The 57671-nt window shown below is 37.8% G+C and carries 66 protein-coding genes and 1 riboswitch (1 of these 67 running past the window's edge); of the genes, 59 read left to right on the top strand and 7 right to left on the bottom strand.

Annotated features, from left to right (window positions below):
- From spoIIAA to lysA, 11 genes are all read left to right on the top strand, one after another.
- On the top strand, positions 1 to 289 hold the 3' portion of the coding sequence (spoIIAA, locus tag AS180_RS01775) for an anti-sigma F factor antagonist (protein WP_025909092.1). It extends 62 nt beyond the left edge of the window; only the last 289 of its 351 coding nucleotides appear in the window; its start codon lies off the left edge, out of view; its stop codon occupies positions 287 to 289.
- Positions 289 to 732 (top strand): anti-sigma F factor, encoded by a 444-nt coding sequence (gene spoIIAB / locus AS180_RS01770; protein ID WP_025909091.1) that lies wholly within the window; start codon positions 289 to 291, stop codon positions 730 to 732. Before spoIIAA ends, spoIIAB begins: the two co-directional genes overlap by 1 nt.
- Positions 733 to 744: 12 nt before the next feature.
- On the top strand, positions 745 to 1503 hold the full coding sequence (gene sigF / locus AS180_RS01765; protein WP_025909090.1) for an RNA polymerase sporulation sigma factor SigF: 759 nt from the start codon (positions 745 to 747) through the stop codon (positions 1501 to 1503).
- Between the two features lie 136 nt (positions 1504 to 1639).
- The gene (locus tag AS180_RS01760) at positions 1640 to 2260 is read left to right on the top strand and encodes a stage V sporulation protein AA (RefSeq protein WP_025909089.1); all 621 of its coding nucleotides are present in this window, start codon (positions 1640 to 1642) and stop codon (positions 2258 to 2260) included.
- Positions 2250 to 2672, top strand: coding sequence for a stage V sporulation protein AB (locus tag AS180_RS01755; RefSeq protein ID WP_025909088.1), 423 nt, complete (start codon positions 2250 to 2252; stop codon positions 2670 to 2672). The genes AS180_RS01760 and AS180_RS01755 overlap by 11 nt, the downstream gene beginning before the upstream one ends.
- 17 nt (positions 2673 to 2689) lie before the next feature.
- Complete coding sequence (spoVAC, locus tag AS180_RS01750; RefSeq protein ID WP_025909087.1) at positions 2690 to 3148, top strand: stage V sporulation protein AC; 459 nt, start codon at positions 2690 to 2692, stop codon at positions 3146 to 3148.
- Positions 3149 to 3166: 18 nt separating this feature from the next.
- Positions 3167 to 4180, top strand: a complete 1014-nt coding sequence (gene spoVAD / locus AS180_RS01745) for a stage V sporulation protein AD (protein ID WP_025909086.1) — start codon at positions 3167 to 3169, stop codon at positions 4178 to 4180.
- A gap of 2 nt (positions 4181 to 4182) precedes the next feature.
- Positions 4183 to 4533: a stage V sporulation protein AE gene (spoVAE, locus tag AS180_RS01740; protein ID WP_025909085.1), complete on the top strand. Its 351-nt coding sequence runs from the start codon at positions 4183 to 4185 to the stop codon at positions 4531 to 4533.
- A 10-nt stretch (positions 4534 to 4543) separates the two neighbouring features.
- On the top strand, positions 4544 to 5125 hold the full coding sequence (locus tag AS180_RS01735) for a stage V sporulation protein SpoVABEA (protein WP_061784729.1): 582 nt from the start codon (positions 4544 to 4546) through the stop codon (positions 5123 to 5125).
- Between the two features lie 7 nt (positions 5126 to 5132).
- Positions 5133 to 6584 carry a spore germination protein gene (locus AS180_RS01730; RefSeq protein ID WP_374699980.1) on the top strand — a complete coding sequence of 484 codons (1452 nt, stop codon included), beginning with the start codon at positions 5133 to 5135 and terminating at the stop codon, positions 6582 to 6584.
- Between the two features lie 165 nt (positions 6585 to 6749).
- On the top strand, positions 6750 to 8069 hold the full coding sequence (lysA, locus tag AS180_RS01725; RefSeq protein ID WP_025909082.1) for a diaminopimelate decarboxylase: 1320 nt from the start codon (positions 6750 to 6752) through the stop codon (positions 8067 to 8069).
- 31 nt (positions 8070 to 8100) lie between these two features.
- On the opposite strand, the gene AS180_RS01720 is transcribed toward lysA, so the two are convergent.
- Positions 8101 to 8964, bottom strand: coding sequence for a DUF1002 domain-containing protein (locus tag AS180_RS01720; protein ID WP_373688723.1), 864 nt, complete (start codon positions 8962 to 8964; stop codon positions 8101 to 8103).
- A gap of 270 nt (positions 8965 to 9234) precedes the next feature.
- Between AS180_RS01720 and AS180_RS01715 the strand changes: the two genes are divergently transcribed.
- Both AS180_RS01715 and AS180_RS01710 read left to right on the top strand, forming a co-directional pair.
- On the top strand, positions 9235 to 9669 hold the full coding sequence (locus AS180_RS01715; protein WP_025908337.1) for a peptidylprolyl isomerase: 435 nt from the start codon (positions 9235 to 9237) through the stop codon (positions 9667 to 9669).
- 201 nt (positions 9670 to 9870) lie between these two features.
- Positions 9871 to 10224, top strand: coding sequence for a GNAT family N-acetyltransferase (locus AS180_RS01710; RefSeq protein ID WP_025908338.1), 354 nt, complete (start codon positions 9871 to 9873; stop codon positions 10222 to 10224).
- Positions 10225 to 10244: 20 nt separating this feature from the next.
- Here AS180_RS01710 and AS180_RS01705 read toward each other — a convergent pair whose 3' ends face one another.
- Positions 10245 to 10769 carry a DUF309 domain-containing protein gene (locus tag AS180_RS01705; RefSeq protein ID WP_025908339.1) on the bottom strand — a complete coding sequence of 175 codons (525 nt, stop codon included), beginning with the start codon at positions 10767 to 10769 and terminating at the stop codon, positions 10245 to 10247.
- A gap of 73 nt (positions 10770 to 10842) precedes the next feature.
- Complete coding sequence (locus AS180_RS21365; protein WP_076512182.1) at positions 10843 to 10938, bottom strand: YjcZ family sporulation protein; 96 nt, start codon at positions 10936 to 10938, stop codon at positions 10843 to 10845.
- A gap of 178 nt (positions 10939 to 11116) precedes the next feature.
- On the opposite strand from AS180_RS21365, the gene AS180_RS01700 reads away from it, so the two are divergent.
- From AS180_RS01700 to AS180_RS01645, 12 genes are all read left to right on the top strand, one after another.
- Positions 11117 to 11878: a segregation/condensation protein A gene (locus AS180_RS01700; protein ID WP_025908340.1), complete on the top strand. Its 762-nt coding sequence runs from the start codon at positions 11117 to 11119 to the stop codon at positions 11876 to 11878.
- Entirely contained in the window at positions 11875 to 12447 is a 573-nt protein-coding gene (gene scpB / locus AS180_RS01695; protein ID WP_025908341.1) for an SMC-Scp complex subunit ScpB, read from the top strand. The genes AS180_RS01700 and scpB overlap by 4 nt, the downstream gene beginning before the upstream one ends.
- Before the next feature lie 167 nt (positions 12448 to 12614).
- Positions 12615 to 13751, top strand: coding sequence for a D-alanyl-D-alanine carboxypeptidase family protein (locus AS180_RS01690; protein WP_025908342.1), 1137 nt, complete (start codon positions 12615 to 12617; stop codon positions 13749 to 13751).
- A 1-nt stretch (position 13752) separates the two neighbouring features.
- On the top strand, positions 13753 to 14352 hold the full coding sequence (locus AS180_RS01685) for a nucleoside recognition domain-containing protein (RefSeq protein ID WP_025908343.1): 600 nt from the start codon (positions 13753 to 13755) through the stop codon (positions 14350 to 14352).
- Positions 14349 to 14882 (top strand): spore maturation protein, encoded by a 534-nt coding sequence (locus AS180_RS01680; RefSeq protein ID WP_025908344.1) that lies wholly within the window; start codon positions 14349 to 14351, stop codon positions 14880 to 14882. Before AS180_RS01685 ends, AS180_RS01680 begins: the two co-directional genes overlap by 4 nt.
- Before the next feature lie 125 nt (positions 14883 to 15007).
- A complete protein-coding gene (locus tag AS180_RS01675; RefSeq protein WP_025908345.1) occupies positions 15008 to 15733 on the top strand; it encodes a pseudouridine synthase in 726 nt (241 codons plus the stop codon).
- Between the two features lie 227 nt (positions 15734 to 15960).
- A complete protein-coding gene (gene resA / locus AS180_RS01670; RefSeq protein ID WP_025908346.1) occupies positions 15961 to 16482 on the top strand; it encodes a thiol-disulfide oxidoreductase ResA in 522 nt (173 codons plus the stop codon).
- A gap of 12 nt (positions 16483 to 16494) precedes the next feature.
- The gene (resB, locus tag AS180_RS01665) at positions 16495 to 18117 is read left to right on the top strand and encodes a cytochrome c biogenesis protein ResB (RefSeq protein WP_062686263.1); all 1623 of its coding nucleotides are present in this window, start codon (positions 16495 to 16497) and stop codon (positions 18115 to 18117) included.
- 11 nt (positions 18118 to 18128) lie between these two features.
- Positions 18129 to 19307, top strand: coding sequence for a c-type cytochrome biogenesis protein CcsB (gene ccsB, locus AS180_RS01660; protein ID WP_025908348.1), 1179 nt, complete (start codon positions 18129 to 18131; stop codon positions 19305 to 19307).
- 221 nt (positions 19308 to 19528) lie between these two features.
- Positions 19529 to 20245, top strand: coding sequence for a response regulator transcription factor (locus AS180_RS01655; protein WP_062686261.1), 717 nt, complete (start codon positions 19529 to 19531; stop codon positions 20243 to 20245).
- On the top strand, positions 20245 to 22023 hold the full coding sequence (locus tag AS180_RS01650) for an ATP-binding protein (RefSeq protein ID WP_062686259.1): 1779 nt from the start codon (positions 20245 to 20247) through the stop codon (positions 22021 to 22023). Before AS180_RS01655 ends, AS180_RS01650 begins: the two co-directional genes overlap by 1 nt.
- A 158-nt stretch (positions 22024 to 22181) precedes the next feature.
- Positions 22182 to 22865 carry a peptidoglycan DD-metalloendopeptidase family protein gene (locus tag AS180_RS01645; protein ID WP_025908351.1) on the top strand — a complete coding sequence of 228 codons (684 nt, stop codon included), beginning with the start codon at positions 22182 to 22184 and terminating at the stop codon, positions 22863 to 22865.
- Between the two features lie 35 nt (positions 22866 to 22900).
- Here the strand turns inward: AS180_RS01645 and serA are convergent, their stop codons facing one another.
- On the bottom strand, positions 22901 to 24475 hold the full coding sequence (serA, locus tag AS180_RS01640; protein WP_062686257.1) for a phosphoglycerate dehydrogenase: 1575 nt from the start codon (positions 24473 to 24475) through the stop codon (positions 22901 to 22903).
- A gap of 376 nt (positions 24476 to 24851) precedes the next feature.
- A riboswitch (FMN riboswitch) is annotated at positions 24852 to 24990 on the top strand.
- A gap of 147 nt (positions 24991 to 25137) precedes the next feature.
- Between serA and AS180_RS01635 the strand changes: the two genes are divergently transcribed.
- Entirely contained in the window at positions 25138 to 25713 is a 576-nt protein-coding gene (locus tag AS180_RS01635; protein WP_025908353.1) for an ECF transporter S component, read from the top strand.
- 46 nt (positions 25714 to 25759) lie between these two features.
- On the opposite strand, the gene AS180_RS01630 is transcribed toward AS180_RS01635, so the two are convergent.
- Positions 25760 to 26008 carry a ferredoxin gene (locus AS180_RS01630; protein ID WP_025908354.1) on the bottom strand — a complete coding sequence of 83 codons (249 nt, stop codon included), beginning with the start codon at positions 26006 to 26008 and terminating at the stop codon, positions 25760 to 25762.
- A gap of 258 nt (positions 26009 to 26266) precedes the next feature.
- On the opposite strand from AS180_RS01630, the gene AS180_RS01625 reads away from it, so the two are divergent.
- The 9 genes from AS180_RS01625 (at position 26267) to AS180_RS01585 (ending at position 35069) form a co-directional block, all read left to right on the top strand.
- Positions 26267 to 27319, top strand: a complete 1053-nt coding sequence (locus tag AS180_RS01625; RefSeq protein ID WP_025908355.1) for a YpbB family protein — start codon at positions 26267 to 26269, stop codon at positions 27317 to 27319.
- 15 nt (positions 27320 to 27334) lie between these two features.
- Positions 27335 to 28852: a RecQ family ATP-dependent DNA helicase gene (locus AS180_RS01620; RefSeq protein WP_025908356.1), complete on the top strand. Its 1518-nt coding sequence runs from the start codon at positions 27335 to 27337 to the stop codon at positions 28850 to 28852.
- Between the two features lie 84 nt (positions 28853 to 28936).
- The gene (locus AS180_RS01615; protein ID WP_025908357.1) at positions 28937 to 29386 is read left to right on the top strand and encodes a DUF2663 family protein; all 450 of its coding nucleotides are present in this window, start codon (positions 28937 to 28939) and stop codon (positions 29384 to 29386) included.
- A gap of 62 nt (positions 29387 to 29448) precedes the next feature.
- On the top strand, positions 29449 to 29817 hold the full coding sequence (locus AS180_RS01610) for a hypothetical protein (RefSeq protein ID WP_025908358.1): 369 nt from the start codon (positions 29449 to 29451) through the stop codon (positions 29815 to 29817).
- 13 nt (positions 29818 to 29830) lie between these two features.
- Positions 29831 to 30604: a metallophosphoesterase gene (locus AS180_RS01605; RefSeq protein WP_226372912.1), complete on the top strand. Its 774-nt coding sequence runs from the start codon at positions 29831 to 29833 to the stop codon at positions 30602 to 30604.
- Positions 30605 to 30712: 108 nt separating this feature from the next.
- A complete protein-coding gene (locus AS180_RS01600) occupies positions 30713 to 31633 on the top strand; it encodes a MerR family transcriptional regulator (protein WP_025908360.1) in 921 nt (306 codons plus the stop codon).
- 122 nt (positions 31634 to 31755) lie between these two features.
- On the top strand, positions 31756 to 32361 hold the full coding sequence (locus AS180_RS01595) for a genetic competence negative regulator (protein WP_061784716.1): 606 nt from the start codon (positions 31756 to 31758) through the stop codon (positions 32359 to 32361).
- 312 nt (positions 32362 to 32673) lie between these two features.
- The gene (locus AS180_RS01590) at positions 32674 to 33942 is read left to right on the top strand and encodes a Glu/Leu/Phe/Val family dehydrogenase (RefSeq protein WP_175384180.1); all 1269 of its coding nucleotides are present in this window, start codon (positions 32674 to 32676) and stop codon (positions 33940 to 33942) included.
- Between the two features lie 158 nt (positions 33943 to 34100).
- Complete coding sequence (locus AS180_RS01585; protein ID WP_025908363.1) at positions 34101 to 35069, top strand: YpdA family putative bacillithiol disulfide reductase; 969 nt, start codon at positions 34101 to 34103, stop codon at positions 35067 to 35069.
- Between the two features lie 30 nt (positions 35070 to 35099).
- Here AS180_RS01585 and AS180_RS01580 read toward each other — a convergent pair whose 3' ends face one another.
- Complete coding sequence (locus tag AS180_RS01580; RefSeq protein WP_025908364.1) at positions 35100 to 36071, bottom strand: asparaginase; 972 nt, start codon at positions 36069 to 36071, stop codon at positions 35100 to 35102.
- Positions 36072 to 36200: 129 nt separating this feature from the next.
- Here AS180_RS01580 and prsW point away from each other — a divergent pair, with 129 nt between their 5' ends.
- From prsW to AS180_RS22070, 11 genes are all read left to right on the top strand, one after another.
- On the top strand, positions 36201 to 36851 hold the full coding sequence (gene prsW / locus AS180_RS01575) for a glutamic-type intramembrane protease PrsW (protein ID WP_025908365.1): 651 nt from the start codon (positions 36201 to 36203) through the stop codon (positions 36849 to 36851).
- 143 nt (positions 36852 to 36994) lie between these two features.
- A complete protein-coding gene (sleB, locus tag AS180_RS01570; protein ID WP_025908366.1) occupies positions 36995 to 38104 on the top strand; it encodes a spore cortex-lytic enzyme in 1110 nt (369 codons plus the stop codon).
- Positions 38105 to 38118: 14 nt separating this feature from the next.
- Positions 38119 to 39468 (top strand): germination protein YpeB, encoded by a 1350-nt coding sequence (ypeB, locus tag AS180_RS01565; RefSeq protein ID WP_025908367.1) that lies wholly within the window; start codon positions 38119 to 38121, stop codon positions 39466 to 39468.
- Between the two features lie 359 nt (positions 39469 to 39827).
- Entirely contained in the window at positions 39828 to 40478 is a 651-nt protein-coding gene (locus AS180_RS01560) for a flagellar brake protein (protein ID WP_025908368.1), read from the top strand.
- 69 nt (positions 40479 to 40547) lie between these two features.
- Positions 40548 to 40724: a YpfB family protein gene (locus AS180_RS23065; protein WP_160169862.1), complete on the top strand. Its 177-nt coding sequence runs from the start codon at positions 40548 to 40550 to the stop codon at positions 40722 to 40724.
- Positions 40725 to 40844: 120 nt separating this feature from the next.
- Entirely contained in the window at positions 40845 to 41525 is a 681-nt protein-coding gene (cmk, locus tag AS180_RS01555) for a (d)CMP kinase (protein ID WP_025908369.1), read from the top strand.
- A complete protein-coding gene (locus tag AS180_RS01550) occupies positions 41522 to 42103 on the top strand; it encodes a lysophospholipid acyltransferase family protein (protein ID WP_062686256.1) in 582 nt (193 codons plus the stop codon). Before cmk ends, AS180_RS01550 begins: the two co-directional genes overlap by 4 nt.
- Positions 42104 to 42265: 162 nt before the next feature.
- Complete coding sequence (rpsA, locus tag AS180_RS01545) at positions 42266 to 43402, top strand: 30S ribosomal protein S1 (RefSeq protein WP_062686254.1); 1137 nt, start codon at positions 42266 to 42268, stop codon at positions 43400 to 43402.
- A 12-nt stretch (positions 43403 to 43414) separates the two neighbouring features.
- A complete protein-coding gene (fni, locus tag AS180_RS01540) occupies positions 43415 to 44464 on the top strand; it encodes a type 2 isopentenyl-diphosphate Delta-isomerase (RefSeq protein WP_025908372.1) in 1050 nt (349 codons plus the stop codon).
- Positions 44465 to 44631: 167 nt separating this feature from the next.
- Entirely contained in the window at positions 44632 to 45840 is a 1209-nt protein-coding gene (locus AS180_RS01535) for an MFS transporter (RefSeq protein WP_062686252.1), read from the top strand.
- Between the two features lie 114 nt (positions 45841 to 45954).
- The gene (locus tag AS180_RS22070) at positions 45955 to 46104 is read left to right on the top strand and encodes a hypothetical protein (RefSeq protein ID WP_156413419.1); all 150 of its coding nucleotides are present in this window, start codon (positions 45955 to 45957) and stop codon (positions 46102 to 46104) included.
- A 49-nt stretch (positions 46105 to 46153) separates the two neighbouring features.
- Here the strand turns inward: AS180_RS22070 and AS180_RS21360 are convergent, their stop codons facing one another.
- The gene (locus AS180_RS21360; protein ID WP_064484030.1) at positions 46154 to 46291 is read right to left on the bottom strand and encodes a YpzI family protein; all 138 of its coding nucleotides are present in this window, start codon (positions 46289 to 46291) and stop codon (positions 46154 to 46156) included.
- A gap of 119 nt (positions 46292 to 46410) precedes the next feature.
- Here AS180_RS21360 and AS180_RS01530 point away from each other — a divergent pair, with 119 nt between their 5' ends.
- From AS180_RS01530 to ndk, 13 genes are all read left to right on the top strand, one after another.
- The gene (locus tag AS180_RS01530; protein ID WP_025908374.1) at positions 46411 to 47028 is read left to right on the top strand and encodes a YphA family membrane protein; all 618 of its coding nucleotides are present in this window, start codon (positions 46411 to 46413) and stop codon (positions 47026 to 47028) included.
- 251 nt (positions 47029 to 47279) lie between these two features.
- Positions 47280 to 48590: a ribosome biogenesis GTPase Der gene (der, locus tag AS180_RS01525; RefSeq protein ID WP_025908375.1), complete on the top strand. Its 1311-nt coding sequence runs from the start codon at positions 47280 to 47282 to the stop codon at positions 48588 to 48590.
- Positions 48591 to 48607: 17 nt separating this feature from the next.
- A complete protein-coding gene (locus AS180_RS01520; protein WP_025908376.1) occupies positions 48608 to 49648 on the top strand; it encodes an NAD(P)H-dependent glycerol-3-phosphate dehydrogenase in 1041 nt (346 codons plus the stop codon).
- A gap of 247 nt (positions 49649 to 49895) precedes the next feature.
- Entirely contained in the window at positions 49896 to 50102 is a 207-nt protein-coding gene (locus AS180_RS01515) for a DUF2768 domain-containing protein (protein ID WP_025908377.1), read from the top strand.
- 24 nt (positions 50103 to 50126) lie between these two features.
- On the top strand, positions 50127 to 50852 hold the full coding sequence (locus AS180_RS01510; RefSeq protein WP_062686250.1) for a hypothetical protein: 726 nt from the start codon (positions 50127 to 50129) through the stop codon (positions 50850 to 50852).
- Between the two features lie 228 nt (positions 50853 to 51080).
- On the top strand, positions 51081 to 52559 hold the full coding sequence (gene spoIVA / locus AS180_RS01505) for a stage IV sporulation protein A (RefSeq protein ID WP_025908379.1): 1479 nt from the start codon (positions 51081 to 51083) through the stop codon (positions 52557 to 52559).
- Between the two features lie 426 nt (positions 52560 to 52985).
- Positions 52986 to 53258 (top strand): non-specific DNA-binding protein Hbs, encoded by a 273-nt coding sequence (gene hbs, locus AS180_RS01500; protein ID WP_025908380.1) that lies wholly within the window; start codon positions 52986 to 52988, stop codon positions 53256 to 53258.
- 148 nt (positions 53259 to 53406) lie between these two features.
- Complete coding sequence (folE, locus tag AS180_RS01495) at positions 53407 to 53973, top strand: GTP cyclohydrolase I FolE (protein WP_025908381.1); 567 nt, start codon at positions 53407 to 53409, stop codon at positions 53971 to 53973.
- A 24-nt stretch (positions 53974 to 53997) separates the two neighbouring features.
- Positions 53998 to 54228, top strand: coding sequence for a trp RNA-binding attenuation protein MtrB (gene mtrB / locus AS180_RS01490; RefSeq protein ID WP_025908382.1), 231 nt, complete (start codon positions 53998 to 54000; stop codon positions 54226 to 54228).
- A 220-nt stretch (positions 54229 to 54448) separates the two neighbouring features.
- Positions 54449 to 55243, top strand: coding sequence for a heptaprenyl diphosphate synthase component 1 (locus AS180_RS01485; RefSeq protein WP_226372911.1), 795 nt, complete (start codon positions 54449 to 54451; stop codon positions 55241 to 55243).
- A 1-nt stretch (position 55244) separates the two neighbouring features.
- Positions 55245 to 55952, top strand: a complete 708-nt coding sequence (locus tag AS180_RS01480) for a demethylmenaquinone methyltransferase (protein WP_025908384.1) — start codon at positions 55245 to 55247, stop codon at positions 55950 to 55952.
- Positions 55953 to 56033: 81 nt separating this feature from the next.
- Positions 56034 to 56999: a heptaprenyl diphosphate synthase component II gene (gene hepT, locus AS180_RS01475; protein ID WP_025908385.1), complete on the top strand. Its 966-nt coding sequence runs from the start codon at positions 56034 to 56036 to the stop codon at positions 56997 to 56999.
- Between the two features lie 110 nt (positions 57000 to 57109).
- Positions 57110 to 57559, top strand: a complete 450-nt coding sequence (gene ndk, locus AS180_RS01470; RefSeq protein WP_025908386.1) for a nucleoside-diphosphate kinase — start codon at positions 57110 to 57112, stop codon at positions 57557 to 57559.
- Positions 57560 to 57671 lie beyond the last annotated feature (112 nt).

Genomic DNA, 57671 nt, shown 5'->3' with positions numbered 1-57671 from the left:
GTTAGATCATCATGCTGCAGAGCATTTAAGAACCCGCATTACACAAGAGTTAGAACAAAATGCGATTCAGCACTTAATTTTAAACCTTGAGAAATTAACGTTTATGGATAGCTCAGGTCTCGGGGTTATTTTAGGAAGGTACAAGCAGGTTCGAAACAACGGAGGAGAAATGGTTGTATGTGCAATCTCTCCACCGGTTGAACGCCTCTTCAATATGTCTGGGTTATTTAAAATTATTCGCTTTGAGCCAAGTGAACAAAACGCGCTGCAGAAGTTGGGGGTGGCATGATGAAAAACGAAATGCACCTTCAATTCTCAGCTCTTAGTCAAAATGAATCATTTGCACGGGTTACGGTGGCTGCTTTTATCACGCAGCTTGACCCTACAATGGATGAGTTAACGGAAATTAAAACAGTTGTGTCAGAAGCCGTAACGAACGCCATTATTCATGGTTATAACAATAACGCAGAAGGTATTGTACACATTGACGTTACGCTTCATGATAATGGAATGGTTGAACTTATTATTAAGGACGACGGTGTGGGAATTGATGATGTTAATGAAGCTACGCAGCCTCTTTACACAACAAAACCTGAACTTGAGCGTTCTGGCATGGGTTTTACAATCATGGAGAACTTCATGGATGAAATTAACGTCGTATCTGCGCCTTTAGCGGGAACAACTGTCTACTTAAAAAAACAATTAACAAATAGTAAAGCGCTATGTAATTAAGGAGACTTGCCGATGGATGTGGAGGTCAAAAAGGAAAAAAATGAGCCGTATTTAAAAGATCATGAAGTGAAAGACCTCATCAAGCGCAGTCAACAAGGTGATCAGAATGCTAGGGATACAATCGTTCAGAAAAATATGAGGTTGGTTTGGTCAGTTGTACAGCGATTTATTAATCGAGGATATGAGCCTGATGATTTGTTTCAGATTGGCTGTATTGGCTTGCTCAAGTCAGTCGACAAGTTCGATTTATCCTATGATGTGAAATTTTCAACCTATGCAGTTCCAATGATTATTGGTGAAATACAACGTTTTATTCGAGACGATGGAACGGTGAAAGTAAGCCGTTCATTAAAAGAAATGAGCAATAAAATCCGAAAAGCCAAAGATGAATTATCAAAAATGCTTGGACGGGTTCCCACTGTGGCAGAGGTTGCTGAACACTTGGATTTTACACCTGAAGAAGTGGTTATGGCGCAAGAAGCAAATCGAGCACCGTCTTCTATACATGAAACCGTTTATGAAAACGATGGTGACCCAATTACGCTTCTTGATCAAATTGCTGACCATAGTGAAGCAAAATGGTTTGATAAAATTGCATTAAAAGAAGCTATTGAAGAGTTAGAGGAACGTGAAAAGCTCATTGTATATTTGCGTTATTACAAAGATCAAACTCAATCAGAGGTTGCGTCTCGATTGGGGATTTCTCAGGTGCAGGTATCAAGGCTTGAAAAGAAAATTTTAAAGCAAATGAAGAGTCAAATGAATGAATAAAGAGCGGCAGGTTATCTATAACCTGCTGCTCTTTTTTTTGGTAATTAATGGTCTGTTGTGAAACTTTGAATTAGAAAATTTAAGTGAATACATACTACACGTACAAGGAGGATAACGAATTGTAGGTGTGATGTAAATGGATAATACTTTATATATCAAAATGAGACATCGTGTGCAGGTCGAACCAAATGCAGTGGTCAACCTTGGACAGCTAGCTCTCTTGATAAGTGAAGAATCAATTGAGAAAGAACTTGCTCAGCTCAGCGTGTATAAGGTGAAAAAGAGTGATCGTAACATTATCATCATTGATTTAATGAAAGTAATTGCATTAATAAAGAAGGCTTGTCCTCACCTTGATGTTCAAACAATTGGTCCTGCTCAAACGATTGTTGAAGTTGTTTATAAAAAAAAACAATCGTCTTTTATCGCATTTATAGCTGTCTGGTTTCTATTGTTTATTGGTGCGGCCATGGCCGTCATGAATTTTCATGAAGATGTTAGCATGCAGCAAGTGCATCAAAAACTGTTTTATATGCTCACAGGAATAAAGGATAAGCAGCCTTTAGTCATTCAAATCCCCTATTCATTTGGCCTTGGTTTAGGCATGATTCTCTTTTTTAACCACGTGTTTCGCAAGCGAATTAATGAAGAACCTAGCCCTTTAGAAGTTGAAATGTTCAATTATCAACAGGATTTAGATCAGTATGTCATTATGCATGAGAACAAAGAAAGTATGAAGAATTTAGATGATCGCTAACATCGTATTTACGATAATTGTAGGGTTTGCTAGTGGGCTAGCTGTAGGTGGAGGATTTGTGGCTTTTTTAACAGTGCTAGGCATTATTCCAAGGTTGATGCAGCTTACGAAAACAATGAAATATATTCAATTTTATGAGTGGGCTGTTGTTGGGGGAGCAGTAGCTGGTGGTTGGTGTAGTTTACATCAGTATACATGGAGCGTTCCTTCACTGTTTATTGGCATTATCGGGTTAGCGAGTGGAATTTTCTTTGGCATGCTAGCAGCTGCTCTAACTGAGATGCTGAATGTATTGCCTATCTTAACAAAAAGAATAGGAATGGATGGAAAGCTTATTCTATTACTAATGGCCATTGTACTGGGGAAGGTTTTTGGATCGCTTTTTCACTGGGTTTATTTTGTTAATCAATAAAAAGGAGTGGATAATAAGTGGCAGGTAATCAAAAGCTAAAAGATAACTATCAAGAGAATATAAAATCATTTCAACCAAATCCTCCTTATGTGTTGAATTGTCTCAAAGCTTTTATCGTTGGAGGGTTGATATGTGGGTTTGGGCAAGCTATACAAAACTTTTATATCACATTTTTTGATTTCACGACAAAAACAGCAGGAAATCCAACAGCCGCAACGCTTGTTTTAATTTCAGCAATCTTAACAGGTATCGGTGTATACGATCGAATCGGTCAATTTGCAGGTGCCGGATCTGCCGTACCGATTACTGGGTTTGCGAATTCAATGACAAGTGCAGCCCTAGAACATAGAAGTGAAGGGCTTGTTTTAGGAGTTGCAACAAATATGTTTAAGCTAGCTGGAAACGTCATCGTTTTTGGTGTTGTGGCTGCTTATATCGTCGGAATGATTCGATATATATTTAAAACATTTTTTTAGATAGAGGAGAGAAAGTAAATGAGAAAGGCTGGAAAACAAACATGGGTATATGAAAATCTTGTTTATATTAACGCAGCTGGTACAGCTGTTGGACCCAAAGAAGCTGACGGTCCATTAGGAAGTACCTTTGATATCACGCATAAAGATCTGCACTGTGAAGAAGCAAATTGGGAGTTAGCTGAGCGTAAGCTTATGCGCGAATCCATCGACTCATGTTTGGGGAAGATGAATTTATCGTATGAAGACGTAGATTTATTTTTAGCTGGTGATCTTTTAAATCAAAACGTAACGGCCAATTTTGTCGCAAGAGATCACCAAATTCCTTTTCTTTGTATGTTTGGAGCTTGCTCTACTTCAATGGAAACGTTAGCAACGGGAGCTGCGCTTGTAGATGCAGGGTTCGCCAACCGTATTATAGCGTCTGCCAGCAGCCATAATGCAACGGCAGAGAGGCAGTTTCGGTACCCGACTGAATACGGAGGGCAAAAACCAGACACTGCAACTGCAACAATTACGGGAGCAGGAAGTGCACTTGTTTCTAGACAAAAGAGCCCTGTTCGCTTGACCTCTGCTACTGTAGGACGAGTAATGGATTATGGAATTAAAAACCCTTTTGATATGGGTTCAGCTATGGCTCCAGCGGCTGCGGATACGATTCAAAAACATTTTGAAGATTTACAGATTTCTCCGGATCACTACGATTTGATCGTTACTGGAGATTTATCAGGCGTCGGTAGCCCAATTTTGAAACAGTTATTAAAAGATGAAGGGTATGACGTTTCAGAGAATCATAATGATTGCGGCTTGATGGTTTATCGGCCGAACCAAAACGTATTTGCTGGTGGAAGTGGATGCGGTTGCTCTGCTGTTGTCACATATGGACATCTGCTTAATGAATTAAAGTCAGGAAACTTAAAACGAATCTTTGTTGTTGCAACGGGAGCACTGCTTAGCCCAACGATGACGCAGCAAAAAGAATCAATACCAACCATTGCACACGGTGTTGTAATGGAACATGTTGAGGAGGGGTAATTGTGGATTATGTTATTGCTTTTGTGGTAGGAGGAGCAATCTGTGTAATCGGTCAGCTGTTGCTTGATTTTGCCAAGCTTACCCCTGCTCACGTTATGAGTTCCTTTGTAGTAATTGGAGCAATCTTAGATGGATTTGGGATTTATGATAAATTTATCGAATTTGCTGGAGCAGGCGCCACAGTTCCAATTACAAGCTTTGGACACTCGCTATTACACGGAGCTATGCATCAAGCAGATGAACATGGGTTTATTGGAATTGGTATCGGTATGTTTGAGCTAACGTCGGCAGGTATTTCAGCAGCTATTTTATTTGCTTTTATCATCGCGCTAATCTTTAAACCAAAAGGATAAGAGGTGTGATATGAAAAAAAGGCAAGTTATTTTAATTACAGATGGAGATGAATACGCACGAAAAAACATTGAGTACATTGCGAAAAAAGTGGGCGGCAGATGTATTTCAAAGTCCTACGGAAATCCAACGACTCTAACGGGTAAAGAAATTGTTGGCATGATTTTAGAAGCACCGTATGATCCTGTATTTGTTATGTTCGATGACAGCGGCTTTGTTGGCGAAGGTGCTGGAGAACAAGCGCTTAAGTATGTAGCGACAAATAAACAAATGGATGTATTAGGTGTTATTGCGGTAGCTTCTAGAACTCATCAAAGTGAATGGTCCAAAGTAGATGTTACAATCGACCGCTTTGGTGAACTAACGCATTATGGTGTGGATAAAAGTGGTATTCAAGAGTTGGAGGTTGGGCGAATAAATGGTGACACGGTGTACTGTTTAGATGAGCTCGATGTTCCGCTGGTTGTCGGAATTGGAGACATTGGTAAAATGGCACGCATGGATGATGTAAAAGCTGGTTGTCCAATTACAGAGCAAGCTGTACAACTGATTTTAGAAAGGAGTGGCTTCCGTGAGCAACAAAGTGGAAAATAAAACAAAGATTTTCCCAAAGATTCAACAAAATGATGAATGGTACAAAGAAAACGCTAGTATGATTACAAGCTTTGATGTAGGTGTTCGTAAACTTCTTATCCTAGGTCGAGAAGTGCATGTATACTACGTAACAGGCCTATGTGATAGTGCATTTATCATTGAAATTACCAAAGTACTTGTTCAAATTAATGATAATGAAGTTGAGCAGGCAAAATTAAAAGATATTATTGAAAACCGTTTAATTCATCAACAGGTTAAGCCTCTAAGAACACTGGATGAAGGAATGGATACCATTTTATCAGGTCTCATTTTTGTACTTATTGATGGAGAAGAAGTAGGCTTTGAAGTTGATGTAAGGATGTATCCAGGGCGTTCGCCAGAAGAACCAGATACAGAAAGAGTTATTCGCGGTGCGCGCGATGGATATACAGAAAATATTATTATCAATACAGCACTAACTCGTCGTCGAATTCGAGATGGAAGACTACGCTTTGAAATCTTTAAAGTAGGTGAACGTTCCAAACTGGACGTAGCAATTGGGTACATAGATGAAATTGCAGATCCTGGACTTGTGGAAATTATAAAAAAAGAGCTTACTTCTATCAAAGTAGACGGTCTACCGATGGCAGATAAATCGCTAGAAGAGTATATGGTCAAACAAGGTTTTAATCCGTTTCCTATGGTTCGCTATACGGAAAGACCAGATACAGCTGCTACGCATTTATTAGAAGGGCACGTTATTTTAATTACAGATACATCACCAAGTGTCATTATTACGCCAACTACGTTTTTTCATCATTTACAACATGCAGAAGAATATAGGCAATCTCCTGCTGTTGGGACGTTTATTAGGTGGGTAAGGTTATTAGGGATTTTAGCATCTGTATTTTTATTACCACTATGGCTATTATTTGTTCTAGAACCACAGCTTTTGCCGCCGGCACTTCAGTTTATAGGACCCAATGAGCAAACGAATATTCCAACTGTTATTCAAATCTTCTTAGCTGACTTAGGCATCGAATTCTTAAGGATGGCCGCCATTCATACACCAACTGCTCTAGCTACCGCCATGGGCTTAATCGCCGCTGTTCTCATTGGGCAGATTGCCATTGATGTAGGACTTTTTGTACCTGAGGTAATCTTATACGTAGCGGTAGCAGCAATTGGTACATTTGCTACTCCAAGTTATGAATTGGCCATTGCGAATAAAATAATTCGTTTAATGCTCTTAATAGGTGTAGCTGCTTTTCACACGCCTGGATTTGTTATTATGTCTACGCTGTATTTAATCTATCTCGTGAGCTTAAAGTCGTTGAACACGCCTTATCTATGGCCGTTTATGCCATTTAATCCTAAAGCGCTGCTTCAGATTATTATTCGCCCAGCGGTACCGTCTGCGAAATCCAGACCTAGCATTGTACACCCACAAGATAAAGATCGTCAGCCAGCAGATTCGTAAATCTGGTAGCCATCTCTTGTTTATTTAGCAATATGTAGTTGAAACCTGTAAAAAAATGTGATAGATTTGTTTTAATTATGTAAAATAATAAATTTTTAGACAGTTAGCAGCTCTTTATGCTGTCAGCTGTCTTTTTTACAATATATAAAGGAACGGGGTAGAAGGATGTTTTTACATGGTACAAGTCGCATTAATGAACAAGGTCATCTTGAAATCGGTGGTGTAGACGCGGTTAAGCTTGGTAAAGAGTTTGGAACGCCTCTTTACGTATATGATGTCGCTTTAATTCGTCAACGTGCTAGAGGGTTTAAAGAAACGTTTGAAAAACACAATATAAAAGCACAGGTAGCATATGCAAGTAAAGCCTTCTCGACCGTTGCGATGGTACAAGTGGTAGACCAAGAAGGCCTGTCCTTAGATGTTGTATCTGGAGGAGAGCTTTATACGGCGCTGGCGGCTAATTTTCCTAAAGAACGGATTCATTTTCATGGAAACAATAAAAGCCGAGCTGAGTTAGAGATGGCTATTAAAGAAGATATTGGGTGCATTGTTGTAGATAACTTTTATGAGATTGCGCTGTTACAAGAACTAACAGAACAGTATCGCAAAACGATGCCTGTATTATTGCGCTTAACACCAGGTATTGAAGCTCATACTCATGACTACATTCTCACAGGACAAGAAGATTCAAAGTTTGGTTTTGATTTGCAAAATGGTCAAGCTGATGAAGCAATTAAAGCTGTGATGGAAACCAGTGGAATTAACCTGTTAGGAATTCACTGCCATATTGGTTCACAAATCTTTGAAACAACAGGATTTGTCATGGCGACTCAGAAGCTTTTTTCAAAAATGAAAGAGTGGAAGGAAACAATTGGCTATGTACCGGAAGTACTTAATCTTGGGGGAGGGTTCGGAATTCGCTACACAGAGGAAGATCAGCCTATTCCTGTTTCCGAATATGTAGAAGTGATTATTGAAGAAGTTAAAAAGCAATCAGCTCAACTAGATGTTCCAATTCCTGAAATTTGGATTGAACCTGGCCGTTCACTCGTAGGAGATGCAGGTACAACACTTTACTCTGTTGGTTCACGCAAACATGTCCCGAATATTCGTGAATATGTTGCAATTGATGGGGGGATGAATGATAATATCCGTCCTGCATTATATCAAGCAAAGTATGAAGCTGCTCTTGCGAATCGAATGAATGATGTGAAAGATGAACTTGTATCGATTGCTGGGAAATGCTGTGAATCTGGAGACATGCTAATGTGGGACTTGTCGTTGCCAACAGCACGTCCAGGTGATATTCTAGCGATGTTCTGTACAGGTGCATATGGTTATTCAATGGCGAGTCAGTATAACCGTTTGCCTAAACCAGCGGTCGTGTTTGTTGAAGATGGAGATGCTCAGTTAGTTGTACAACGTGAAACATATGAAGATATTATTAAAAATGATTTAAAGTATAACGTTGCGTTAAAAAAGTAAAAAAACGGTTGCCTTAGAGGCAACCGTTTTTTTATGAGAATAAAGCTTTAATAGCATCAATGATACTAATAAAGAAGTTTTTTAGTTTATCAAGGAATGACTGTCCTTCTTCAGACTGCAAAAATGTTGTGACTTTCTCTTTAGTAGCTGATAATTGATCTTTAACTTGATTCCAATCAATATCTAAGTCTTTTAAACGATTGAAAAAGTCAACGAGTGTGTTCAGCTCAGAGTCTGTTAGGCTAATGCCTAAATCATTGGCTACACGCTCGATTAAAGCACGCAAATCATCTTTTGTTTGTGGATTTTCTTTGGCAATTTCTTCTTTTATTGTTGCCATAAATTCAGCTGCTTTTTCTTTTCCTACTTTTTCACCAAGTTCAGCTGTTTGAACCATCTCTTCATTGGCCGCTTTTTTAACCTCTTCAGGTATTTTTTTATTTGTTTGTACTTCATAGGCTTTCATAATTCCGGTTAATGCGGCAGTACCTGATACTTCAAAAGGTGCAGTAATTTTAATATCAGCGTCTTTTACACCTGCAGTCATTAACGCGTTTAGGTACATATCATCCGTAATGGATGTAATGTTTTGGGTGGCTACGCTTAAGCCTGAATCTTTTGCAGTAAGCGTAATGCTTGAAGATGAAATCGCTCTAGAGCCGATGGTTGCTTTTGGAATAAAGTCACCTAAATACTCATGTTCTTCTGCGTTAGACACAGTAATGGTTTGCGCATTATCTGGTGCTTCAAGGTCTTTTAATACTTTTTCTTTTTGCGCAATTGTTAAATCTTCTCCTAAAGTAACAATGACGTCACCTACAGCTGCGTCTGCAAGACTTTTTATTGGCGCTGTTAAAAACAAAATCAAGCTCATAGTAAGCAAAGCTATTTTTATATAAGGCTTCATAATTTTTTCCTCCTTTAACCATATCCTATTATAATACGATTTTAGATAATGCGATAGTTTCATCTCGCGCTACTTATTAAACGAAGAGACAACAAGAAAGTTTCAAAAAAAGAAAAATTCACTAATTGATTGAAGAAAAGTGATTCATTGAATTTAGATATTCACTTATAGTACAATAAGATGAAACATTGTTAAAGCGTGCATAGTTACTTATGTACAACCATAAGTGTTGAAATACATAATTTGGAGGTTTTATACATGAAAAAAGCAAGCATTTTAATGGAAAATGGAGAAAAAATTCTAATTGATTTATTTGAAAATGAAGCGCCTGGAACAGTTGAAAACTTTGAAAAATTAGCAGCTGAAGGTTTTTATAACGGCGTAACGTTCCACCGCGTTATCCCTGGATTTGTATCACAAGGTGGAGATCCTACAGGCACAGGAGCTGGCGGTCCTGGGTATACAATTAAGTGTGAAACAGAAGGTAATCCTCATAAGCATGAAGCTGGTTCATTATCAATGGCTCATGCAGGAAAAGATACTGGCGGAAGTCAATTCTTTATCGTACATGAGCCACAGCCACACTTAAATGGTGTTCATACTGTGTTTGGTAAAGTAACAGAAGGGTTAGATACAGTATTGAAGATGCGTAACGGTGATGTGATGAAAGAAGTTAAGGTGTGGGAAGAGTAATATTCTCATGCTGTAACAATTCAACATTAGGTTGAAAAGAGTGATAATAGAGCGCCTTGTAAGTTGTGAAATCAACTTTACATGTCGCTCTTTTTATGTGAATTTACAGCGGTGTTGCTATTATTTCATAAATTTTGTATGATAAAAGCATTAGAATTAACGAACACATCGTAGGAAAGTTTGAGAACGAGGGAGAATTTTATGCTTATTCGCTATAAAAGAAGTCATGAAAAAATTGCTATGGGTCTTCTGTCGTTTGTGCCAACTGAAAAGGATTTAAAAAAACTTCAGCAAACGATGAAAGATTATGAGCAAAACGAAAATCGCCAGCTATATTTATGGAAACAGGGAGAAGACTTTATCGGTATTGTTGGAGTTTCAATTATTGATCAAGATTTAGTTGAGGTTCAACATGTGAGTGTCAATCCATCTCATCGCCAGCAGGGGATCGGAAAAGAAATGATTAAAGCACTTCAGCAGATGTATTCTAATGCTCAAATTAAGCCTAGTGAGTTAATTGCACCGTTTTATGAAAAATGTCAAAGTGAACAATAAAAAGCAGAGCTGCAGTAGTCTTAACTACGAGAAGCTCTGCTTTTTCGTAATTTCTTTGCCCGCTCTGCAATGATAGCTGTTCGATCACGGAGCTTATGACGGTGAATAAGGTGTTCATCCTGCAAATTAGATGGTGTAAGCCATCCGAATGTCTGAGCTAAAGGGTGTGCATGGCATTGCTGAACAAGGTGTTCATCTACAATTGGCATATTTAAGCTTTGATACGGTTTTGAAGCCTGTATTAAGCGCAAATGTTTGTTGAGTATGCTGATTAAATCGATTGGCTGTAAACCAATCTGAAATAGCTCTTGATGGTGCGCATCAAGAATTGAAATTGCTTTTTTCATCGTACGTTCAGCACCTACGTAGTTACTTCGACGATGATGATACAGCGAAACGGCAACTTGAATGAGCCCAACCCATAAAACATTTCGATGCCTAGGATCAGCGACTTTCCAATGTTCTTCTAGTACTTCATGGCATTCGAAATAATCTCTGTTTGTATGAAAATAAACAAGATAATCTATATACGGTTTTGGATACATAACTGGTAACCTCCTAATGCCAGTGTAACATAAAAAAGTGTCCAGCTAAACTGAACACATTTGGGTCATTTTATTAAAAGTGTAAGCAAGCGCATCCGATAATTACTAATAAAATAAACAATACAATAATTAAAGAAAATCCTCCGTTATAATCATGCTTGTGAGTCATGAGAATTCCTCCTTCGAGTTATCAAAATGCTATTACCCTGACATCATATGTTCATTTTTACGTTTGGTATGGGCGAATGATCTATCTTTCCTAGAAATTATATTGGACATGTGTCTAGAATCCTCTATACTAATGATAGTACGACTTATGACTAAATGATAATTTTGGTGGGATAGAATTGGAATATAGTGTGAAGGTAGATGCTTTTGAAGGACCGCTAGACCTTTTATTGCATCTTATTAACCGATTTGAAATTGATATTTATGACATACCAGTAGCAACGATTACCGAACAATACATGATGTATATACATACGATGAACGAGCTTCAGCTAGATGTGGCAAGCGAATATCTAGTAATGGCTGCTACGCTTATTCAAATTAAAAGTAAAATGTTACTGCCAACATATGATGAAGACGATATAGATGACAGTATGGATGATATAGAAGAAGATCCTCGCGAACAGTTAATGCAGCAGTTAATTGAATATCGTAAATTTAAAGAAGCTGCCGTTGAACTTCAAAAGCTTGAAGAAACACAAACCCATATTTACGCAAAGGCCCCTAGTAACTTACAGCAAATAAGTGATGAAAAATCGCCGCAGCAAGATAGCGGAGATTTAGATGTTTCGCTTTATGATATGCTGAGTGCTTTACAGAAGTTGATGAAGCGAAAACAGTTACAGAAGCCAGCGCAAGCAAGAGTAGCCCGTCAAGACGTTCCAATTGAAAAAAGAATGACGGAAATTGTATCGGTACTCCAAAAAACAAAGGGCAAACAAAGTTTTTATAAGCTTTTTCCTTATCCTGAGCGCAATCATATTGTGGTAACGTTCTTAGCCATCTTAGAATTAATGAAAAAGAATAAAGTCATCGTAGAGCAGTCCAATAACTTAGATGAACTATACGTTGCATATCAAGAAAGGAATGATGAAAGATGAGTAAACAACATGTTTCTGCGGCTATCGAGAGTTTACTATTCGTTGTGGGAGATGAGGGGCTATCGATTAAACAGCTGCAAGAACTTCTTGATGTGTCAAAAGACGAAGTGAGCATAGAGTTAAATAAACTGATGAAAGAGTATGAAGACGAGAAGCGTGGTCTTCAGCTAGTAGAGATTGCTGGACAGTTTCAATTCGCAACGAAGCAGGAATATGCTTCGTATGTGGAAAAATTAATTGAAGCACCACCTGCACAATCGCTATCTCAAGCTGCGCTTGAAACGCTAGCAATTGTAGCATATCGTCAACCGATTACGCGAGCTGAAATTGAAGAAATTCGCGGTGTGAAAACTGAAAGGCCGCTTCAAACGCTGATTGGCAAAGCGCTTTTAAAAGAAGCAGGACGCGCAGAAGGAGCAGGCCGAGCGATTCTATATGGAACAACAAAAGAATTCTTAGCTTATTTCGGCTTAAAAGACTTGAGCGAACTGCCACCGCTTCCAGAAGATGAAGCAGGCGCTGAACAGGAAGCAGATTTGTTTTTTCGGACGTTTCAAGAAACAGAATAACTCACTTGGTAAAGAACACGATGAGTATACATCGTGTTCTTTTTATGAATAAAAAAAGAAAAAAATTACAAATAAGATAAAAGTTGAAAGATGCCTTTACGTAAATAATTCATAACATGAAAACAAGTGCATAAACTTGTACAAACAGATAAAGGGACGGGGATGACATGCGGAAAATAAAGCAAAGCATTATATGTTTCATAATTTTATTTTTAGGTCTAAGCAGTTTACCTCCTACTACATATGCAGCAGGTGTAAGCGCCCATAGTGCAATTTTAATTGAACAAAAGTCTGGAAGAGTTTTATATGAGAAAAATGCTGATGAGATTAGCCGCATAGCGAGCATTACGAAAATTATGACCGCTATTTTAGCGATTGAATCTGGCAAAATTGATCAAACAACAACGGTTAGCTCTCGAGCAGTGGGAGTAGAAGGGTCATCCATTTACTTAATTGAGGGTGAAAAAATTAAGCTCAAAGACTTGGTATATGGACTTATGATGAGATCTGGAAACGATGCAGCTGTAGCGATTGCTGAAATGGTAGGGGGCAGCGAAGAGGGATTTGTTTATTTAATGAATCAAAAAGCAAATGAAATTGGAATGACTAATACCACATTTCAAAATCCTCATGGACTAGATAATCATGAAAATCATCGTTCAACAGCCTATGACATGGCGATCTTGATGCGCTACGCAATGAATAATAAAACGTTTCGAGAAATTTCAGGAACAAAAGTTTACAGAACCGCTCATCCAGAAGAAAAGTGGGACCGCGTGTGGAAAAATAAAAATAAATTACTGACAAGCTTATATGCATATTGCACAGGTGGTAAAACGGGATATACAAAGTTAGCAAAGCGAACGCTGGTAACGACGGCCACAAAAAATGGAATGGATTTAATTGCTGTTACAATTAACGCACCTAGTGATTGGAATGATCACATTTCTATGTACGAAGAGGCTTTTGATAATTATAAAATGACAAGCTTGGCTCCAAAAGGAGAGCTGAAAGGCATCGAAGATTCATTTTATAAAAAGAAGCTTGAAATTAAAAGAGATGTTATATATCCATTAACAAAAGATGAGCAAGAAACCATTAAGTTGAAAACGATTTTAATTAAACCCCAAAAAGAGTGGAAAGAAGGAAAGCCTGTTCCAAGCGTTGTAGGAGAGTTACAGGTGACACAAGATGGTGAGTCAATAGGGAATATACCGATTTACTTCCATAATGAGCAAAAGAAAGAAGAGGGATTTTTCACTAAGGTAAAGAACTTATTTTTCGTTTATCCGGGAGCACGATAAGATGGTTAATGTCATTTGGATGTTGCTAACGGTTATTGGAATTGTGTTTGCGATCATTAATGGAAAGATGGATGCGGTTAATAAAGCAATCTTTCAAGGGGCAGGAGAAGCGGTTACCATCAGTATTGGTTTAATAAGTGTATTGGTATTTTGGCTAGGCATTATGAACATTGCGCAACACGCTGGATTATTGGAGAAATTAGCCAAGTTGTTTCGTCCTATTATTGGGAGGTTGTTTCCTGACATTCCAAAAGATCATCCTGCTTTAGGATATATACTATCTAATATGATGGCTAATATGTTTGGGCTTGGTAATGCAGCGACACCGCTTGGGATTAAAGCAATGGAACAGTTAAAACAGCTAAATGGTAATAAGGATGAAGCGAGTAGGTCAATGATTACTTTGCTAGCGCTCAATACAACCAGTCTAACATTAATCCCAACAACTGTTATTGCCATTCGTATCACGTATAATTCCGCCAATCCCACAGAGATTGTAGGAACGACACTTCTTGCAACGGTTGTTGCTACAATGGGAGCCATTATCATTGATCGTTATTTCTACCATCGCCGTATGAGAAAAGGAGGGGAGCGTAGATGACCTTATTGAATCAAATTTCCATTATGTTTATCCCTCTTATTGTAGGTTGTATCCTTTTATATGGAACATATAAAAAAATCCCAACTTATGAACGATTTGTAGAAGGCGGGAAGGATGGACTACAAATTGCGTTTTCTATTATTCCTTATCTCGTTGGGATGCTCGTAAGTATTTCAATCTTTCGAGCATCTGGAGCTTTAGATTTCTTTTTAAACTTTATGAAGCCATTTTTAGATGCAGTTGGCGTGCCAGCTGATATAGTACCACTTGCTTTAATCAAGCCAATTTCAGGAACTGCCGCTTTGGGTATTACAACCGATTTAATTGCAACGTATGGGCCGGATTCCTTTATTGGACGATTAGCTTCTACTATGCAGGGAAGTACTGATACTACATTTTATATTTTAACCGTTTATTTTGGAGCGGTAGGCATAAAAAAAATGGGCGATGCTCTAAAGGTTGGCTTGTTAGCGGATTTAGTAGGCATTGTCGCATCAGTGGTAATTGTTATTCTTGTTTTTGGGTCATAATAAAGGTAAAAGAAAGCAGGCTTGACATGCTTTCTTTTTTGCATGAGAAAATTAATAGCTATTTGCTGTACAGGCTTGTATATTAGAGAGTAAACAAGTAAGATGTTACAAGAGGTGAGATATAAATGGAACGATTACAAAAAGTAATTGCTCATGCGGGTGTTGCTTCAAGGCGTAAAGCTGAAGAGCTTATTACGCAAGGACGAGTAACGGTGAACGGAAAAGCAATAAAAGAGCTAGGAACAAAGGTAGGACCTAACGATAAAATTGAAGTGGACGGTGTACCATTAGAACGCGAAGAACCCGTCTATTTTATGTTATATAAGCCAAGAGGCGTTATTTCAGCAGCGAAGGATGATAAAGATCGAAAAACGGTTGTGGACTTTTTCCCTCACGTTGAAGAACGTATCTATCCAATTGGGCGCTTAGATTATGATACGTCGGGGCTAATTCTTTTAACAAATGATGGTGAATTTGCCAACCTGCTGACGCATCCAAAGTACGAAATTGATAAGGTGTACGTAGCAAAAATTAAAGGTATTCCACCGCGTGAAAAAATCAGACAGCTACAGAGAGGTATTATGCTTGAAGACGGAAAAACATCGCCTGCGCGTGCAAAAGTTCTGTCTATTGATAAAGGAAAGCAAACAGCCATCGTAGAGCTAACGATTCATGAAGGTAAAAACCGCCAAGTGCGTCGCATGTTTGAAGCGATTGGTCATCCTGTCTTAAAATTAAAGCGCGAACGCTATGCAAATTTAGATTTAAGAGGCTTAAACGCAGGAGAAGCAAGAGAATTAACGGCTCATGAAGTAAAGCAGCTGTATACGAAAGCACAAACAGGTAAGTAAGTATAACAAGGCACGTTTAGCTGGTAGATCATTCGATCAGCTAAACGTGCTTTTTTATGAATAAAGATGTAAGCGCATAAATTATAAATAAATGAGTTGTCCATTCTTTGTTGAAAGCGTTGCTGTGTCACATAACCTTCATAATATTTTTACCTTTACTAATGCGAAAAAATGCTATAATTGTAAGAAAACGCATAATGAAAACGATTTAGAGGAGTTCGATTGGGATGAAAAAACGTCGCTTATTTATTCGTACTACGATTCTAACTATTTTATTAGTTGCTGTGGGCTATACTCTATATACGCAGTTTATAGCTGACAAGCAAGCATTTTCAGTAGGTGACCAGGCTCCTAACTTTGTTCTCCAAGATTTAGAGGGGAATGAACATAAGCTGTCGGATTACAAAGGAAAAGGCGTCTTTTTAAACTTTTGGGGCACGTGGTGTAAACCTTGTGAAAAAGAAATGCCTGTAATGGAAGCACAATACGCGAAGTATAAAGACCAAGGTGTTGAAATTTTGGCTGCAAATGTTGATGAAACAGATGTTGCTGTTAAGCAGTTTGCAAACCGCTATGGATTATCCTTTCCGATTTTAATGGACAGGGATTCACAAGTTCTCCATGCATACGGTGTAGACCCGTTACCAACTACGTTTTTAATTGATAAGAATGGAAAGATTGTCGATGTGTTTATTGGAGGGTTAGATGAACAACGAATTCAAGAGTACATGGAATTAATTAAGCCGTAGGGAGTTTTTGCTATGAAACAAATACGATGTGAATGCGGTCATCAAAACAAAGAAGGAACCGTATTATGTGAAGCGTGTGGGAAGCCGCTGAATGAAGAGTCCTCAAAGCAACTGGTTGATATGCGATATGAGGGTAGTGCAAGGCGCTCACAAACATACAATAAAACAATCATTGATAAGATATGGAACTTTTTCTCCTCAGTAAAGGTAGGTGTTTGGATTATTATCCTTACACTTGCAGCATCAGCTCTAGGAACGATTTATCCACAAGAAATGTACATACCACCAGGAACAACAGCAGTTCAATACTATGAACAAGAATACGGATGGACGGGAAAACTCTACTATGAACTAGGATTTCACAATTTATATGGTTCATGGTGGTACATGCTTTTAATTGCATCGCTCGGTATATCATTGGTCATCGCCAGCTTAGACCGAGTTGTTCCACTTTATAAATCACTAAAGTATCAAAGAGTAAAAAAACACGCCAATTTCTTGAAAAAGCAGCGTTTATTTAGCGTCACGAAGTCATGGGCAGATGAAGACTATGAAGCTATGAAAGAGCAGTTGAAAAAGCATCGTTATACAATTCGAGAAGAAAGCGGAAACATATTGGCTGAAAAAGGAAGGTTTTCGAGATGGGGACCTTACGTCAATCACCTTGGTCTTATTATTTTCTTAATCGGTGCTATGCTTCGGTTTGTACCTGGCATGTACGTTGATGAAGTACTGTGGGTACGAGAAGGTGAAACAAAGGTAGTGCCCGGTACTGATGGGGAATACTATTTGAAAAACAATGCGTTTAAAGTCGAAACGTATGATAAAGAGACGGAAAAAGAAGTTTTTCAACAAGCAATTGACCGCGTGGGCAATCAAGCCATTGTAAAGAACTATCAAGCCGATGTGACTCTATACGAGCGTGAAGGGGACAGTATTCCTGGACAAACGCCAGAATTAAAAGAATTAAAGGATAAGAGCATTCGCGTAAATGAACCTTTAAAGCATGAAGGCTATGCCATTTACCAGGTGGATTATAAGCTTAATGAATTCAACGCCATGTCGTTTCATTTAACAAACAAAGAAACGGAAGAAAATATTGGCCAATTAACAGTTGATTTATATAAGCCTGAGGAAACATATACGCTCAAGGATGGCTATAAAGTAGATTTAATTAGCTATTTCCCAGACTTTTATTTGAATGATGATGGAAACCCAGATACCAAAACACGGGTACCGAACAACCCAGCCTTTGTGTTTAAAATGTTTTCACCTGAGCATCCAAAAGGTGAGGTAGCACTTGTCGCTATTCAACAGAACCTAGAGCCACTTGGTGAAAATGATTATAAGATGTCCTTTGCAGGCGTAGATACAAAAAATGTAACAGGGTTAACAGTCAGAAAGGATTATACGCTTTGGATTTTAGGCCTAGGAGGTGCGATCTTTATGATCGGTGTCATTCAAGGAATGTATTGGAATCATCGACGTTTGTGGATTCAAAGGATTGGAGATGAGCTGTGGTTAGCCGCTCACACAAATAAAAACTGGTATGGTTTGAAAAATGAGTTAAATCAAGCAGTTCAACAAACTAAGATTATGCCGTTGCATGATCAAGTAGATAAAGACAAGGGGTAGGAGGAGACAGAATGGATTTTGCTAGCGTTAGTAGTAACTTGCTTTATGTAGCTTTCATTGCTTATTTAGTCGCTACTTTTTTCTTTGGTGGAGCCATTAGAGAAAAGAATTCAAAGCATAAGGCAAACAAGTGGCCGATATTTGGAATTAGCGTAACGATTGTTGGATTCATTGCACAAGTTGGATATTTTATTACGAGATGGATTGCTTCAGGCCATGCGCCGGTTAGTAATCTATTTGAATTTACAACCTTCTTTGGCATGATGATTGTCGGGGCATTTATTATTATTTACTTTATCTATAAATTAAGTATTCTAGGCGTATTTGCTCTTCCTATTGCGCTGTTAATCATTGCGTATGCAAGTATGTTTCCAACGGAAATTTCACCTTTAATACCAGCGCTTCAAACAAACTGGTTACATATTCACGTTACAACGGCTGCTGCCGGCGAAGCAATTTTAGCTATCAGCTTTGTAGCGGGACTGATTTATCTTATTAAATGTATTGATCAAACGAAAGCAACCAAAAAAACATTTTGGCTAGAGTTTATCTTATATTCTTTACTGAGTACGGTTGGATTTATTATCATGACAACAGCTTTTAGTTTATCAAACTATGATGCTACGTTTACATGGGTCGATAAAAATGAAAAGCAGGCTGAAATGGTGTATCATCTCCCGGCTCTAGTTGGTCCACATGACGGAGAGTTAGTAACGACTGATCGTTTAGAGCCAGCGGTTTCAGTACCTGCAATTATTAATGCACAAAAGTTAAATACGGTTTTATGGTCACTCATGAGTGGTTTTGTCCTATATTGGTTACTTCGTCTTGTTCTTCGCAAACGAATCGGCGCTGCTTTAAAGCCGTTAGTCAAGCAAGTAAACAGTGAACTATTAGATGAAGTAGGCTATCGCTCAGTTGCTATTGGGTTTCCTGTTTTTACTTTAGGTGCTTTAATTTTCGCCATGATATGGGCGCAAATTGCGTGGACACGCTTCTGGGGGTGGGACCCAAAAGAAGTGTGGGCTTTAATTACGTGGCTATTTTACGCAGCCTTTTTACATCTGCGCTTAGCCAAAGGCTGGCAAGGTGAACGTTCAGCATGGCTAGCAGTTGGTGGCTTTGCTATTATTATGTTTAATCTCGTTGCGGTTAACTTGGTCATTGCAGGCCTACACTCATATGCGTAAGAAAAAACTCGCTGTCATTGCGACAGCGAGTTTTTTTTGTCATAATGAATCCAATCAGATGTGGAAATTAGGCATAAATGAAAAATGATATAAAAAAGTATAAATAATAGAGACACCTTTTAAGTCCCGTTCATTTGTTACATAGATTGTCACAATGTTGATTAGACATTGGTAGCGGTTCACCCGTTTTTTTTGTAAACTAAACATAGGAGGTTGAGAACATGCAAACTGAACAAAGATTATTACTTGTGGACGATGAAGATCGTATTCGTCGTTTGTTAAAGATGTATTTAGAAAAAGAAGGATATACGATTGAAGAAGCTGCTGATGGCCATGAGGCTATTGAGAAAGCGTTACATATAAATTATGATCTTATTATTTTAGATTTAATGATGCCTGGAATTGATGGAATTGAAGTGTGTAAACAAATTCGTGAGAAAAAAACAACACCGATTATTATGCTAACAGCGAAGGGTGAAGAAGTAAATCGTGTTCAAGGTTTTGAAGTTGGAACGGATGACTATATTGTTAAGCCCTTCAGTCCTAGAGAAGTTGTACTGCGCGTCAAGGCCTTGTTACGACGATCTTCGTCTACACCTGTTATGGAGCCAACATCTTCGGTTAAAAATATGCTTGTGTTTGACCATTTAACAATCGATAATGATGCACATCGTGTGACTGCTGATGATAAAGAAGTCAACCTAACGCCAAAAGAGTACGAATTGCTGTGCTTCTTAGCAAAAACACCGGATAAAGTGTACGACCGTGAGCAGCTTCTGAGAGAAGTTTGGCACTATGATTTCTTTGGAGATTTAAGGACGGTAGATACTCATGTCAAACGTTTGCGAGAAAAATTAAATCGCGTCTCTCCAGACGCTGCTAAAATGATTGTAACCGTTTGGGGTGTAGGGTATAAATTCGAGGTTGGAAACAGCTGATGTTTTGGCGGAGTGTTGTTGGTAAACTCTGGTTCACTATCCTATTACTGGTTACGTTTGTTTTATTTATTTTAACGGTTTTATTGCTGCAGTTCTTTGAAAATTATCATGTAGATGCCGCAGAAAAACGACTAACTAAAACTGCAGCTAAAATTTCTACTATCGTAAAGGAAACCAAAGACCAGGAGCTCGGGCTTTCAATTGCACGCGAATTAGCTGACCAAGCCAGTATCTTAATTGTACAGGGAGATAAGAAGTATTGGAACTCCACCCACCCGGAAGAAGAGAGTCGTGACACTGTCATATCGCTCATTTCTGAAGATGAAAATCTTCAAAGAGTGACCACGCATGGTGAAGTTGTACACGAAGAAATGTACATGACTGAAAATAGAGGTACTTCAGAAAGTCCCCTTATGTTTATTGTAGGCGTTCCGTTATCTGTAGATGGTCAAGGGAATGGCGGGGTTTATTTATACCAATCACTAGCTGAAATTGAAGAGCCTGCACGCTATACAACAAAGTTCATTATCTTAGCTGCGGGTATTGCCATCGTACTAACTACAATTTTTGCTTTTTTCTTATCAACTCGAATTACCGCTCCGCTTCGAAAAATGAAGCAGGCAGCTTTTGAGGTTACAAAAGGAAATTTTGAGACGAAAGTGCCAATTTTAACACACGATGAAATTGGCGAACTAGCAATTGCCTTCAATCAGATGGGAAGGCAGTTGAAATTCAACCTTAATGCTTTAAATCAAGAAAAAGAGCAGCTTTCAAGTATATTAAGTAGTATGGCGGATGGGGTTATTACATTTAGTCAAAATGGTTCGATTTTAATTACCAACCCACCTGCCGATCAGTTTTTACAAGCATGGTACTATGAGCAAAATATGAATAACCAGTCCATTCCAGAGATTCCTTTAAAAGTGGTTCGTTTGTTCGAGAGCGTTGTTAAAAGTGAAAAAGAACAGAGCGCAGAGCTAACGATACAAGGACAGACGTGGGTTATCCTTATGTCACCACTCTATAACCAAACGAAGATTCGCGGAGCCGTTGCGGTTTTACGTGATATGTCAGAAGAGCGTAAATTAGATAAGCTCCGAAAAGATTTTATCGCCAATGTTTCACATGAGTTACGCACACCTATTTCGATGCTGCAAGGTTATAGTGAAGCGATTATTGATGACATTGCTAGCACGGAAGAAGAGAAAAAAGAAATTACCCAAGTTATTTACGATGAATCCTTAAGGATGGGGCGGCTTGTTAACGAACTATTAGATTTAGCTCGAATGGAAGCAGGACATGTTCAGCTTCACGTAGCTGAAATTGAGATGGTTGAACTTGCTGAGCGAGTAGTTCGTAAATTCCAAGGAATTGCCAAAGAGCAGGATGTTATGCTGGAACTCCAAACCAATTCACAAACACAGCTCCCGGCAACCATCGATGCAGATCGGATAGAACAGGTATTGACCAATTTGGTTGACAATGCGATTCGTCATACCCCTAAAGGTGGAAAAGTGACCCTTGGTATTAACAGTAACCAAACGGAAGTTCATCTTTCAGTTGAAGATACAGGTGTAGGAATACCAGAAGAAGATTTACCATTTGTTTTTGAGCGATTTTATAAAGCAGATAAGGCAAGAACAAGAGGGAAATCAGGTACGGGACTCGGGCTTGCGATTGCAAAAAATATCGTAGAAGCACATCGTGGAGTCATTGTGGTAAACAGCATTTTAAATCAGGGAACAACATTTTTTATTAAGCTACCTAAACACTACTAATAAGATAAATGCTACTTGTGTTTTAAAGACCAAAGAGTAAAAGGTTAGAAAATAGTAAAATATTTTCTAACCTTTTTTACTGGAAATGTCTAGAATTTTCGAAACTGCATATAGTATATTTATGTGTCAAGAAACGCTTAGTACATAGGAGGACATGTATGCTTGATATTGTAAGGCGAATATTAGTAGTAGTCATTATGGGGATGTGTATAGGGCTATTGTTTGTTGGAGGAACAATGGCTAAAGCAGAAGCTTCTACACAGTGGAACTGGCCGACTGAAGAAGGAACGCTTACAGATGTGTTTGGCTCTCGTAACGCAAAGCATTTTGGTATTGATATTGCAGCGCCTGTGGGGACACAGGTGTATGCAGTATATAGTGGAAGAGTTACAAAGTCTTATTACTCTGATACATATGGACAAGTTGTGTTTATTAAGCAAGATAACGGATATGAAACGGTGTATGCACACTTGAATAGTCGAGATGTTACAGAAGGTGAAAGAGTTTCTATTCGTCAGGCAATTGGACAAGTAGGTAACACAGGGCGATCATCGGGTGCTCATTTGCATTTTGAGGTTCATAAGGGAACATGGAATATTAATAAAACGAATGCTATTAACCCGATTGCAAAGCTTGATCAAGGGAAATTATCAGCCTACGTAAGGGAAGATTTAGAGACTGCTGTATTTAGACAGTTGAATGAAGGGTACGTTGTAAAAAGAGGAGACACGTTATCTAAAATCGCACAAAAATATGAAATGAATGTAGACGATTTAAAAGGAAGGAATCATATGACGACCAGCGATATTTATCCAGGTCAACATCTAAAGATAACAAAATAAAAACAAGAAAGGCCTAGACCTTTCTTGTTTTTATTTTATAGTTCAATACGTTGAATTGTAACAATTTCACTTGCTTGCTTTAATGATTCAATCGTTGCGTCTTCAATAAGACGGTCGAACGTAAGCATCATAATGGCTTCTCCGCCTTTTTGTTTACGTCCTACCTGCATTGTTGCAATGTTGATATCTAAGTCACCAAGCGCTTTACCAACATTTCCAATAACACCTGGTTGGTCTGTGTGTCGGATATATAATAAATGTCCTTCTGGATAAAAATCAATGTCGAATGAATCAATGTTAATAACGCGAGGACCATAATCTTTAATATACGTACCAGTAATAGAGAATGTGCGAGACTCTCCTTTTACAACAACTTCAATAATGTTAGCATAGCCTTGAGTGTTATCAGAAATCTTCTCACCAAACGTAATGCCTCTTTCTTTGGCAATCATTGACGCGTTTACTTCGTTGACTGAACGGTCAATACGATGAGTTAAAAATCCAGATAACAAGCTTCGTGTAATATAGGTTGTTTCTAAGTCTGCTACTGTTCCTGCGTACGTAACAGAAATATCTTGAACAGGTTCTTTCATGCATTGTGATAGAACGGCACCAAGCTGTTTCGTTAAGCTAGTAAACGGCTGGATTTTTTCAAATACGTCTTTTGAAAGCGTCGGTAAGTTAATTGACGAACTTACTGGGTTGCCTTCTAAGAAGCGTAGCACGTCATAGGCAACATCTTCTGCTACATTTAACTGCGCTTCTTTTGTTGAAGCACCTAAATGTGGTGTTGTAATAACTTGGTCAAAGTTTAAAAGTGGATTATCAGTAGGTGGTTCTACTTCAAATACGTCAATTGCAGCGCCTTGAACGTGACCAATCTCTAAATAGTATGCAAGTGCTTCTTCATCAATAATACCGCCTCGTGCACAATTTAGTAAGTAAACGCCTTTCTTTGTTTTGGCTAACGTCTCGCGATTCAATAAACCTTTTGTATCTTTCGTTAATGGCGTATGAACAGTAATAATATCAGCTACTGCTAATAAATCATCTAACGATAAGAGGTCAACTCCTAGTTTTTCTGCACGAGATGTTGTTAAAAATGGATCATATACATGTACCGTCATGTTAAAGGCTTTCGCACGTTTTGCAAGTTCAGAGCCGATACGACCAAAACCAACAATTCCCAAATGCTTGCGATTGAGTTCCGTACCAACAAAAGCTGATCGGTTCCATTCGCGAGACTTAACGGAAATGTTCCCTTGAGGGATATGGCGAACTAAGCTAGCCATCATGGCAAAAGTATGCTCAGCTGTAGAAATAGTGTTTCCATTTGGGGCATTAATGACAACAACGCCTCGTTTAGTTGATGCTTCAATATCAATGTTATCGACACCTACACCTGCACGAGCAACAATCTTTAAATTCTTCATTTTGTCTAACAAGTCTTCTGTCACAGTCGTTGCGCTTCGAACAAGCAGTGCATCGTATGTATGCAATAAATCTTCAACTTCCGTTACTTTTTTTCTTGTTAAATTAACATTTGATGCTTCTAATAATGGAGCAAGACCTTCATTGCTAATTGAATCAGCTACTAACACTTCATACATGTATTAACATCTCCCTTTCACAACTCAAATATCTGATAATTTATCACGTTAAAAAAATTCTGTCAATTGGATTGTAGAAAAGTTCACAATTGGTAACGTTTTCATTTTTAATTTGTTACTTAATATTCGGATTTTTAGTGAAAAACTTGGTATTTTAGCGGGTTTATTTTTGTGAAAATATTTTTAATACGTACTTTTTGGAGTTTTATATGTAAGAAAGTACGGTGAAAGAATACCTGACAATCTTTCGTTATTGCGCTGTTTTTTCATCATGAAAAAATAATGACTAAAAGAAATCGGAATTGCAGTATTTTTTGTATCAAATGATTTACTTTTAATTCAAGGTATCATATAATGTGAACATCATTAAATATTGATCTATCTTCGGGGCAGGGTGTAATTCCCGACCGGCGGTGATAAACAAATTGTTTTAAGCCCGCGAGCTCTTTAAATGTGGAGCAGGATTTGGTGTGATTCCAAAGCCGACAGTAAAGTCTGGATGGGAGAAGGTGGAGGTTCAAACGTTCAAAAACAAATGTGTTGAACGTTTATTGAATGTGCCTGCATTTTCCCTCAACAAATTTGTTGAGGTTTTTTTATGGAGTGCATGTGCAATGAACCTTTCTTCTTGGAAGAATGGATCGCAAGAAGGAGAGAGGAAAATGGAACATAGCAAGAAAACACAAAAGCTTGTTATTCTAGGGATGCTAAGCGGTTTGTCTTATGTATTAATGATGCTTAACTTCCCAATACCAGGTATACCACCGTTTTTAAAAATTGATTTTAGTGAGGTACCGGCGCTGCTTGCTGCATTAATCTTTGGTCCTGTAGCAGGTCTTATTGTCGAAGGAATTAAAAATTTGCTGCATTATCTCATTCAAGGAAGTGCAACAGGCGTCCCTGTAGGCCAATTAGCAAATTTTGTAGCAGGGCTATTGTTTATCTTACCGGTTTCTCTTATGTTTCATAAATTTAAAAATACAAAAGGTATTACAACAGGTTTAGTAGTTGGAACAGTAGTGATGTCAGTTGGAATGGCGTTTTTAAATTACTATGTGTTCTTACCTGCATATACGCTTTTCTTACAGTCACCGGCGCTGTCAAGTGAGGAAACACGTCAGCTAGTCGTAACGGGCATTCTGCCATTTAACATGATTAAAGGAATTATTACTGGCTTAATTTTCGTTGTTTTATTTAATAAAATGAAATATTGGATTACAAAGCGAGTCGCTGTTTAAATAGAAAAAAGACCTGTACGTGGATGTACAGGTCTTTTATTGTTTTTTATTCAAATTTGTTAGAGTCGCCGTCAAACTTCTCATCTGCTACGCGGATTGAATCTGTTGGGCAACCTTCAAATGCATCCATCATATCATCTTCTAATTCTTCAGGAACTTCCACAATCCCTTGGTTATCATCTAATGTTACGAACGCAATTCCTTCATCATCGTAATCGTAAATATCTGGCGCTGCTGCTCCACATGCTCCACATGCAATACATGTATCTTTGTCAACAATTGTATATTTTGGCATAACAAGACCTCCTGTAAAGTGTTCGAAAATTTCGTGTTATATAATCTCTTTTCAACATAAGCGTGAAATTTCTCTTTACCCATTGTAAGACGATTTTTAAAACTTTTCAATAGAAAAGTCATTGATAATGCTTATCAGACAAGGGTTTGTCATGACTTATAGTGCCACTTTTTTCGTTCATCTCAATTCGTGCAATGACAAAAAGGTGCTTTCTGTTAAAGTTTTGGTAAAATGAAAAGAGAAAGGAAGTTGACGATTGTGAACTATATTCAAACCGTTATGCTATATAGTATGCAACAACTAAAAGGTGAACGAACAGTTTACGGGATTTATCATATAGTAACTGGGAAAAAATCAGCGCAAACAATTCAAGACGGTAAAATCTTTGGCTTGTCTTTTTTATTTCAATCATTTAGTTACTTGAAAAAAGAAACATTTTCTCTATACGTAAAAGAGCTTACTTCTCATCAATTCATTAAAGAAGTGGACCATCAAAAATATATGCTAACAAGCAAGGGTGAAGAGGCACTTCACCAACAATTACGTGAATGGCCTCTGCCAGCTAAGCTTAGCGGTTGGCAATTTGCGAGTAGCACACAATTATTTTTATCGAGGCTGACCTTGTTCATTCAAACAATCTCTAATCTACAGTATTTTCAAAAGGGATTTTTGCCAATCACCCAAGATCCTGAGATCATTCAATGGGTGAAAGCTTATTTATTTTCTCAGTCGTATTCAAGAGAAGAGTTGGCCAAACGCTTGTTTAATGAATTAAAATGTATTTTAACGAAATGTTCTTCTCAAAACGCTGATGTGTTTGTTCAACATCTGAGTGGATATAAGCGAATTGGTTTAACCAAAAGTCAGCTTGCTGAATATTATAAGATGAACGAACACTACGTTCATTTATTAATGATCAGCGTCGTTCATCAAATCATTGAGCAAATTAGCGAATGTCGAAGTGAATTTCCAGTTCTTCAACAATTTATACAGGACGTACATATGACTGTGCCACTAACGGCTTCAACAGTTAAAACGTACGAGTGGTTACAAAAAGGAAAATCATTAAAAGAAGTAGCTCGAATTAGACGGTTAAAAGAGAGCACCATTGAAGATCATATTGCTGAATTGGCGCTGTTTCTTCCTAATTTTACTATTGATGATTATGTAAAAGTGGAGGATCAAAAGGAAATTATGAATGCTTTTGAAGCGTTAAATACCAATCAGCTAAAAGAAATCAAAAAAAGGGTTAGTGATCACCTTACTTATTTTCAAATTCGTCTTGTATTGGCTAAGTGCGTAACGAATTAAGAAAGGAGTAAGACGATGGAGTTAGAACAGGTACTTCAAAAGGAATTCGGCTTTTCTACTTTTCGGAACGGTCAAAAAGAAATTATAACGGACTTATTAAATAACAATCATGTTTTGGCCGTCTTGCCTACGGGAACAGGAAAGTCACTTTGTTACCAGCTCCCTGGCTATTTTTTAAAGCGGCCAATCCTTATCGTGTCCCCGTTGCTTTCCTTAATGGAAGATCAGGTTCAGCAGCTCAAAGCCAAGGGAGAAAAACGAGTTATTGCTCTTAACAGTTTTTTACGTGAAGATGAAAAGCGGCAGGCGCTTCGTTCCTTAAATAGCTATCGTTTCATTTATGCTTCTCCTGAAATCTTACAGAATCCGTATGTAGTTCAGGCTCTCAAACAAGCAAATATTGGTATGTTCGTTGTAGATGAAGCACACTGTATTTCGCAATGGGGCCATGACTTTCGGTTAGATTATTTAAACTTAGGCATGGTATGGGAAAACCTAGGGAAACCGACTTGCTTAGCGCTAACAGGTACAGCAACGAGTGAAGTGCTCAGTGATATTAAAACTTATCTACACCTTGATCAAGTCAACGAGCATTTATATTCAATGAATCGTTCAAATATTGCTATCAGCGTAGAGCATGTGCATGGTCTTGAAGAAAAAAAGAAAAAGCTACTGGAATACGTAACGAAAATTCAAAAACCAGGTATTATTTATTGCTCTAGCCGAGCGTTAACGGAGTCGTTAACGCACTACTTAAAAGAAAATGGTGTCGAAAAAGTCCAATATTACCATGGAGGAATGGAAGCTAACGATCGCATGCTCATTCAGCGACAATTTCTTGAAAATCAGCTCGACTTCATCTGCTGTACAAGTGCTTTTGGAATGGGAGTTAACAAATCGAACGTTCGTTTTGTCCTGCATTTTCAAACGCCTACGCAGCTTGAATCCTATGTTCAGGAAATTGGAAGAGGAGGCCGTGATGGCTTACCGAGCTTAGCAATTTTATTATATAGTGAAGAAGATGATGGGTCTGCACAGGCTTTGTTAGACTTAGAGCTTCCTTCTCCAGATACGCTTTTATATTGTTTGTCACAAATTCGTTCAAGCTCCAGTCCAGTTGGAGTTCGAGACGTTGAAGCCCACTTTTTATTTACAATTGGTGTTTATGAGACGCATTGGCGTTTTATTCGCCACTATTTAGAAAACATTGGTGCGATTCATGATGGAATAATTTATCCAGAACAGGTTACGGAATCTCTATATGGAGAACTGGTGGAGATTGTAAATAAACGCCTAAACGTTAAGCAGAAAAAATACCATGCAATGAAAGGGTTTATCCATACAAAAGAATGTAGAAGAAAAGCCTTAATGAGATATTTTGAAGAAGAGGGCATTTCAGAGAGGCACAATTGTTGTGATCTTTGCAGCATTGATTTAGATGAATTTAAGCAATCCGAACATGAGCGTACAGAATCTACATTTTTAGGATGGCAAGCCGAACTAGCGAGATTGCTCAAACAAGACGTTCACTAGAAAGACCATTGTTGAAATTTTAAACATAAACATTCACCTTTCTTCATACTGTTGTACTAGCCTTATAAAGGGGAGTTGAAGAAAGTGAAAGAGCTGTCTCGCTATCATGTTGATGAACCTACTCAATATATATTAGAAAGCGTTATAAATAAAAAAGAAAAGTTATCGGCTACTCAAAAATCAATGAATAAATGGAAGTGGGTATTTTTTGTATGCTTGCTGTTTGGGATAAGTTATTTATTTGTATTTACTTCGCGCTTAAACCTGATAGCTTTTAGTGACTTTATTCAATTTTTTCTCGGTGATAGTAAGCATCTTCTCTTGCTTATCATCATTTTTTCTACCTATTTTAGGATGATACAAATGCAAAAGCAATGCGATAAGGTGGAAAAAGAATTTAATGATTTGCGGTGTGAAATTATTCAAAAAAGCAAGGACATTTGGTCAACTCCAGCACAGTGGGAAAGTCGAAAAGATTTGTATGCGGCAATGAAACAAACCTACGATATTAATTTGTATCATGAAAATAAATAAGCATTCAATACATGCAATAGCCTCTTCTCACATACAAGTTGTAGTGAGGGGAGGCTTGTATTATGAGAAAGTGGTTATTATTTGTAATAGGGTGGGTATGTAGTTATTATTTCATTACAACCTCTGTATTTGAACGAGAAGGAGCTTCGCTAGATACCATTGTATTTTTTCTGGAAAATCCAGCGAGTCTGTTTGCAACGGTTTTGCTCTTTTTAATTAGCTGTACGTGTCAAGCTATTTGGGTGCAGGTGTTAATTGAAAATGTGTACCGCTGGATACAAGGAACAAGGTTGCACAGAGTGGAATTTCTTGTAGCATTGCTTTCTTTAGTGGGTTGCGTAGCGTTTATTTCATTTGAATATTATGTACTATTACCAGTTATGTTGGTCTCATTCATTTACGGTATAGGTGCTGCTTCACAAAGTAAATAAAAAAGGAGTGAGCATGATTATGATTGTAGGAATTATCGGTGTGTTAGTAGTGGCTGCTATTGTTTTACTTACTTACATGGCCAAAGAGGCACAGCGTACAGTTGTCGAACAAGAACATATTGAAGTGAAGGGTGTTCCAAAGGAATGGCAGTCACTGCGTATTTTCTTTATTTCAGATATACATAAACGTACGGTTACAAAATCTTTAATTGAACAAGTAAAGGGACATATTGATTTTGTTGTTATTGGAGGAGACCTAGCGGAAAAAGGTGTCTCGCCACAACAGATTGAAGCGAATATCAAGCAGTTAAGACAGCTAGGTTCTATTTACTTTGTATGGGGAAATAACGACTATGAAATTAATCAACAGAGTCTAGCTGCTCTTTTCAAAAAGCATGAGGTAGTAGCTTTAAAAAACGAAGCAATTTGTATCGAGAAGGAAGGGGTTTCTTACAATATTGTGGGAGTTGATGACTTGTCAGAAGGGCACTTAAACATTAATCAAGCTTATAACGGTGTAAATCAACAACATTTCACACTGTTGCTTAGCCATAATCCAGATGCAATCTTTGAAGTGGAAAAACAGCGTGTTGACTTAATGCTTAGCGGTCACACTCATGGTGGACAAATCCGTTTGCTTGGGTTGGGCCCTTATGAATTAGGTGGACTTAAAACGCATAAAGATATAGTTTACTTTGTGAGCAATGGGTATGGAACTACTTCTTTACCTCTTCGTTTGGAAGCCAAAGCCAAGGCGCATGTTCTAACAATTACTAGAGCAAACTAACTTTAAGCGTCTTTTGAACATAGCATATACAGATTTTACACAACGTGTAACTTATCCTATAATGCAAGTAATACGTTATAGTTCACGAAGAGTCGTTGGAGGTTACATATGGCTTCACAAGAAGGAAAGTATAATATTAAAGCCATCTCAAACATGGTCGGAATCCAACCCGGAACGTTGCGTGCATGGGAGCGTCGTTATAAAATATTTAACCCTGTGCGAAACGAGTCGGGTCATCGTTTGTATACAGAGGCAGATTTTAAAAAATTAAAGTGGTTAACAGATAAAGTGAGCAATGGCTTTACTATTAGTCAAGCTGTCTCATTGTTAGAAACAGAGAGCGCAAACATTCACCAAACTGCTGACCAAAGTGAAGTGGAAACACCTCAACGTTTAAAAGATCAAATTTTACATCATTTATTATCTTTTGAAGAAAGTAAAGCACAAGAACTAATCAATCATGCTTTTAGCTTATATTCCGTGGAGCAAGTAGTAATTGATATACTAGGTTCTTTATTAGTTACAGTAGGAGATATGTGGGAAAAAGGTAAGATTACAAGTGCCCATGAACACTATGCTACGCAGTTACTGAAAACAAGAATCAGCATGTTATTTTATTCTCTTCCTTCAAGTGGTTTATTACCAAAAGCCATCGCGGTGTGCGGTCCAAATGAAACGGATGAAGTAGGGCTGCTTGTTTTTACATTGTTCTTGAGAAGAAAAGGGTTTGAAGTTATTTACTTAGGGAGCAGCATTGAAGAAAGAGATATTTATCTCATTTTAAAAGAAGTGAATCCAACCTTCTTCTTTATGTCCTGTACAATGATGGAGAATGCTAAGAAAACCGTTGATTTGGCATGTGATGTGCAAGGAGAGTTTCCACATTTAAAAATTGGTCTTGGTGGCTTTGTTTTTGAAATGTTAGACGGGAAGGATAAGGAAAGAGTTTCTTCGTTTTTATTAGGTAATTCAAAAAACGAATGGAATGAATGGTTAACTGAAAAATTAGCCGAACATCATAATCAATAGGCTTGTTTTTAACTGTGTAAACCTGTAAACTCGTAAGTAAACATCACGAACCGTTTTCTAGAAGGTACATATACTGCATTATCAAACCATGTGGTTATGAGTGCAAGCGGGGAGGGACGCAAATGAGACTTGAGCGTTTAAATTATAATAAGTTAAAAGTCTTTGTCACGTACGATGATTTAAAAGAGCGAGGGCTCACAAAAGAAGATTTGTGGACTGATACATTTAAGGTTAAACAGCTGTTTCGTGAGATGATTGAGCAGGCGTCCAAAGAATTAAATTTTGAACCGACAAGCTCGCTTTCAGTAGAGATTTTTTCCCTTCAAGCTCAGGGGATGGTCGTGTTTGTGACGAAACAAGATAGTCAAGATGAAATGGAAATTATTGATGAACATGAAGATATGTACGAAGAATTTATCGAGATGCAAGTGATGTTGGATGAAAGTCACGATTTATTTTTTGAATTTCAAACGTTTGAAGACGTTATTCAATTGGCAAAACGAATTAATCAATATTATGATATTGAAACTATTCTCTATTCGTTTGAAAATCGGTTTTATGTATTAGTAGGAGAAGAAAAACTGACGATGAAAGAGATCGGGAATATTATAGCGTTGTTAGCGGAATATGGAAGTCCCTCTACAATTACGAAACATCGGGTACAGGAGTATGGAAAGCAGTTAATTCATAATCAAGCTCTTTCGTACATTGCAGATACTTTTTCATAAACTTAGAGCTAAGGTACATTCAAATGTAACAGCTCCTTTTGTTGCTGTGGGTGTTACGTAAACCTACGGCAATAAAGGGAGTTTTTTTGGGATTCATCCCACGCAATTCTATAAGAAATGCTAAAAATTATGAGGATTACACAATTGATTGGAAGCGTTTTCGTTTTGTCCTACAAAATATCATAAAACTTTCATATTTCCCTTTGCATAGCAAAAGTAAGGGTGTATACTATGTCATGAAAGATGCACCAAATTAATGAATTACTAATTTTTTGATCCACTTTAGGAGGTTTACAGATGGTAGCCGACAAAATGCAAGAGAGCAAAAGCAATCGACAAGAACAGAAAAATGATGTGTTAAAATCCACTCAAACGGTCATACATAAGGCGTTGGAGAAATTGGGCTATCCTGAGGAAGTATATGAATTGTTAAAAGAACCGCTTCGCATGATGACAGTGAAAATTCCTGTCAAAATGGATGATGGTTCGGTTAAAATCTTTACAGGTTATCGCGCTCAGCATAACGATGCTGTTGGCCCCACAAAAGGTGGAATTCGCTTTCATCCAAACGTAACCGAAAAAGAAGTAAAAGCTCTTTCTATTTGGATGAGCTTGAAATGTGGAATTGTAGATTTACCTTATGGCGGGGGGAAAGGCGGAATTGTGTGTGACCCTCGTAATATGTCATTTGGAGAATTAGAAAAGTTAAGTCGTGGATATGTAAGAGCAATTAGTCAAATTGTAGGTCCAACAAAAGATATCCCAGCACCAGACGTATTTACGAATTCGCAAATTATGGCCTGGATGATGGATGAATATAGTCGAATTGATGAATTTAATTCACCAGGTTTTATCACAGGTAAACCGCTTGTATTAGGAGGTTCTCACGGACGTGAAACAGCAACAGCTAAAGGGGTTACAATCTGTATAAGAGAAGCGGCTAAAAAACGTGGAATTGATTTAAAAGGTGCAAGAGTCGTGGTGCAAGGGTTTGGAAATGCTGGAAGCTTTTTAGCGAAATTTATGCATGATGCAGGTGCTAAAATTATCGGTATTTCAGATGCATATGGTGCTTTGCATGACGAGAACGGTTTAGATATTGACTATCTATTAGATCGACGAGATAGTTTTGGTACGGTAACAAAGTTATTTAATACAACAATTAGTAACAAAGAATTATTAGAGCTGGATTGTGATATTCTTGTTCCAGCAGCAATTGAAAACCAAATTACAGAAGAAAATGCTGATAAGATTCGAGCAAGTATTGTTGTGGAAGCAGCAAATGGCCCAACTACGTTAGAAGCAACCCGTATTCTGTCTGAGCGTGGCATCTTGCTTGTGCCTGATGTATTAGCTAGTGCTGGAGGCGTTACGGTTTCTTACTTTGAATGGGTTCAAAACAACCAAGGGTATTATTGGACAGAAGAAGAAGTAGAAGAAAAGCTAGAAAAAGTAATGGTTAAATCATTCAATACTATTTACGAAACGTCGACAACGCGTAAGGTAGATATGCGCTTGGCTGCTTATATGGTAGGCGTGCGCAAAATGGCGGAAGCATCACGTTTTAGAGGCTGGATTTAATAAGTAGAAAGATTTGCGTATTTATAGAAAATCTCCTATCATAAGATAGGAGATTTTTTTGTGCGTAAAGATAATTAATTTAGTTAGTAGGAAAGAATGGAGTTGGAAAAGAGCTTGGTATAACGCTAAAGTTCGTTGGAAGTAAAGGAGTGAGCAGTTTGAAAAAAGAAACAGCAATTATTATCGGAGGGGGACCCTGTGGACTTTCTGCAGCTTTGGAATTGCAGGCGGTCGGCATCAATGCTCTTATAATTGAGAAGGGGAATATTGTAAATGCTATTTATAATTACCCTACCCATCAAACGTTTTTTAGTTCGAGTGAGAAGTTAGAGATTGGAAGTGTTCCGTTTATTACAGAAAACAGAAAACCTGTGCGAAATCAAGCTCTTGCGTATTATCGTGAAGTAGTCAAACGCAAAAATCTACGAATTCACTCATTTGAACTTGTAACACATGTACACAAGAACAACCAAGGACAGTTTGTTGTCACCACCTCAAAGGGTGAATACGAAGCAGAGCATGTTATTGTTGCAACTGGCTATTATGATTCACCAAACTATATGAGCGTTCCTGGTGAAAATCTACCGAAAGTCCATCATTATTTTAAAGAGGGGCATCCATACTTTAATCAAGATGTGGTTGTCATTGGCGGAAAAAACTCTAGTGTGGATGCAGCATTGGAACTAGTAAAGGCGGACGCTCGCGTGACGGTAATTTACCGAGGATCAGAGTATTCAAAGAGCGTAAAACCTTGGATTTTACCAGAGTTTGAAGCCTTGGTTCGAAACGGCACCATCGAAATGATTTTTGATGCAGTTGTAACTCGTATTGATGAGCATACGGTAACGTATTCAAATGGAAAAGAAGAAATTACAATTCCAAACGATTTTGTCTTTGCGATGACCGGTTACCATCCAGATCATTCATTCTTAGAGAAAATGGGCATTGAGATTGATTTTGAATCAGGTCGTCCGCTGTTTGACCCTGATACAATGGAAACGAATGTGCAAGGTATTTTTATTGCGGGAGTAATTGCAGCAGGAAATAATGCAAATGAAATTTTTATTGAAAATGGGCGTTTTCATGGAAGACAAATTGCTGAATATTTAGCAAGTAGACAAACATAAAGGTATTGTGCCTTTATGGTTGTCTTTTTATTAATTATGAAAGATCTCTTGGATTTCTTCTTGGTTTGAAGAGCTTTGAAGAGCAACTAACAGTTTAATTCGGGCTTTTTGGCCGTTTAGTCCATTTGAGAAGATCATGCCTAATTCTTTTAAATGTTTTCCTCCACCTTCGTATCCATATACATCTTGTGCAATCCCATTAAAGCAACGAGATACCAATACAATTGGAATGTTTTTATCCAATAGTTGCTGTAAACCCTGTAAGGTGCGTGGAGGTAAGTTTCCTTGACCAAGAGCTTCAATAATCAAGCCATCAATATGGAAAGATGCCAGTGATTGAAAAAGTTGTTCATCCATACCCGCATAAGCCTTCAGTAAAACAACCTGCTTGTCAATGTTATCTACAGGGTAAAATTCGTGCTCTGTTGGCATATGATGAAAAGATATTTCTTGCTTTGTCACAATACCAATTGGTCCGTATTGAGGGCTTTGAAAGGTAGCTACATTACTTGTATGTGTTTTAGTCACATTCTTAGCTGTGTGAATTTCATCGTTCATGACAACGAGAACGCCTTTTCCTTTAGCTGCATCACTTGAAGCAACGCGAACTGCAGAAATAAAATTATAAGGCCCGTCTGATCCAATTTCATTGCTAGAGCGCATGGCACCTGTTAATACAATTGGAATATCTGTTTTAGTTGTTAAGTCCAGGAAGTAAGCAGTTTCTTCAAGCGTGTCAGTACCATGTGTAATCACGACGCCATCAATTTGATCGGTCTCAATCTTTTGCTCAATTTTTTTTGCTAACGTAAGCATTTCTTTTGGTGTAATATGGGGCGAAGGTAAATGAAACGCTTCTTCAACAATTACATTTGCTAAGCTAGCGATGGAAGGTGTTGAGTGTTGCAAAGGATTATGATCATCAGGTTTTACTGATCCAGTTTGAGCATCTTCTTTCATTGAAATAGTTCCACCAGTGTGAATGATATAAAGAGTTTTCATAATGACATCCTTTCGTTATCAAATTGTTAAAAGTCTTTGCTACTTTCAATTAGGTAGTAGATAAATGATTTTCTTTCTAACAATAACATGATACGATGGAAAAAAACAGATGAAAAGAGGCGCTGCTTTATGTTGGCTATTTTATCTGCAGGTATTGCGCCTGGACTAGCTTTACTGAGCTTTTTTTATTTAAAAGATGAGTATGAAACTGAACCCATTTCAATGGTCTTAAAAACTTTCATTTTTGGCGCGATGCTTGTGTTGCCGATTATGTTTATCCAATATGTGCTTCAAGAAGAAAATTTACTTCATTCCCCTTTTGTAGAAGCGTTCGTTTCCACTAGTTTCTTGGAAGAATTTTTTAAATGGTTTATTTTATTTTTTACAGTATATCAACACATTGAGTTTGATGAGCATTATGATGGCATTGTATACGGTGTTTCTGTTTCGTTAGGATTTGCTACTGTTGAGAATATTTTTTACTTGTTTGCTAACGGTTTAGAATCAGCAATTGGTCGAGCGATTCTACCGGTTTCTAGCCATGCCTTATTTGGAGTTATTATGGGTTATTACTTAGGAAAAGCAAAATTTTCAAAAGGAAATGAAAAAATAAAATGGACGCTCTATTCAATCGGCACACCATTTTTATTACATGGTATTTATGATTATATTATTATCACCATGGATAATTGGATTTTTATTATTATTCCATTTATGATTTATTTATGGTGGTTGGGATTACGCAAAGTAAAGCAAGCGAAAAAAGTGTTTATTGCCTAATAAAAAGACGTAGCTTCTTCATAAGAAAGCTACTTTTTTTTTGTTTATTTGAGCAAATTTCTCCTAGCCTGTATAAAAAAACATCCTTTACAAAAAATACTCTTATCATCTTATCACTTACATACGATGTAGGAGGTTATGGAATGTTTTTAATGGGACGAATTACAAAGTATATTTGTTCAGCTTGCGTATGTTCTTTATTAGCAATAACAATGATTAATCCCCAATCTTCATCAGCATTTACCAATCAAGTCATTCAACAGGGTGCAGTAGGGGAAGACGTTATTGAATTGCAGTCTCGCTTACAGTACATCGGCTTTTATAATGGGAAAATTGACGGTGTTTTTGGATGGAGTACGTACTGGGCACTTCGAAATTTCCAGTATGAGTTTGGTATAAAAAAGGTTGATGGATTAGCCGGAGCCCAAACCAAACAAAAGTTAGCAGACGTAACGAAATACTATGAGTATCATGTAAAGACTGAGTTGAAAAAAGGAAATAAATTTACCCATTACGGTGGAGTTCCAATTGATAAACAAAAAGGTTCTTCAGCAAAGTCTAGTCAGAACAATGTACAAAAAAATGCAAAATCACAATCCAAAAGTCAGCAACAACAGCCGACAGGTCAACAGTCACGAGGACAGCAGCAATCAGAAGGTAGAAATAATAATCAAGCTACTCCTCAACAAAATCAAACTAACAAAGCTGCTACTAATGGAGGCAGTGAACAACAGCCGACAGGTCAACAGTCACGAGGACAGCAGCAATCAGAAGGTAAAAATAATAATCAAGCTACTCCTCAACAAAATCAAACTAACAAAGCTGCTACTAATGGAGGCAGTGAACAACAGCAAGAAAAAGCGCAAAAGCCAACAGCTTTAAATGTTCCAAATGGATTTTCACAAAATGATATACAGCTAATGGCTAATGCTGTATATGGAGAAGCGCGAGGCGAGCCGTATAACGGACAGGTAGCGGTAGCAGCTGTTATTTTAAACCGAGTTAACAGTCCAACATTTCCAAACACAGTAGCAGGCGTTATCTTTGAACCGAGAGCCTTTACTGCTGTAGCAGACGGACAAATTTGGCTAGAACCAGATGAAACGGCAAAAAAAGCTGTATTGGACGCAATTAACGGCTGGGATCCAACTGGTAATGCAATGTATTACTTTAATCCAGATACAGCAACTAGCGCATGGATTTGGTCACGACCGCAAATTAAACAAATCGGTAAACACATTTTCTGTAATTAAGAGAGGTGATAATAATGATTCGAACAATTTTAATTACAATTTTAGCAGTTGGTGTGGTAGGAGTCGGATATTGGGGGTATACAGAGCATCAAGAAAAAGATGCTGTTTTATTACAAGCCGAAAATACGTATCAACGAGCGTTTCATGATTTATCGTACGAGCTTGATTTATTAAATGATAAAATCGGCGGGACATTAGCGATGAGTTCTCGAGATCAATTATCGCCAGCGCTTGCAGAAGTATGGCGTTTAACTTCAGAAGCGCATAGCAATGTAGGACAATTGCCATTAGCGCTGTTACCTTTTAATAAAACGGAAGAGTTCTTATCCGATATTGGCGATTTTGCATACGAGGTAGCTGTTAGAGATCTCGGTAAATCACCGCTTACAGATAAAGAGTATAAGACATTGAACGCTCTGTATGAGAAGTCATCTGAAATTCAGAACGAAATGCGTACAGTTCAGCATTTGGTTATTGACAATAATTTAAGATGGATGGATGTAGAGCTAGCTTTAGCAACAAAAGAAAAGCAGGGTGACAATACCATTATTGATGGCTTGAAAACTGTCGAAAAGAGCATGGATTCCTATGCTGAATCAGACTTAGGTATTACAAATACATCAAACGAAGACGAGAAAAAAGCATTTGGCCAGCTTAAAGGTCGTGAAGTAGATGAAAGAGTTGCCAAAGAAGTAGCACGATCGTTTTTAGATTTAAAAGGAAAAGAAGAAATGCACATTGCGGAAAGTGGTAAGGGGGCTAATTATCCTTTTTACAGCTTAACAATTAAAGACCCTTCAACAAAGAAAGAGATTTATATGGATATTACGAAAAAAGGTGGATATCCGATTTGGGTATTAGAAAACAGAGACGTCAAAAAACAAAATATTAGCCTAAACGAAGCAATGGAAAAAGCCAATAAATTTTTAAAAGATCATCGCTTTGAAAGCCTTGTAATGTCTGAAAGCGCTCAGTACGATAATCTTGGTGTCTTTACATTTGTTGAAGAAACTGAAAGTGGAGTGCGTATTTATCCCGATGCTGTAAAGATGAAAATGGCGTTGGATGATGGAACGGTAGCTGGCTTCTCAGCAAAAGAGTTTTTATTACGACATCGTACACGGGAGATTCCTGAACCAACGATTACAAAAGAAGAAGCTAAATCAAAATTAAATCCAAACCTTAAAGTGATGGAAGATCGCTTAGCCATTATTGAAAACGACTTACAGGAAGAAGTATTGTGTTACGAATTTCTTGGTACAATTAATGACGATACGTATCGAATCTTTGTAAATGCAAAAACAGGATTTGAAGAAAAAGTAGATAAATTACAAAACGCTGAACCAATCTATGACGAAGTTTAATCGAAAGAGGCTGGGACATAAGTAATTCAGCTAATGATAAACCTGAACGATTGAGAGTTTCTCACTTTTAATCGTTCAGGTTTTTTGTTGATTGTGAAAACAATGTTGGAAACAGGGTGGAATGGAGCGTAGCGCAATGGAACGAACGTGTTGAGACAAACCAAAAAGATTGGAACAGCTAGTGTTCGTCTTTTAGAAGCAATCATTTTGTTATGTCCCAAACTCTTTTTATTTTATATAAGGAATCATGTTATTTATTGGAGGTTAAATGAGTATATAGGGCTAAAAATATGTTTATAAATTAAGTATATTTTACTATTTTTAATAGTAGGAATACTAATGAAATTGGGGGCTTTTATATGATTAAAGTTGGAATGCCGCTTAACTTAGAAAGTGAAGAAGATCAAATCACCTATCGATGTAAAGTGGTTGATTGTACAGAACACAAACTGATAATTGATTATCCATTTAACGAAAAGACCAAAAAAACAGCTTTCCTAATGAAGGGAACAAAATTAAACGCCATGTTCGTAGGGGAAGATAAAGCCGTTTATGGATTCTCAACAGAAGTAAAAGATCGAGCAATTAAAGATATACCTGTTATTGAATTAGACTATCCGGGAGACGATTCTTTAGAAGCTGTACAGAGAAGAAATTTCTTTCGAGTTCCCGTAACGCTAACGGTAGTTATGGAGAAATATGGTGAAGCGAAAAACTCCTTGCAGAGCTTTACGAGAGACTTAAGTGCCGGAGGGGTTTGTATTAACCTGTCTGAAAGAAGTGATTTTAAAGTGAATGAAGAAGTTAAGGTAGGCTTATTACTAAAGCATGAAGAGGAAGAGGTAACTCTTGAACTGCAAGGTAAGCTTGTTCGTGTTGAACAGCCAATTAACGAACAGCAAGGGCAGCTATCCGTAGAGTTTTTGAGTCCAAATATAAAAGCAAAACAGCTACTAATGCGCTATACGTTAAAGCGTCAGCTCGAGTTAAGAAGAAAGGGATTGTTATAAAGTAAGTATAAATTAAACCTGTTCGTTCCAAACTAGTATGTAAATACAATAATGGAATGAGAGATTAACATGAAGCGGATTGAAAGCTTATTAGTGAAGTTTGTTATTGTTCAGTTCTTCTTTTTGTTTGCTGCTCAGGCTCTTTTATTTTACAGCGAACATACAACCTATTTTTCAAAGGTTATACAGTATGAAGGAGTAGCAAAAAATAATTTCAACAAAATTATTGAAACGTTCGACCAGTAAAGCAGCGATATGATAAAATAGAAACAATGATTAAAAAAGCAGGGGGCAACCTGCTCTTTTTTTTCGTGTAAAAAGAAATTAATGAAAAATATGTTCTTGTTAGCACGTCAAGGAGGATTTATGGAAAAGCGAATTTCAATTGCTATTGATGGACCTGCTGCAGCTGGGAAAAGTACAGTAGCAAAGATTATAGCAGAAAATTTATCATATATTTATGTAGACACAGGTGCGATGTATCGTGCCCTTACGTATCAAGCCCAGCAGCAAGGGGTTAAATTAGAAAGCGAAGAAGCGTTACTTCGTTTATTAAATGAAACAGAGATTGAACTTAAACCTTCTGAAAATGGACAGATTGTTAGTGTGAATGGTAAAGAAGTAACCAACGAGATCCGTTCAGCAGAGGTGACAAATTCAGTATCAATCGTTGCTAAACACCGATCAGTGCGTGAAGAAATGGTCGTTCGACAGCAGAAGTTAGCTCAAAATGGAGGCGTTGTAATGGATGGGCGTGACATTGGTACGCACGTCCTTCCTCATGCAGAAGTGAAAATCTTTTTACTTGCATCAGTGGAAGAGCGAGCTCAGCGTCGTCATGAAGAGAACGTGAGAAAAGGTTTCCCATCTAATCTAGAACAGCATAAAATTGACATTGCTCGTCGAGATAAAATTGATTCAGAGCGTGAAGTCGCGCCTTTGAAAAAAGCAGATGATGCAATTGAAATTGATACAACAGCATTGTCAATTGAAGGTGTCGTTGAAAAAATACTTTCTATTATACATGAAAGGGTTGGAATGCTGTGAGCTTTTATACATTTGCACGTTCAGTAGTACGCGGTATATTAAAACCTGTTTATCGTTATGAAGTAATTGGTACAGAGAATATCCCATCAGAAGGTGGGGTATTGCTGTGCTCAAATCATATTGATAACCTTGATCCCCCTACCGTAGGGATTACATGCCCTCGTCCGATTTCGTTCATGGCCAAAGCAGAGTTGTTTGATGCACCCATCTTAAAAACCATTTTACCTAAATTAGAAACATTTCCAGTAAAGCGCGGCGTGGGAGATCGTGAAGCTCTGCGAAAAGGATTAGGAATTCTAAAAGAAGGAAAAGTGCTTGGCCTTTTCCCTGAAGGAACAAGAAGTAAAGACGGTAAACTAAAAAAAGGGTTAGCGGGAGTAGGTTTTTTTGCACTGCGTTCTACAGCTGATGTTGTACCGTGTGCAATTATTGGTCCATATAAAGCATTTTCTAAAGTGAAAGTAGTGTATGGAAAGCCATTAGATATGTCAGAGTTTAGAGAACGCCGTGCATCTGCTGATGAAGTGACGGAAGCAATTATGAGTGAAATTGCTAAATTGATTGAAAAATACCAATAGTTAATAAGCTTTTCGCTTGACAAAAGATTCTATTTATTAGAAGTTAGTAACAAAGAGAGTTTTTTCTATACAAAAATAGATACAAGGATATATAGTGATAAGAGCTTCGCTGCTTTTTATCTGAAAATATATTGCTGCTAGATATTGAAGGAGGAAAAGACGATGGTAGAAGATATGAATCAAGTAGAAGTAAAAGCATTAGAAGTTGGCGAAACTGTAACTGGAACTGTAACGAAAGTTGAAGATAAGCAAGTTCTAGTTGAAGTTGCCAACAGCAAGCTAGATGGTGTTATTCCAATCAGTGAATTATCAAGTTTACATATTGAAAAAGCAAGTGATGTAATTAAAAAAGATACAGAGATTCAAGCAAAGGTAATTAAAGTTGAAGAAGAGCTATTAGTCTTGTCTAAGAAAGCAGTCGATGCAGAAAAAGCTTGGGATGATTTAGAAGAAAAACTAAGCACAGGCGAAGTGTTTGAAGCTGTTGTAAAGGAAGTTGTTAAAGGTGGATTAGTAGCAGACATTGGTGTGCGAGGATTTATCCCTGCATCTTTAGTTGAAGCGCATTTTGTTGATGACTTTGCTAGCTATCAAGACCAAACGTTAACGGTTAAAGTCGTAGAACTCAATCGTGAAAAAAATCGTATTATCCTATCACACCGTGCTGTTGTTGAAGAAGAAAACGCGCAAAAGAAACAAACAGCTCTTAGTTCTTTAGCGGAAGGTCAAGTACTGGAAGGAACAGTGCAGCGCTTAACAGACTTTGGAGCTTTTGTTGATGTTGGAGGCGTTGATGGTCTTGTTCACATCTCTCAACTTTCACACGAGCGAGTAGAAAAGCCTTCTGATGTAGTAAAAGAAGGAGATAGCGTAAAGGTAAAAGTACTATCAGTTGATAAAGGAAACGGACGTATTTCTTTATCAATTAAAGATACGCTTGAGGGACCATGGGACAATATTTCTTCAAAGCTTAAACAAGGTGATGTAGTCGATGGAACTGTTCGCCGATTAGTATCGTTTGGAGCTTTTGTCGAGGTATTACCTGGTGTAGAAGGGCTTGTACACATTTCTCACATTTCTCACAAACATATTGGTACTCCTCATGAAGTATTAACTGAAGGAGAAAAGGTTACAGTAAAGGTATTAGATGTGAGCGAAAGCGAACGTCGAATTTCATTAAGCATTCGTGACCTTGAGGAAGAAGGGCCGGTGGATTATGGTGACTACAATATTCAAGAAGAATCAAAAGGTTTTCAGTTAGGCGACATGATTGGAGATCAATTAAAAAAACTAAAATAATGGTGATGTTTGGTGAGTAGAGCGAAACGAAAAATCGATCACATTCATCATGCGATTCAAACCGGACAACATCGCTTACACGGACTCGACGACATTCAGTTTGTGCATAACAGCTTGCCAGATAAAAGTGTAAAAGATGTCCAGTTAAATACAAAGATTGGCGAACTTTCACTGAGTTCGCCAATTTTTATCAATGCAATGACTGGAGGCGGCGGGTTAGAGACGGAAGAAATTAACCGTTCTCTAGCACGAGTTTCTAGCGCTTGTAATTTAGCGATGGCTGTAGGTTCACAGATGGCTGCGATTAAAAACGAAGAAGAAGAAAAAACATATCGAGTAGTAAGGCAAGAAAACCCAACTGGAATCATCCTTGCTAACCTTGGAAGCGAAGCGACAGTGGATCAGGCAAAGCGGGCTGTTGATATGCTTGAAGCCAATGGGATGCAAATCCACTTGAACGTAATTCAAGAGCTAGTTATGCCAGAAGGAGATCGGGACTTTACGGGAGCTTTAAAGCGCATTGAACAAATTGTGAATGCCTTAGATGTACCTGTTATAGCAAAAGAAGTAGGTTTTGGGATGAGCGCTGCGGCAGCGACTAAACTAAAAGAAGTCGGCGTGAGTATTATTGATGTTGGGGGTTACGGCGGTACGAATTTTTCGAAAATCGAAAATGAGAGGCGTGAGAATCATTTTCATTTTTTTAACGATTGGGGAATTTCAACCGCAGCATCTTTAGCAGAAGTATCACAGAGTGTAGGCGGTATTTCAATTATCGGCTCTGGAGGTATTCAAACAGCAATGGATGTAGCCAAATCGCTCGCTTTAGGTGCTTCAGCAACTGGATTAGCTGGGCGTCTACTGTCTGTTTTAATGGATTCAGGTATAGAAGCTGTTATCGAAGAAGTTTTAGAACTCCATGAAGAATTAAGGTTCATCATGGTTGCATTAGGTACTGGTTCTATTTCAGAGCTTCAGCAAGTTCCGCTTGTTATTACGGGAAAAACTTATGATTGGCTATGTCAGCGACCAGTGTCGATTGAAAAGTTTAATAATAGATAGCCAAAACAACAAAACAAGCACACGATACCGTGTGCTTGTTTTGTTGTTTTGAATCGGATTTTTACTATCATAGTAAAAAAAGCAGGCAGAAAACCTGACAACTTGGATGAAATAACAAACGTTTATTATATATAATAGTCTGAAAATACAGAAAAGTAGGTGTGGTTATGAAAAAAGGACATCCTGTACTGACCATTTTTCTATTCTTTTTAGGCTGGGTTTTTATGTATGCAGATCGCAATATTTTATCTCCGGTGATGGGAGATATTGGAGAGCAGTGGGGGCTGACAAAAACAGAGCTCGGGTTAATGGCTACGGTGTTTTTTGCCTCCTATGCAGCTATGCAGATTCCCACGGGCTTTTTAGCAGATCGTTTTGGAAGAGTGAAGGTGCTTGTTATTGGATATATCTTATTTGGGGTAGCAACCTTTTTAACTGGCTTGGCTACGACGTTCGGCATGTTTTTACTAATGCGTGCACTAACTGGCCTTGGAGAAGGTACTTATTATGGATCACAGTACGGTATCTCTTCAAGCATCACTTCAGAAAGATATCGAGGGCTTGTGTCGGCATTGATTAACAGCGGTATGGCATTTGGTATTTCACTAGGTTTTATCGGCTCATCGTATATTACATATACGCTTGATAAAGGATGGCAGTTCACTTTTTATCTTTTTGCTGTACCAACTATAATTGTAGCTATTTTAATTGCACTGTTTGTGGAAGATGGGAGAGCAAAGGAGAGTAAGGTACAAGCAAAAGAAAAAGAACCACTGCGGAAACTATTTACGAAAAACCATATTCTAGTGTACATTTTAATCTTTTGCTCACTTTACGGTTTTTTTGGAATGCTAACATGGCTACCGTATTACCTACAAAGCTCTAGGGGTCTTGAAGCTTCGGAAACAGGTATTATTGCTTCATTAGTACCTTGGGCATCTATTCCTGGAGCCATTTTCTTTGGCTATATGTCCGATCGAATTCAAAATAAAAAAGCATTGATTGTTAGTTTGTCAATTGCTGGGGCACTATGTCAATTTTTAATCCCCTACACAAATAGCTATGTTTGGCTGTTAGTTGGACTCATAGTGTATGGGCTGATTGGGAAATTAGCGTTAGATCCAATCCTCATTTCATACATTGCATCTATTACGCCATCTACAATGTATTCTAAAGTGTATGGATTCTTTAATTTTAGCGGGATGCTTTCATCTATTTTTGCACCATATATCACTGGTTATTTTGCTAATCGCTCAGGAAGCATGGAGTTAGGATTTTATCTATCAGGTGGACTTCTCTTAATTGGAGCGCTACTCTTTTTACTTACAGGACAACAGAAATCTGTTTATTCCGTTTCGAATCCTGTTTTAAAATGAAAATACGAGGCTAGGACATAAGTATTTAAGTCAATATTATATCCAAATTATTGATGGGTAACCCCTTTTATAGTTTGGCTTTTTTTAAAATTGGAAAACCAATTCAAAAAACTAATGGAATGGAGCGGCGTAGGACAAGTAAATCATGCGGAAACTAGAGGGAAGGCTGAGACCCCGCCGCAGTGCGGCGAGGAAGCTCAGACTCCTTCCCGCGGACAGCGAGTGTCTGCAGCGCAATGGAACGGACTGGTTGCTACAACTTAAATTGTTTAGAAACGTCACGATTCGTCTTTGAGAAAGAATCATCAGCCTCTTATCTTTGTCCATTGGTATCTCTCCCTTCTTCAGGGCTTTGTAAACTAGTTGCACCTGGATAATGCAAGCCTTGGTCGCGATCTGATTCAACTCGCTTTGATTTCTTTAGCTTTTTCTCTTGACGGTCTTTTCCCACAATTTTCACCTCCTTATTTAGATTCATTATAGGTTTACCGAAGTTTATGTTTCTATGCTTATGCAAAGGGTTAATTTTTGTAAAACTGATACATAATGAAGAAATAGGGAGTTGAGAAGATGGAAGGTTTTCTATTCTATTGGTTTGCTTGGATTGGATGGGTCATTTCAACATTTTTTTTGCATAAAACGTCTTTACGGTGGAAGGTGTCGATGTTGTTGTTGATAAGCATTATGCTATCAACAACGTACGTTTGGATAGGTCCATTTTTCGTTAGCTATACTTATCTTTTCTTATTAGTTATGGTGTGTGTAGATATTTCAAGGCTTAAAACTTCAAAGCAATTATACGTATTATTTATTTCACTGATTGTCATGTTTGCTTATGTAGGCTTTTGTTTGTTAGAACTGTATGATCCAGTATGGATTTTTGTGAACCGACAATGGCTGTTAACAGCTATTATTTTATATATTGGTTTTCTTCTAGTAAAAGATGATCACATGCGATGTATCGTTATTTTGCTAGGATTGTTAGGGGGAGATTTTCTATATAGCTTAATAGTCACGAATATCTCAATGCCGCATCCCGTGGGACAGCCAATGTTCCTTGACCTTGTAGCTACTGTACTAATGCTTCTTTTTATTTGGAAAGTTGTGCGGTCCCTTGCATCACAGTTCGATTGGTTGTTAGGAAAATTCCAGCGTCAAAAGCATAGTCCGGTCAAGCCTAATAATTGATTTTCTGAAAAATTTGTTGTTGTGAAGCAGCTTTTTTGATAGAATTGTTTGATTGAGAGAGTACTCTTAATTGTTGCATACATGTAAATAACATATTGACTAGTAGGCAATAATTTGAGGTCATGCATGTTTGCATGACCTCGGTTTTTGAAAATGAATGATCTTATCTATTAAAAATATTCAATTGTGAAACGAATAAGCAAAAGGTTACTATTTATACATAGAACAGATCAAAGAAAGGAAAGATTCGCATGCCAAAACCAATTATTGCGATTGTAGGCCGACCAAATGTTGGGAAGTCAACTATTTTTAATCGAATTGTAGGAGAGCGCGTATCAATTGTTGAAGATATTCCAGGCGTAACGCGCGATCGTATTTATAGCTCAGCAGAGTGGCTTAATATGGACTTTAATATCATTGATACAGGAGGAATTGATATTGGAGATGAGCCGTTTTTAGAGCAAATTAAGCAACAAGCTGAAATTGCTATTGATGAAGCGGACGTTATTATCTTTTTAACAAATGGACGAGATGGTATTACATCAGCTGATGAAGAAGTGGCAAAGATTCTATACAAATCTAAAAAACCTGTTGTATTAGCAGTTAATAAAATTGATAACCCTGAAATGAAAGAATTAATCTATGATTTCTATGCTTTAGGGTATGGAGAGCCATTCCCTATTTCAGGAACGCATGGTTTGGGCTTAGGAGACTTATTGGATGAAGTAGCTAAGCATTTCCCAAAAGATGAAGATGAAGACTATGGAGACGATGTTGTTAAGTTTTCCTTGATTGGTCGACCAAATGTTGGGAAATCATCACTTGTAAATGCTGTGCTAGGTGAGGACCGCGTTATTGTAAGTAATATTGCAGGTACGACTCGTGATGCGATTGATACAAAGTTTACAAAAGAAGAACAAGAGTATGTTGTTATTGATACAGCTGGTATGAGAAAGCGCGGTAAAGTATACGAAAGCACAGAGAAATATAGTGTGCTTCGTGCGTTACGAGCGATTGAACGTTCAGATGTTGTCTTAGTTGTATTAAACGCAGAAGAAGGAATTATTGAACAAGATAAAAAGATTGCCGGTTATGCACAAGAAGCAGGTAAGGCAGTTGTTATCGTTATCAATAAGTGGGACACAGTAGAAAAAGACGATAAGACGATGAAAAAGTTTGAAGAAAACGTTCGTGAACATTTCCAATTCCTAACGTATGCGCCAATTGTCTTTTTATCAGCGAAAACAAAAAAACGTACGCATACGCTTTTACCAGTTATTAATATGGTAAATGAAAATCATGCAATGCGTGTCGAAACAAGTATCTTAAACGATGTGATCATGGATGCAGTTGCGATGAACCCAACACCAACACATAACGGTAAACGTCTTAAAATTTATTACGCAACGCAGGTAGCGATTAAACCACCTACTTTCGTTGTGTTTGTAAATGATCCTGAACTACTTCACTTCTCTTATGAGCGTTTCTTAGAAAACAAACTGCGCGCAGCGTTTGGATTTGAAGGAACACCAATTCGAATTATTGCTCGATCACGAAAATAAAAAGGAGTGCAGATAACATGGAGAAAATTGCGGTATTAGGTGCAGGAAGCTGGGGCACAGCTTTGGGCTTTGTATTAGCGGATAATGGTCATGATGTACGTATATGGGGACATCGCCAAGAAATAATTGATGGTATTAATGAAATGCATGAAAATAAAAAATACCTTCCCGGCGTAGAGCTTCCAATGACTATGCGAGGCTACACATCATTAGAAGAAGCAATTCTTGGAGTAGAAACAGTTATTCTAGCTGTTCCAACAAAAGCAATTCGTGAAGTGTTACAAAGCCTTGGAAAGGTTGCGACCAATCCGTTAACAATTGTTCATGTTAGTAAAGGAATTGAACCAGATACGCTGCTTCGCATCTCTGAAATGATTGAACAAGAAATGGAGCCTGCTAAATTACAGGACGTAGTGGTTTTATCTGGACCAAGTCATGCAGAGGAAGTAAGTAGAAGACAGCCTACTACTGTCACTTCGTCTTCTAAGAATATGAAAGCAGCCGAAAAAGTACAAGATTTGTTTAATAATCACCAATATTTTCGCGTATACACAAACCCAGATGTAATAGGGGTAGAAATTGGTGGGGCGTTGAAGAACATTATTGCATTAGCTGCTGGAATTACTGACGGCCTTGGTTATGGTGACAATGCTAAAGCTGCACTTATGACGCGTGGATTAGCAGAAATTGCGCGACTTGGTAGTGTATTAGGTGCAAACCCACTTACGTTTTCAGGATTGACTGGAATCGGTGATTTAATCGTAACGTGTACAAGCGTACATTCAAGAAACTGGCGTGCGGGGAACATGCTAGGCAAAGGTCATAAATTGGAAGAAGTGCTAGATAATATGGGGATGGTAGTAGAAGGTGTTCGGACAACGAAAGCTGCCTACCAGCTAGCTGAAAAATATGATGTAAAAATGCCAATTACCCAAGCGTTATATGATGTGCTGTTTAATGATGTTAGTGCAAAAGCAGCTGTAGATTCTTTAATGTCTCGTACGAAAACTCATGAAATGGAAGATTTAGCGAACATTTTAGGAGAACGAAAGAACTAACTTGCAAAGAAATGTAGAAAAAGTAGGCAATTGGTGATGCGGAATCACTTGTAGGTGCATAAAATAACATGTAAATAAAGATGAGTGGAACTCTTCATGGGAATATTTAGTTGTAGCCGAAATAAAGTGCCCCCTTTATTTCGGTTTTTATTTGGAGTCAATTAATAGAATCCTTAAATTCCCTCTTTTTACACGAAATATGGACCTCCTATGCTATAATGAGAGCAAGAAGGGGAGTGGGTGAGCGGTGTCGCCAGCGTTATTAAAAATGTGGATTTCACTTGGTTCAATTGTATTTATGTTTATTTCTGTGTTTTCTATTTATTTGAGTCGTTACAAAATTAAAAATGTTATATTTAAATATGTACTCGCTTTCATTGCCTATACATTAATGATTATTGCGGGATTCATTATGGTGCTTGTTGTCTTTAGTGGACCAACACCTGGAGCATAACAAAAACTGATAGGGTGAAGTTTAATGAGAAAAATCTTACTATTTATAATTTTTTGTAGCATAACATTCTTATTATCAGCTTGCTTATACCCTGAGGCTAATCTATCTCAAAATCAGGTGCCTTATAAAGATCAGCTTGCAGCTGTGCAACAAGCGGTTGATGACTTTCAAAAAGATAGCGGAGGATTATTACCAATTAAAACAAGGGATAACAATACGCCTATTTATCAAAAGTATCCCATTGAATTTAACAAGCTCAGCCCACGCTATATGCAAGAGCCACCCGGTACAGCGTTTGAAAGCGGAGGCGTTTTTTCATATATGCTGGTGGATGTAGAGGAGAATCCAACCGTTAAATTAATAGATTTACGAATGGCTGAACAAATCAAAGAGGTAAATATTTATCTGAATCTATACAGACAAAAACATAGTGGTTATGCGCCATTTAAAGAGGTCATTGCCGATGGTGTTTTTTCTATTGACTATAAAAAATTAAATATGAAAGAGCCACCTACAGTTGTAAGTCCTTATAGCGGTCAATTACTTCCTCTTGTATTAAATGGGAAAGGTGAGCTGTTTGTAGATTATTCATCGGACTTATATGAAGTATTGCAAAAGCATAAACATACATATAAAGAAGGAGAAGATATCCGGAACCTTCTAGTTGAGCATTCTTCTTTTGTTCCGGCTTATTCATTGCCCTATACCATCGACGAAAAAACAAATGAGCCAATATTTTTAGAAAAATGAGTCATGAACCCTTTCTCGCTGAATAAAATTCAGAGAGAAGGGGTTTTCTCTTTCTTATAAGAAATTTTAGCCTAACTTGTGATTGAGTCAGCATGTGCATGAAAAAAATTATAAATTTTTCTATCGAAAGTCATATTTTAATAGGACAACGTCATAACTATATAATGTCCTAATTTACTCTCGCAATGGATGTCATATCCTATGAACTCATAGATCGGAGGGGATCTTTTGGAAAAGGTAGATGTGTTTAAGGATATCGCTGAACGTACAGGAGGCGATATATATTTAGGGGTAGTTGGTGCAGTAAGAACAGGGAAGTCAACTTTTATAAAGAAGTTTATGGAGCTAATGGTATTACCTCACATTGAAAATGAAGCAGAGCGAGCACGAACGCAAGATGAATTGCCTCAAAGTGCAGCAGGAAAAACGATTATGACAACTGAGCCCAAATTTGTTCCAAATCAAGCGGTTAGCGTACAAGTGGACGATGGGCTAGATGTTAACATAAGATTGGTAGACTGTGTAGGATATACAGTTCCAGGTGCGAAAGGTTACGAGGATGAAAATGGTCCTAGAATGATTAATACTCCTTGGTATGAAGAGCCGATTCCGTTTCATGAAGCTGCTGAAATTGGCACTCGAAAAGTAATTCAAGAGCATTCTACAATCGGTGTTGTTATTACAACAGACGGCACAATTGGAGATATTCCACGCCATGACTATCTAGAAGCGGAAGAGCGAGTAATCAATGAATTAAAAGAAGTAGGAAAGCCTTTTATCATGGTTATTAATACCGTTCAGCCTTACCACCCAGATACGGAGAAGCTAAGAGTAAATCTTAACGAGAAGTATGACATTCCAGTGTTGGCCATGAGCGTGGAAAGTATGCGTGATACAGACGTTCTAAATGTGCTAAGAGAAGCCCTATATGAATTCCCTGTGCTAGAAGTTAATGTTAACTTGCCGAGCTGGGTTATGGTATTAAAAGATAAGCATTGGTTACGTGAAAGTTACCAAGAAGCAGTTCAAGAGACGGTAAAAGATATTAAAAGATTACGCGATGTTGATCGGGTAGTGGCACAGTTTACAGAATTCGAATTCATTGAGCAAGCTCGATTAGCAGGGATTGAAATGGGGCAGGGAATTGCTGAGATTGATTTATATGCTCCGGATGACTTATATGATCAAATCTTAAAAGAGGTTGTAGGTGTTGAAATTCGTGGGCGAGACCACCTATTACAGCTTATGCAAGATTTTGTGCATGCTAAAATGGAGTATGATCAAGTATCAGATGCGCTTCGTATGGTGAAGCAAACTGGGTATGGGGTTGCAGCACCATCTTTAGCAGATATGAGCCTAGATGAGCCGGAAATTATTCGTCAAGGATCTCGTTTTGGAGTTCGCTTAAAAGCCGTTGCACCTTCAATTCACATGATTAAAGTGGATGTAGAATCTGAGTTTGCTCCAATTATCGGTACAGAAAAACAAAGTGAAGAGCTGGTCCGTTATTTAATGCAAGATTTTGAAGATGACCCACTGTCAATTTGGAATTCAGATATCTTTGGTAGATCATTAAGCTCTATTGTAAGAGAAGGTATACAAGGAAAGCTTTCGCTAATGCCGGAAAATGCACGCTACAAACTAAAAGAAACGCTAGAGCGTATTATCAACGAAGGCTCAGGTGGTTTAATTGCGATTATTTTATAACATTGATTAATAATAGACGGTTGCAGGCTCTTTTAATAAGGAGCCTTTTTCTTATGTTTAAAAGCTGAAGGCTGGAAAAATGTTGGATATTATCAAAACGAATAAAGGGTAAAAAGTATGTGAAAGAACATATGTTTCTGTTTTTTTACTATATAACGATTTTCTGCTTGCTATGCTATTAGCGATATGTTAATCTTTTAAAAGAAATCGATTGGACATACTAGTTTTGGTATGGAAGTCTCCGAGACAAAATGAAAAACGTTGAATTATTCATAACAATCGTTTATTATTAGGCTTGTTGATACATAGGTTATGTATAATATTCGTTAATTTTGTTAACAAATGAGATATCGTCGATTACTAGATTCCTTTTGTAATGGGATTTTAGTTTTTATATGATCCGATTTTTGGGAGGAGGTGAATGGCATGAACAAGACAGAATTAATCAATGCTGTTGCAGAAGCGAGTGAGCTTTCAAAAAAGGATGCTACAAAGGCAGTTGATGCTGTTTTTGATACAATCTTAGATGCTTTAAAAGACGGTGACAAAGTTCAACTAATTGGTTTTGGTAACTTTGAAGTACGTGAGCGTGCTGCACGTAAAGGTCGTAACCCTCAAACGGGTGAGGAGATTGAAATCGCTGCAAGCAAAGTTCCTGCATTCAAACCAGGTAAAGCTCTTAAAGACGCTGTAAAATAATATTTACATAAAATGTCTATTTTTATAGTCATAATACAAGAGCTTTGAAAGGTCGCATATTTTGCGACCTTTCTTTTTTGCCTTTAGTACATACATATGCTAGAATTTTTTTAACTACGTCGTAATGCAACGAATGGGAGGCTACAGGATGTCAACTGTAAATAAAGAACAAATCGAACAAGCAGTAAGGCAGATTTTAGAAGCGATTGGAGAAGATCCAAATCGAGAAGGGCTATTGGATACACCAAAGCGCGTGGCTAAAATGTATGAAGAAGTCTTTTCGGGATTGAACGAAGATCCAAACGAACATTTTAAAACTATATTTGGCGAGGAACACGAAGAGTTAGTTTTAGTAAAAGACATCAACTTTCATTCAATGTGTGAACATCACTTGGTTCCTTTCTATGGAAAGGTTCATGTTGCATATATTCCAAAAGGTGGTCGCGTAACTGGATTAAGTAAGCTTGCACGTGCAGTGGAGGCTGTCTCTAAGCGCCCACAGCTTCAAGAAAGGATTACGTCTACAGTTGCTGATTCAATCGTGGAAACCTTATCTCCTCATGGAGTCATGGTTATTGTAGAAGCTGAACATATGTGCATGACAATGCGAGGCGTTCGGAAACCAGGAGCTATGACCGTTACATCAGCGGTTCGAGGAGTATTTGAGCACGACCAAGCAGCACGCGCAGAAGTATTATCATTAATCAAGTCGTAATTGGCTAGAGATGGAGGGAAAATTATGGCACAAAAATCGAATCCGGAATACATCGTCATCAAAGCAGTGGAAGATGGTGTAAATGTTATTGGTCTAACAAGAGGTGCAGATACACGATTTCATCACTCTGAAAAGCTAGATAAAGGCGAAGTGATGATTGCTCAATTCACAGAGCATACGTCAGCAATTAAAATAAGAGGCAAAGCACTTATCCAAACGGTTCATGGTGAGGTTGAATCCGACGTTAAAAAATAAGCAGGAGTTTCCTGCTTTTATTTTTATGGTATACACGACCATTTCAAGTGAAGTGAATAACAACATGTAAAGAATGGAAAAAATAAAAATGCGATAAAATCAAATCATAACCTAGCCGTCGATTATGATTTTAAAGGTTAAATTAACCTTTAGTTATGGTATAATTGACACTATCGAATTTACTTTGGAAAAAGCAGTGACTGAAAGGGAGACAAGGGTGATGAATGTGCAAAACATCTACGATACGGTTGCAGACATGAAAAAACAAATTCATGCTGAGTTGAGTCATCCATATGTTCAAAAATTTATTCATCATCCAACTGTAGATGAAAATAAATTATTATACATATGCTCGTTTTTAACGACTCTTTCACTTGAACAGCAAAAATGGAGTCGCTGTGCGCTGTCAGTTATGCTTGTGCAAACTGCACTAGATACCCACGACCTGGTCTCTACTCAAGATGTTGATAGTGAAGGAACACAACTGCACAAGCGACAGCTAACAGTATTAGCAGGTGATTATTATAGCGGTTTGTATTACTATTACTTAGCACAAACGGGGCAAATTGACTTAATTAAGGTAATTGCTTCGTCTATTAAAGAAATTAATATTGCTAAAATCCACATCTATCATAACCAAACACAAGACGTACAGGATATGATGACGAATTTCTTTACGGTTGAATCATCGCTTATTAATTCCTTATGTGATTACTTTAATTGTCCGGAGTGGCGAGAGCTTTTAGAACATGCCTGTCGTTTAAACGCTATTTCAACCCAGCTAATAAAGTTGGCAAAACAAGAAGCCTCGATTTTATTAGACAATTATTATAAAAATGGAATGAAAAGCATTGGAATTCAAGAAGCGCTTTATGCTTCAAGTGAACCATCAATTGCTGTGGTAAAGCAATACCTAGCAGCAGGTTCACCTTTCATTAATGAGCCGTTAAAAGAGCATTTATACGAGATGATTGGCAGCTTAGAGCGTCTTAAAAATGTTGTAGGAGAAGGATAGTATGCAGCAATCAAAAGAAGAGCGTGTGCATGGAGTTTTCGAGAAAATATATAAAAATTATGATCAAATGAATTCAGTAATTAGCTTTCAGCGTCATAAAGCATGGAGAAAAGATACGATGAAGCGAATGGACGTACAGCCAGGGACAACTTCACTGGATGTATGCTGTGGAACAGCTGATTGGACATTAGCTATGGCTGAAGCTGTAGGTCCAACTGGTAAAGCTATTGGGCTTGATTTTAGTCAAAACATGCTGAAGATTGGGCATGAAAAAATGAACCAATCATCATTTTTAAATGTTGAATTATTGCATGGTAACGCAATGAATTTACCGTTTGAAGATAACTCATTTGATTATGTCACAATTGGCTTTGGTCTTCGAAATGTTCCTGACTATATGGCAGCATTGAAAGAAATGTACCGAGTAGTAAAGCCAGGTGGGAAAGTGGTATGTTTAGAAACATCTCAGCCAACCATGATTGGTTACCGACAAGCGTACCTTTTATACTTTAAATATATTATGCCTGCATTTGGGAAGCTATTTGCTAAAAGCTACGATGAATATTCATGGCTTCAAGAATCAGCGCGCGATTTCCCAGGCCCAAAAGAACTGGCTGAAATGTTTAAACAAGCAGGATTTGAAGACATTGAAGTTAAAACCTATACCGGTGGAGTAGCTGCAATGCATTTAGGGTACAAACGAGTATAGAGACAATTGTAATAAATATTAATGTGTAAAGTAGTGTAACATCGAACGATTGAAATGAATTTATAATGCTAGGTGAGTCCAATGAAATTAAAAATGATGTATACTTTTCTAAACACGGATATTGCACTAATTGAAAAAGAATTAGAGCAAAGGATTGAAACAAAAGAGGCATTAATTACAAATGCATCTCTTCACCTTTTACAGGCAGGGGGAAAAAGAATTCGCCCTGTCTTTGTTTTATTAGCCGGCAAGTTTGGCTCTTATGATGTCAATCAGATTAAGCATGTCGCAGTAGCCCTTGAGCTGATACACATGGCGTCTTTAGTTCACGACGATGTGATTGACGATGCGGATATGAGACGGGGTAAGCCAACGATTAAAGCCAAGTGGGATAATCGAATTGCTATGTATACGGGGGATTATATTTTTGCGCGTGCGCTTGAAACTATTACTAAAATTGAACAAGTGGATGCTCATAAAATCTTATCTGATACGATGGTTGAACTAACGCTAGGTGAGATTGAACAAATTAAAGATAAATATGATTTAAATCAAGACTTGCGTACGTACTTGCGTCGTATTAAGCGAAAAACAGCGTTGTTAATTGCAGCAAGCTGTCAGCTGGGGGCAATCGCGGCCGGTGCTCCAGAATCTATACATAAAAAGCTATTCCTGTTCGGTTACTATGTGGGAATGTCGTTTCAAATTACAGATGATATTTTGGATTTTACGTCTTCGGAAGAAAAGCTTGGTAAGCCGGTAGGAAGTGATTTGCTACAGGGGAACATCACACTGCCTGTTCTTTACGCATTAGAGGATCCAGATTTCCGTCTTAAAGTTGAGAGGTTATTTGTAGCAGACAATCAAACGGAGCTTATTTCCGAAATTATTACGTATATTACTTCTTCTGACGTAATTGATCGCTCTGTTAAAGTAAGTGAGCGTTACCTTGAAAAAGCCATGATGATCTTGAAAGAGTTACCAGATAATAAAGCGCGTAAAGCGTTATACCAGATTGCTAAGTACATTGGTAAAAGAAAATTTTAAAAAAATATTTTTGGTACGTTGTAAAACAACCTAAAGAGTGGTAAGATTTTCTTGAGTGTGATTACGCTTTCATTCGCTTTACATATCATAACTTCAGGGGTGGAGAGAAAATGATACAACAAACTTTTTTAATGGTCAAACCAGACGGGGTACAAAGAAGTATTGTGGGAGAGATTGTATCTCGCTTTGAAAAAAAGGGGTTTCAATTAGTAGGCGCAAAGTTAATGCACGTATCACAAGATTTGGCTGAAACACATTACGGAGAACATCGCGAAAAGCCATTTTTTAAAGAGCTAGTTGACTTTATTACATCAGGACCAGTATTTGCAATGGTATGGGAAGGGGAAAATGTCATTGCAAATGCACGTCAAATGATGGGAAAAACAAATCCTCAAGAAGCGCTTCCAGGTACAATTCGAGGAGACTATGGGCTTATTGTTGATAAAAATGTTATTCATGGTTCAGATTCTCCAGAGAGTGCCCAACGCGAAATTGCGCTGTTTTTCTCAGAGTCAGAGGTAGTATCATATAACAAACAGCTAAATAGCTTACTTTATTAAGCAGACAATTAGACAATTACCACGAAAAAAAGAGGCTGGGACATAAGTAATTCAGCTAATGATAAACCTGAACGATTGAGAGTTTCTCACTTTTAATCGTTCAGGTTTTTTG

Source organism: Priestia veravalensis (assembly GCF_001457055.1).
Taxonomy (GTDB): Bacteria; Bacillota; Bacilli; order Bacillales; family Bacillaceae_H; genus Priestia; species Priestia flexa.
The sequence above is the reverse complement of the archived record's forward strand: the minus strand, read 5'-3'. Positions and strand labels throughout refer to the sequence as shown.

Excerpts from the sequence above, each read along its gene's own strand:
- ndk (WP_025908386.1), top strand. The coding sequence starts at position 57,110 with ATGATACAACAAACTTTTTTAATGGTCAAACCAGACGGGGTACAAAGA.
- AS180_RS01510 (WP_062686250.1), top strand. The coding sequence starts at position 50,127 with ATGAGAAAAATCTTACTATTTATAATTTTTTGTAGCATAACATTCTTA.
- AS180_RS01760 (WP_025909089.1), top strand. The coding sequence starts at position 1,640 with ATGGATAATACTTTATATATCAAAATGAGACATCGTGTGCAGGTCGAA.
- AS180_RS01645 (WP_025908351.1), top strand. The coding sequence starts at position 22,182 with ATGCTTGATATTGTAAGGCGAATATTAGTAGTAGTCATTATGGGGATG.
- AS180_RS01480 (WP_025908384.1), top strand. The coding sequence starts at position 55,245 with ATGCAGCAATCAAAAGAAGAGCGTGTGCATGGAGTTTTCGAGAAAATA.
- AS180_RS01675 (WP_025908345.1), top strand. The coding sequence starts at position 15,008 with ATGGAACGATTACAAAAAGTAATTGCTCATGCGGGTGTTGCTTCAAGG.
- rpsA (WP_062686254.1), top strand. The coding sequence starts at position 42,266 with ATGGTAGAAGATATGAATCAAGTAGAAGTAAAAGCATTAGAAGTTGGC.
- AS180_RS01680 (WP_025908344.1), top strand. The coding sequence starts at position 14,349 with ATGACCTTATTGAATCAAATTTCCATTATGTTTATCCCTCTTATTGTA.
- prsW (WP_025908365.1), top strand. The coding sequence starts at position 36,201 with ATGTTGGCTATTTTATCTGCAGGTATTGCGCCTGGACTAGCTTTACTG.
- AS180_RS01530 (WP_025908374.1), top strand. The coding sequence starts at position 46,411 with ATGGAAGGTTTTCTATTCTATTGGTTTGCTTGGATTGGATGGGTCATT.
- AS180_RS01595 (WP_061784716.1), top strand. The coding sequence starts at position 31,756 with ATGAGACTTGAGCGTTTAAATTATAATAAGTTAAAAGTCTTTGTCACG.
- AS180_RS01690 (WP_025908342.1), top strand. The coding sequence starts at position 12,615 with ATGCGGAAAATAAAGCAAAGCATTATATGTTTCATAATTTTATTTTTA.
- AS180_RS22070 (WP_156413419.1), top strand. The coding sequence starts at position 45,955 with ATGGAATGGAGCGGCGTAGGACAAGTAAATCATGCGGAAACTAGAGGG.
- AS180_RS01685 (WP_025908343.1), top strand. The coding sequence starts at position 13,753 with ATGGTTAATGTCATTTGGATGTTGCTAACGGTTATTGGAATTGTGTTT.
- spoVAD (WP_025909086.1), top strand. The coding sequence starts at position 3,167 with ATGAGAAAGGCTGGAAAACAAACATGGGTATATGAAAATCTTGTTTAT.
- AS180_RS01635 (WP_025908353.1), top strand. The coding sequence starts at position 25,138 with ATGGAACATAGCAAGAAAACACAAAAGCTTGTTATTCTAGGGATGCTA.
- AS180_RS01755 (WP_025909088.1), top strand. The coding sequence starts at position 2,250 with ATGATCGCTAACATCGTATTTACGATAATTGTAGGGTTTGCTAGTGGG.
- AS180_RS01705 (WP_025908339.1), bottom strand. The coding sequence starts at position 10,769 with ATGTATCCAAAACCGTATATAGATTATCTTGTTTATTTTCATACAAAC.
- ccsB (WP_025908348.1), top strand. The coding sequence starts at position 18,129 with ATGGATTTTGCTAGCGTTAGTAGTAACTTGCTTTATGTAGCTTTCATT.
- sleB (WP_025908366.1), top strand. The coding sequence starts at position 36,995 with ATGTTTTTAATGGGACGAATTACAAAGTATATTTGTTCAGCTTGCGTA.
- resA (WP_025908346.1), top strand. The coding sequence starts at position 15,961 with ATGAAAAAACGTCGCTTATTTATTCGTACTACGATTCTAACTATTTTA.
- resB (WP_062686263.1), top strand. The coding sequence starts at position 16,495 with ATGAAACAAATACGATGTGAATGCGGTCATCAAAACAAAGAAGGAACC.
- AS180_RS01485 (WP_226372911.1), top strand. The coding sequence starts at position 54,449 with ATGAATGTGCAAAACATCTACGATACGGTTGCAGACATGAAAAAACAA.
- AS180_RS01710 (WP_025908338.1), top strand. The coding sequence starts at position 9,871 with ATGCTTATTCGCTATAAAAGAAGTCATGAAAAAATTGCTATGGGTCTT.
- mtrB (WP_025908382.1), top strand. The coding sequence starts at position 53,998 with ATGGCACAAAAATCGAATCCGGAATACATCGTCATCAAAGCAGTGGAA.
- der (WP_025908375.1), top strand. The coding sequence starts at position 47,280 with ATGCCAAAACCAATTATTGCGATTGTAGGCCGACCAAATGTTGGGAAG.
- AS180_RS01560 (WP_025908368.1), top strand. The coding sequence starts at position 39,828 with ATGATTAAAGTTGGAATGCCGCTTAACTTAGAAAGTGAAGAAGATCAA.
- AS180_RS01620 (WP_025908356.1), top strand. The coding sequence starts at position 27,335 with ATGGAGTTAGAACAGGTACTTCAAAAGGAATTCGGCTTTTCTACTTTT.
- AS180_RS01655 (WP_062686261.1), top strand. The coding sequence starts at position 19,529 with ATGCAAACTGAACAAAGATTATTACTTGTGGACGATGAAGATCGTATT.
- AS180_RS01735 (WP_061784729.1), top strand. The coding sequence starts at position 4,544 with ATGAAAAAAAGGCAAGTTATTTTAATTACAGATGGAGATGAATACGCA.
- serA (WP_062686257.1), bottom strand. The coding sequence starts at position 24,475 with ATGTATGAAGTGTTAGTAGCTGATTCAATTAGCAATGAAGGTCTTGCT.
- sigF (WP_025909090.1), top strand. The coding sequence starts at position 745 with ATGGATGTGGAGGTCAAAAAGGAAAAAAATGAGCCGTATTTAAAAGAT.
- AS180_RS01650 (WP_062686259.1), top strand. The coding sequence starts at position 20,245 with ATGTTTTGGCGGAGTGTTGTTGGTAAACTCTGGTTCACTATCCTATTA.
- AS180_RS01590 (WP_175384180.1), top strand. The coding sequence starts at position 32,674 with ATGCAAGAGAGCAAAAGCAATCGACAAGAACAGAAAAATGATGTGTTA.
- hepT (WP_025908385.1), top strand. The coding sequence starts at position 56,034 with ATGAAATTAAAAATGATGTATACTTTTCTAAACACGGATATTGCACTA.
- AS180_RS01610 (WP_025908358.1), top strand. The coding sequence starts at position 29,449 with ATGAGAAAGTGGTTATTATTTGTAATAGGGTGGGTATGTAGTTATTAT.
- cmk (WP_025908369.1), top strand. The coding sequence starts at position 40,845 with ATGGAAAAGCGAATTTCAATTGCTATTGATGGACCTGCTGCAGCTGGG.
- ypeB (WP_025908367.1), top strand. The coding sequence starts at position 38,119 with ATGATTCGAACAATTTTAATTACAATTTTAGCAGTTGGTGTGGTAGGA.
- AS180_RS01715 (WP_025908337.1), top strand. The coding sequence starts at position 9,235 with ATGAAAAAAGCAAGCATTTTAATGGAAAATGGAGAAAAAATTCTAATT.
- AS180_RS01535 (WP_062686252.1), top strand. The coding sequence starts at position 44,632 with ATGAAAAAAGGACATCCTGTACTGACCATTTTTCTATTCTTTTTAGGC.
- AS180_RS01520 (WP_025908376.1), top strand. The coding sequence starts at position 48,608 with ATGGAGAAAATTGCGGTATTAGGTGCAGGAAGCTGGGGCACAGCTTTG.
- scpB (WP_025908341.1), top strand. The coding sequence starts at position 11,875 with ATGAGTAAACAACATGTTTCTGCGGCTATCGAGAGTTTACTATTCGTT.
- AS180_RS01580 (WP_025908364.1), bottom strand. The coding sequence starts at position 36,071 with ATGAAAACTCTTTATATCATTCACACTGGTGGAACTATTTCAATGAAA.
- AS180_RS01605 (WP_226372912.1), top strand. The coding sequence starts at position 29,831 with ATGATTATGATTGTAGGAATTATCGGTGTGTTAGTAGTGGCTGCTATT.
- hbs (WP_025908380.1), top strand. The coding sequence starts at position 52,986 with ATGAACAAGACAGAATTAATCAATGCTGTTGCAGAAGCGAGTGAGCTT.
- folE (WP_025908381.1), top strand. The coding sequence starts at position 53,407 with ATGTCAACTGTAAATAAAGAACAAATCGAACAAGCAGTAAGGCAGATT.
- AS180_RS01630 (WP_025908354.1), bottom strand. The coding sequence starts at position 26,008 with ATGCCAAAATATACAATTGTTGACAAAGATACATGTATTGCATGTGGA.
- AS180_RS21365 (WP_076512182.1), bottom strand. The coding sequence starts at position 10,938 with ATGACTCACAAGCATGATTATAACGGAGGATTTTCTTTAATTATTGTA.
- AS180_RS01600 (WP_025908360.1), top strand. The coding sequence starts at position 30,713 with ATGGCTTCACAAGAAGGAAAGTATAATATTAAAGCCATCTCAAACATG.
- spoIIAB (WP_025909091.1), top strand. The coding sequence starts at position 289 with ATGAAAAACGAAATGCACCTTCAATTCTCAGCTCTTAGTCAAAATGAA.
- AS180_RS23065 (WP_160169862.1), top strand. The coding sequence starts at position 40,548 with ATGAAGCGGATTGAAAGCTTATTAGTGAAGTTTGTTATTGTTCAGTTC.
- lysA (WP_025909082.1), top strand. The coding sequence starts at position 6,750 with ATGTTTTTACATGGTACAAGTCGCATTAATGAACAAGGTCATCTTGAA.